The sequence below is a fragment of the Microcoleus sp. T3_A4 genome (assembly GCF_036700465.1).
Taxonomy (GTDB): Bacteria; Cyanobacteriota; Cyanobacteriia; order Cyanobacteriales; family Microcoleaceae; genus Microcoleus.
Map to the genome: position 1 here is coordinate 1 of NZ_JAUBOY010000023.1, position 57,671 is coordinate 57,671.

48 protein-coding genes (1 of these 48 running past the window's edge) are annotated in these 57,671 nt (G+C 45.8%); 20 read left to right on the forward strand and 28 right to left on the reverse strand.

The features are described from left to right. Positions 1–120: 120 nt before the first annotated feature. Positions 121–804, reverse strand: a complete 684-nt coding sequence (gene lipB, locus QUA07_RS14375; protein ID WP_333326176.1) for a lipoyl(octanoyl) transferase LipB — start codon at positions 802–804, stop codon at positions 121–123. 151 nt (positions 805–955) lie between these two features. On the opposite strand from lipB, the gene hpf reads away from it, so the two are divergent. Together hpf and QUA07_RS14385 are read left to right on the forward strand one after the other, a co-directional pair. Next, positions 956–1,609: a ribosome hibernation-promoting factor, HPF/YfiA family gene (hpf, locus tag QUA07_RS14380; RefSeq protein WP_333326177.1), complete on the forward strand. Its 654-nt coding sequence runs from the start codon at positions 956–958 to the stop codon at positions 1,607–1,609. 175 nt (positions 1,610–1,784) lie between these two features. Continuing rightward, the gene (locus QUA07_RS14385) at positions 1,785–2,423 is read left to right on the forward strand and encodes a Uma2 family endonuclease (RefSeq protein ID WP_333326179.1); all 639 of its coding nucleotides are present in this window, start codon (positions 1,785–1,787) and stop codon (positions 2,421–2,423) included. 130 nt (positions 2,424–2,553) lie between these two features. Here the strand turns inward: QUA07_RS14385 and QUA07_RS14390 are convergent, their stop codons facing one another. The 3 genes from QUA07_RS14390 to QUA07_RS14400 all read right to left on the reverse strand — a co-directional run bounded on the left by QUA07_RS14390 (position 2,554) and on the right by QUA07_RS14400 (position 5,150). Further along, entirely contained in the window at positions 2,554–3,012 is a 459-nt protein-coding gene (locus QUA07_RS14390; protein ID WP_333326181.1) for a peroxiredoxin, read from the reverse strand. A 291-nt stretch (positions 3,013–3,303) separates the two neighbouring features. Then, positions 3,304–4,200: a metal ABC transporter permease gene (locus tag QUA07_RS14395; RefSeq protein ID WP_333326183.1), complete on the reverse strand. Its 897-nt coding sequence runs from the start codon at positions 4,198–4,200 to the stop codon at positions 3,304–3,306. Positions 4,201–4,340: 140 nt separating this feature from the next. Beyond that, entirely contained in the window at positions 4,341–5,150 is an 810-nt protein-coding gene (locus QUA07_RS14400) for a metal ABC transporter ATP-binding protein (protein ID WP_333326185.1), read from the reverse strand. Between the two features lie 102 nt (positions 5,151–5,252). Between QUA07_RS14400 and QUA07_RS14405 the strand changes: the two genes are divergently transcribed. Beyond that, positions 5,253–6,488: a metal ABC transporter substrate-binding protein gene (locus QUA07_RS14405; protein ID WP_445305889.1), complete on the forward strand. Its 1,236-nt coding sequence runs from the start codon at positions 5,253–5,255 to the stop codon at positions 6,486–6,488. A gap of 187 nt (positions 6,489–6,675) precedes the next feature. Here the strand turns inward: QUA07_RS14405 and QUA07_RS14410 are convergent, their stop codons facing one another. Genes QUA07_RS14410 through QUA07_RS14420 form a run of 3 tightly spaced genes read right to left on the reverse strand, consistent with a single transcriptional unit; the run spans position 6,676 to position 13,653 of the window. Further along, on the reverse strand, positions 6,676–10,335 hold the full coding sequence (locus tag QUA07_RS14410) for a helicase-related protein (RefSeq protein WP_333326188.1): 3,660 nt from the start codon (positions 10,333–10,335) through the stop codon (positions 6,676–6,678). Then, the gene (locus tag QUA07_RS14415) at positions 10,332–13,370 is read right to left on the reverse strand and encodes a hypothetical protein (protein WP_333326190.1); all 3,039 of its coding nucleotides are present in this window, start codon (positions 13,368–13,370) and stop codon (positions 10,332–10,334) included. Before QUA07_RS14415 ends, QUA07_RS14410 begins: the two co-directional genes overlap by 4 nt. Before the next feature lie 13 nt (positions 13,371–13,383). Continuing rightward, on the reverse strand, positions 13,384–13,653 hold the full coding sequence (locus QUA07_RS14420; RefSeq protein ID WP_333326192.1) for a YciI family protein: 270 nt from the start codon (positions 13,651–13,653) through the stop codon (positions 13,384–13,386). 163 nt (positions 13,654–13,816) lie between these two features. Here QUA07_RS14420 and QUA07_RS14425 point away from each other — a divergent pair, with 163 nt between their 5' ends. Beyond that, the gene (locus QUA07_RS14425) at positions 13,817–14,389 is read left to right on the forward strand and encodes a Uma2 family endonuclease (RefSeq protein WP_333326194.1); all 573 of its coding nucleotides are present in this window, start codon (positions 13,817–13,819) and stop codon (positions 14,387–14,389) included. 258 nt (positions 14,390–14,647) lie between these two features. Here the strand turns inward: QUA07_RS14425 and pheT are convergent, their stop codons facing one another. Continuing rightward, a complete protein-coding gene (gene pheT / locus QUA07_RS14430) occupies positions 14,648–17,092 on the reverse strand; it encodes a phenylalanine--tRNA ligase subunit beta (protein ID WP_333326196.1) in 2,445 nt (814 codons plus the stop codon). A gap of 533 nt (positions 17,093–17,625) precedes the next feature. Here pheT and QUA07_RS14435 point away from each other — a divergent pair. The 4 genes from QUA07_RS14435 (at position 17,626) to QUA07_RS14450 (ending at position 25,313) form a co-directional block, all read left to right on the forward strand. Then, the gene (locus QUA07_RS14435) at positions 17,626–19,257 is read left to right on the forward strand and encodes a serine/threonine-protein kinase (RefSeq protein ID WP_333326198.1); all 1,632 of its coding nucleotides are present in this window, start codon (positions 17,626–17,628) and stop codon (positions 19,255–19,257) included. A 236-nt stretch (positions 19,258–19,493) separates the two neighbouring features. Next, on the forward strand, positions 19,494–22,667 hold the full coding sequence (locus QUA07_RS14440; RefSeq protein ID WP_333326333.1) for an MASE1 domain-containing protein: 3,174 nt from the start codon (positions 19,494–19,496) through the stop codon (positions 22,665–22,667). A 27-nt stretch (positions 22,668–22,694) separates the two neighbouring features. Beyond that, positions 22,695–24,503: a PAS domain-containing sensor histidine kinase gene (locus QUA07_RS14445; RefSeq protein ID WP_333326200.1), complete on the forward strand. Its 1,809-nt coding sequence runs from the start codon at positions 22,695–22,697 to the stop codon at positions 24,501–24,503. A gap of 312 nt (positions 24,504–24,815) precedes the next feature. Then, on the forward strand, positions 24,816–25,313 hold the full coding sequence (locus tag QUA07_RS14450; protein WP_333326203.1) for a hypothetical protein: 498 nt from the start codon (positions 24,816–24,818) through the stop codon (positions 25,311–25,313). A gap of 81 nt (positions 25,314–25,394) precedes the next feature. On the opposite strand, the gene QUA07_RS14455 is transcribed toward QUA07_RS14450, so the two are convergent. Beyond that, positions 25,395–25,886: a WbuC family cupin fold metalloprotein gene (locus QUA07_RS14455; protein WP_333326205.1), complete on the reverse strand. Its 492-nt coding sequence runs from the start codon at positions 25,884–25,886 to the stop codon at positions 25,395–25,397. A 76-nt stretch (positions 25,887–25,962) separates the two neighbouring features. On the opposite strand from QUA07_RS14455, the gene QUA07_RS14460 reads away from it, so the two are divergent. Continuing rightward, a complete protein-coding gene (locus QUA07_RS14460; protein ID WP_333326207.1) occupies positions 25,963–27,186 on the forward strand; it encodes a tetratricopeptide repeat protein in 1,224 nt (407 codons plus the stop codon). Between the two features lie 131 nt (positions 27,187–27,317). Here QUA07_RS14460 and QUA07_RS14465 read toward each other — a convergent pair whose 3' ends face one another. Then, the gene (locus QUA07_RS14465; RefSeq protein WP_333326209.1) at positions 27,318–28,190 is read right to left on the reverse strand and encodes an S-methyl-5'-thioadenosine phosphorylase; all 873 of its coding nucleotides are present in this window, start codon (positions 28,188–28,190) and stop codon (positions 27,318–27,320) included. A gap of 209 nt (positions 28,191–28,399) precedes the next feature. On the opposite strand from QUA07_RS14465, the gene QUA07_RS14470 reads away from it, so the two are divergent. Beyond that, positions 28,400–28,606: a hypothetical protein gene (locus QUA07_RS14470; protein ID WP_015177188.1), complete on the forward strand. Its 207-nt coding sequence runs from the start codon at positions 28,400–28,402 to the stop codon at positions 28,604–28,606. A 144-nt stretch (positions 28,607–28,750) separates the two neighbouring features. On the opposite strand, the gene QUA07_RS14475 is transcribed toward QUA07_RS14470, so the two are convergent. The 5 genes from QUA07_RS14475 to QUA07_RS14495 form a co-directional block, all read right to left on the reverse strand. Next, on the reverse strand, positions 28,751–29,590 hold the full coding sequence (locus QUA07_RS14475; RefSeq protein WP_333326211.1) for a Tab2/Atab2 family RNA-binding protein: 840 nt from the start codon (positions 29,588–29,590) through the stop codon (positions 28,751–28,753). 269 nt (positions 29,591–29,859) lie between these two features. Beyond that, positions 29,860–31,065: an adenylate/guanylate cyclase domain-containing protein gene (locus QUA07_RS14480; RefSeq protein WP_333326212.1), complete on the reverse strand. Its 1,206-nt coding sequence runs from the start codon at positions 31,063–31,065 to the stop codon at positions 29,860–29,862. Between the two features lie 21 nt (positions 31,066–31,086). Beyond that, on the reverse strand, positions 31,087–31,629 hold the full coding sequence (locus tag QUA07_RS14485) for a peroxidase-related enzyme (protein WP_333326214.1): 543 nt from the start codon (positions 31,627–31,629) through the stop codon (positions 31,087–31,089). A gap of 96 nt (positions 31,630–31,725) precedes the next feature. Further along, positions 31,726–31,953 carry a hypothetical protein gene (locus QUA07_RS14490; protein WP_333326216.1) on the reverse strand — a complete coding sequence of 76 codons (228 nt, stop codon included), beginning with the start codon at positions 31,951–31,953 and terminating at the stop codon, positions 31,726–31,728. A gap of 32 nt (positions 31,954–31,985) precedes the next feature. Continuing rightward, complete coding sequence (locus QUA07_RS14495; RefSeq protein ID WP_333326218.1) at positions 31,986–32,198, reverse strand: hypothetical protein; 213 nt, start codon at positions 32,196–32,198, stop codon at positions 31,986–31,988. A 16-nt stretch (positions 32,199–32,214) separates the two neighbouring features. Between QUA07_RS14495 and QUA07_RS14500 the strand changes: the two genes are divergently transcribed. After that, a complete protein-coding gene (locus QUA07_RS14500; protein WP_333326220.1) occupies positions 32,215–33,492 on the forward strand; it encodes a valine--pyruvate transaminase in 1,278 nt (425 codons plus the stop codon). A gap of 247 nt (positions 33,493–33,739) precedes the next feature. Here QUA07_RS14500 and QUA07_RS14505 read toward each other — a convergent pair whose 3' ends face one another. The 5 genes from QUA07_RS14505 to QUA07_RS14525 all read right to left on the reverse strand — a co-directional run bounded on the left by QUA07_RS14505 (position 33,740) and on the right by QUA07_RS14525 (position 41,188). After that, positions 33,740–35,911, reverse strand: a complete 2,172-nt coding sequence (locus QUA07_RS14505; protein WP_333326222.1) for a caspase family protein — start codon at positions 35,909–35,911, stop codon at positions 33,740–33,742. Positions 35,912–36,118: 207 nt separating this feature from the next. Next, positions 36,119–37,300 (reverse strand): sulfate adenylyltransferase, encoded by a 1,182-nt coding sequence (gene sat / locus QUA07_RS14510; RefSeq protein WP_333326224.1) that lies wholly within the window; start codon positions 37,298–37,300, stop codon positions 36,119–36,121. A gap of 162 nt (positions 37,301–37,462) precedes the next feature. After that, positions 37,463–38,533, reverse strand: coding sequence for a DUF6745 domain-containing protein (locus QUA07_RS14515; RefSeq protein ID WP_333326226.1), 1,071 nt, complete (start codon positions 38,531–38,533; stop codon positions 37,463–37,465). Positions 38,534–38,659: 126 nt separating this feature from the next. Further along, positions 38,660–39,259, reverse strand: coding sequence for a hypothetical protein (locus tag QUA07_RS14520; RefSeq protein WP_333326228.1), 600 nt, complete (start codon positions 39,257–39,259; stop codon positions 38,660–38,662). Between the two features lie 456 nt (positions 39,260–39,715). After that, the gene (locus QUA07_RS14525) at positions 39,716–41,188 is read right to left on the reverse strand and encodes a site-2 protease family protein (protein WP_333326230.1); all 1,473 of its coding nucleotides are present in this window, start codon (positions 41,186–41,188) and stop codon (positions 39,716–39,718) included. Between the two features lie 33 nt (positions 41,189–41,221). Between QUA07_RS14525 and QUA07_RS14530 the strand changes: the two genes are divergently transcribed. The 4 genes from QUA07_RS14530 to QUA07_RS14545 all read left to right on the forward strand — a co-directional run bounded on the left by QUA07_RS14530 (position 41,222) and on the right by QUA07_RS14545 (position 46,357). Further along, positions 41,222–41,896 (forward strand): MBL fold metallo-hydrolase, encoded by a 675-nt coding sequence (locus tag QUA07_RS14530; protein ID WP_333326233.1) that lies wholly within the window; start codon positions 41,222–41,224, stop codon positions 41,894–41,896. A 139-nt stretch (positions 41,897–42,035) separates the two neighbouring features. Further along, positions 42,036–42,596, forward strand: coding sequence for a sugar O-acetyltransferase (locus QUA07_RS14535; RefSeq protein WP_333326235.1), 561 nt, complete (start codon positions 42,036–42,038; stop codon positions 42,594–42,596). Positions 42,597–42,785: 189 nt separating this feature from the next. Further along, on the forward strand, positions 42,786–43,250 hold the full coding sequence (locus tag QUA07_RS14540) for a hypothetical protein (RefSeq protein ID WP_333326237.1): 465 nt from the start codon (positions 42,786–42,788) through the stop codon (positions 43,248–43,250). 791 nt (positions 43,251–44,041) lie between these two features. Next, complete coding sequence (locus QUA07_RS14545; RefSeq protein WP_333326239.1) at positions 44,042–46,357, forward strand: cache domain-containing protein; 2,316 nt, start codon at positions 44,042–44,044, stop codon at positions 46,355–46,357. A gap of 278 nt (positions 46,358–46,635) precedes the next feature. Here QUA07_RS14545 and QUA07_RS14550 read toward each other — a convergent pair whose 3' ends face one another. Continuing rightward, entirely contained in the window at positions 46,636–47,235 is a 600-nt protein-coding gene (locus QUA07_RS14550) for a cytochrome b/b6 domain-containing protein (RefSeq protein WP_333326241.1), read from the reverse strand. Positions 47,236–47,432: 197 nt separating this feature from the next. On the opposite strand from QUA07_RS14550, the gene QUA07_RS14555 reads away from it, so the two are divergent. Then, complete coding sequence (locus tag QUA07_RS14555) at positions 47,433–48,014, forward strand: manganese efflux pump MntP family protein (protein ID WP_333326243.1); 582 nt, start codon at positions 47,433–47,435, stop codon at positions 48,012–48,014. Between the two features lie 113 nt (positions 48,015–48,127). Beyond that, positions 48,128–48,682, forward strand: a complete 555-nt coding sequence (locus QUA07_RS14560) for a glutathione S-transferase family protein (protein ID WP_333326245.1) — start codon at positions 48,128–48,130, stop codon at positions 48,680–48,682. Positions 48,683–48,853: 171 nt separating this feature from the next. On the opposite strand, the gene QUA07_RS14565 is transcribed toward QUA07_RS14560, so the two are convergent. The 3 genes from QUA07_RS14565 to QUA07_RS14575 all read right to left on the reverse strand — a co-directional run bounded on the left by QUA07_RS14565 (position 48,854) and on the right by QUA07_RS14575 (position 50,860). Further along, on the reverse strand, positions 48,854–48,991 hold the full coding sequence (locus QUA07_RS14565; RefSeq protein WP_006634808.1) for a photosystem II reaction center protein K: 138 nt from the start codon (positions 48,989–48,991) through the stop codon (positions 48,854–48,856). 60 nt (positions 48,992–49,051) lie between these two features. Continuing rightward, positions 49,052–50,182, reverse strand: coding sequence for a tRNA guanosine(34) transglycosylase Tgt (gene tgt, locus QUA07_RS14570; protein WP_333326248.1), 1,131 nt, complete (start codon positions 50,180–50,182; stop codon positions 49,052–49,054). A 228-nt stretch (positions 50,183–50,410) separates the two neighbouring features. Continuing rightward, positions 50,411–50,860, reverse strand: a complete 450-nt coding sequence (locus QUA07_RS14575; RefSeq protein ID WP_333085519.1) for a hypothetical protein — start codon at positions 50,858–50,860, stop codon at positions 50,411–50,413. Between the two features lie 259 nt (positions 50,861–51,119). Here QUA07_RS14575 and cobS point away from each other — a divergent pair, with 259 nt between their 5' ends. Then, positions 51,120–51,917, forward strand: a complete 798-nt coding sequence (gene cobS / locus QUA07_RS14580; protein WP_190732248.1) for an adenosylcobinamide-GDP ribazoletransferase — start codon at positions 51,120–51,122, stop codon at positions 51,915–51,917. Here the strand turns inward: cobS and QUA07_RS14585 are convergent. Both QUA07_RS14585 and QUA07_RS14590 read right to left on the reverse strand, forming a co-directional pair. Next, the gene (locus QUA07_RS14585) at positions 51,914–52,540 is read right to left on the reverse strand and encodes a hypothetical protein (RefSeq protein WP_333240064.1); all 627 of its coding nucleotides are present in this window, start codon (positions 52,538–52,540) and stop codon (positions 51,914–51,916) included. The genes cobS and QUA07_RS14585 overlap by 4 nt on opposite strands. A 661-nt stretch (positions 52,541–53,201) precedes the next feature. Beyond that, positions 53,202–54,953 (reverse strand): hypothetical protein, encoded by a 1,752-nt coding sequence (locus QUA07_RS14590; protein ID WP_333326250.1) that lies wholly within the window; start codon positions 54,951–54,953, stop codon positions 53,202–53,204. A gap of 376 nt (positions 54,954–55,329) precedes the next feature. On the opposite strand from QUA07_RS14590, the gene QUA07_RS14595 reads away from it, so the two are divergent. Further along, positions 55,330–55,560 (forward strand): hypothetical protein, encoded by a 231-nt coding sequence (locus QUA07_RS14595; protein WP_333326252.1) that lies wholly within the window; start codon positions 55,330–55,332, stop codon positions 55,558–55,560. 50 nt (positions 55,561–55,610) lie between these two features. Next, positions 55,611–55,823, forward strand: a complete 213-nt coding sequence (locus tag QUA07_RS14600; protein WP_333085419.1) for a hypothetical protein — start codon at positions 55,611–55,613, stop codon at positions 55,821–55,823. Between the two features lie 1,059 nt (positions 55,824–56,882). Here the strand turns inward: QUA07_RS14600 and QUA07_RS14605 are convergent. Then, a complete protein-coding gene (locus QUA07_RS14605; RefSeq protein ID WP_333085418.1) occupies positions 56,883–57,284 on the reverse strand; it encodes an MgtC/SapB family protein in 402 nt (133 codons plus the stop codon). 103 nt (positions 57,285–57,387) lie between these two features. After that, positions 57,388–57,671, reverse strand: the 3' end of a protein-coding gene (locus QUA07_RS14610; RefSeq protein ID WP_333326254.1) for a hypothetical protein. 373 nt of this gene lie beyond the right edge of the window; 284 of the gene's 657 nt are visible here — the last part of the coding sequence; its start codon lies beyond the right edge, outside the window; it ends in the stop codon at positions 57,388–57,390.

Here is a 57,671-nt window from a genome sequence, read left to right on the forward strand (position 1 = left end):
TTAATGAACCCTAAACATTTAAGAAATTGGTTTGCTAATTGCTGCTACTGTACCTCATAACAGCGGGAAACGCTGTAGTAAGGTTGACAGCGACGCACCCTACACATTCGTGAAGCGAAGCTATCCCGTAGGGAATCGCACAATTTCCACTGCAAAAACGCGAGCAAACTCAGCGACAACGAGCGATCGCACTTGATCGACATCAATTCCGGGGATAAACTGCTCTAAACTGCCAACAGGTCGATCGGGAATCCCGCAAGGTACAATTTGCCCAAAACCTGCGAGATCCGGGCAAACATTTAAAGCAAAACCGTGCATCGTAATCCAGCGGCTGACTTTAATGCCGATCGCACCTACCTTGCACCCATCCACCCAAACCCCAGTCATACCGGGAACCCGCGAACCCTTCAACCCCAAAACTTCCAGCACCCCCAGCAGCACTTCCTCCAACTGCCGCAAATACCAGTGCAAATCAGGCTGGTGGCGCCGCAAATTTAAAATCGGATAGCCCACCAATTGGCCCGGACAATGGTAAGTCACCTCGCCGCCCCGCTCAACTCGGTGCAATTCCGGCCCAGTTTGACTTGGAGCAAATTTCAGAAATTCCAACTTCGCGCCCTGTCCCAAAGTGTAAACCGGCGGATGTTCCAGCAAAATCAGGACATCTGGTAAATCTGGTTTGTCGCGGCGGTCTTGCACGAGTTTTTGCTGGATTTCCCAAGCTTGGGAGTAGGGAACTTGTCCCCAATTGAGGAGCAAGCAGGGTTGTGCATTTAGTTGTTGAGGGATGAGAGGAGAAACCATGCAAAAAATCAATAGTATTTTTACGGAATATTGGCCTAGCTTAAATCAAGAATTGTCAACATATAATAAAAGATTTGGAAGATAAGTGTTTTCGAGAATACATAGTGCTACTGTATAAAATATACCCAAGTTACAGAAGGGAGGGAGCTCTATGAAGCTTGTTATCCAGGGTAAAAATATAGAAATCACCGATGCGATTCGCGAGTACGTCAATCAAAAGGTGGAAAAGGCAGTTAGCCATTTTCAAACTTTGACGACAGAAGTGGACATACATCTATCGGTGGCTCGTAACCCCAGGATCAATCCTAAGCAGACTGCTGAGGTGACAATTTATGCTAACGGCAGCGTGATTCGGGCTGAGGAAAGCACGGAAAGCCTGTATGCCAGCATAGATTTGGTTGCCGACAAGATAGCTCGTCAACTGCGGAAATTTAAGGAAAAACGTCACGACAACAAGACCCAGAGTAGTGCCAAAACGGTTACGGTAGTTGAGGAACATCCTGTAGTAGCGGATCTGATTGGCGATCGAACTCCCGAACTTCCTGCTGAGGTGGTACGGACTAAGTATTTTGCTATGCCTCCAATGACGGTGCAAGAAGCTTTGGAACAATTGCAGATTATCGATCACGATTTCTATATGTTCCGTAATGCGGAAACAGACGAAATTAACGTACTCTACGAACGAAAGACTCACGGTGGTTATGGAGTGATCCAACCCCGCCACAGCAACGGTAACGGTAATAGCAAAAATGGCAAAACTGCCGAAAGCGCTACATCTGAAAAATCGAGTGTTGCGAAAAGCTAGATAATTGCTGAGTGCTAATTGTTAATGGCTGCAAGTCATTAGCAAAAAAGGACTAAAGTCCTTACTACGAACCACGAGTTTTTAGTAAGGACTTTAGTCCTTTCTTGGTTTTTTAAGATAATGATTCGTAGTCAGGACGTTGCTGATATTGCCTAGAGAAAATGGATGACAAATTATGCTATTGGAGTTAAGACAATTAAAGATTCAACCGGGTCAGCAATTACTGGTTGAGGATGTTAACTGGCAACAATTTGAAAGTATTTTGGCGGAATTAGGAGAACGTCGTGCTTCCCGACTTTCCTATAGTAACGGACGGTTAGAAATTATGGTTCCTCTACCCGAACATGAAAAAGCCAAAGAAATTATTGGTGACATGGTAAAAATTTTGTTGGAAACACGACAAATAGCCTTTGAGTCGTTAGGTTCGACAACGTTGAAAAACGAACGCATGAGTCAGGCTGTCGAACCGGATACCTATTTTTACATTCAAAATCAAGCAGCCGTTATCGGTAAAAATCGCCTCGATATGAGTGTTGATCCGCCCCCAGACTTAGCTATAGAAATTGATCTTACCTCTCGCACGCAGTTGGATAATTATCAAATTCTAGGAGTGCCGGAACTTTGGCGGTACGCACGGCGAGGGCTACAAATCAACGTCTTGCAAGCCGAACAATATATTGAGTCTGATGTGAGTCCCACTTTCCCCAATATCCCGATTGTCCAACTGGTGAATCAGTACACTCAGCAGAGTCAAGTTGCTGGTAGAACCCACGCTATTCAAGCTTTTAAAAATTGGGTACGGGAAAACCTCTAGTCTCAGAACTTTCTTCCTCACTAAAAACCCTTAGTTCGCAGTCAGGAATTTAGTTTTTTCTTGGTTTTTTAGACAATGAGGGATGAGGACTTTCGTCCTCACTACCAACACTATATTTAAGCAAATCCATCTAACTTTTGATGGTTTCTAAAGTTTTGAGTGCTTCTGCAACGTGCGCTTTGAAGTCTAACATGGAGTCAAAAATATGCTTGACAATGCCTTCTTTGTCAATGACATAAGTTACTCTACCAGGCATAATCCACAGGGTAGGTGGAACTCCATATAATTGCCGAACTTTGTTACCAGTATCGCTCAGCAGTGTAAAGGGTAGCTGATATTTGGCAGAAAATTGCTGGTGCGATTGTTGCGAATCTTCGCTAATTCCTATGACTTCTGCACCTGCGTCTTTGAAGACTTCGTAGCTATCTCGAAAAGCGCAAGCTTGGGTGGTGCATCCGGGTGTGTCGTCTTTGGGGTAAAAGTAGACTATGACGTTTTTTTTACCTTTAAAATCTTTGAGGCTGACTGATGTGCCAGTTTGAGATGGTAAGGTAAAATCGGGTGCGGTGTCTCCTACTTTGACGGTCATGTTTTTTTTAACTTAGTAGAGCTGTTTGCGTGAAAATTTAACTTTTGTTATTGTACAGTTTTTTGTGACCAATAGTTCGCAGTTGCGATCGCCCGCTGCGACAGCCTCCCATTTTTGCTTTCTCGCACTGCTAAAAAAACCCCTTTTTACACAATCTGGATGCAGCCGACGATTCGCAGTTACGGGGATTAATTCGAGAGGCTTTTTTGAACCGCAGATGCACGGGGATTAACGCAGATTGTTATTGAAAATTGGAGGGGCGGGGCTGAATCGTTAACACAAAGTTAGTTGTTATCGACCTTTAGTTAAATTTTTTAATTCCCGCCAGATTGGAGGAATTTGACCGGAGTGTGTGCGGGGCTGGGTGAGGATTCCTTGAGTCGGACTGAACAGTAATGATAGCACAAAGAATCCCGATGCAACTAAAACTATTGCGGGCCCGGATGGCAAGTTATAAAAGTAGCTGAGATACATTCCGCTAATGCTGGAAATAACTCCGATTATTGCGCCTAAAATCATGACTTGGTGCAGACGAGTGACTAGGAGATAGGCGGTACTTGCGGGTGTAATTAATAGGGACAAAACTAGCACTACGCCAACGGCTTTGAGGCTGGCAACTATGGTGAGGGCGATGAGTACCATCAATCCGAAGTTGAGGAGGTTTACTGGCAAACCTGTGGCTTGCGCTCCTAATGGGTCGAAGGTGTAAAATAGCAGTTCTTTGTAAAAGACTACTACAACTAATAAGACTACGGCGACTATGACGGCTGTGTCGATCGCATCTTCAGCCGTAACGCCGAGGATATTGCCGAAAAGAAAGTGGTTGAGGTCGATTTTGTTGTCTTTTTGGACGATCGTAATTAAGGTGATGCCGAGGGCGAAGAATGCCGAAAATACGATGCCCATTGCGGCGTCTTCTTTGATTGTCGATCGAGCTTTGATCCAAGCTATGATTACTGTACTCAAAACTCCGGCAATGAAGGCGCCGATAAAGATATTTGCTCCCAGGATAAATGCGATCGCCAATCCGGGCAAAACCGAGTGGCTGATGGCGTCTCCGAGCAAGGCCAGCCGCTGTACCATTAGGTAGCTGCCGACGATCGCGCAGACGATGCCGACGAGAATGGCAATTATGAGCGATCGCTGCATGAATCCGTACTGCAACGGCTCAATTAAGGTTTGTATCATAAAATTATAAAATCACAGTTAACGAATGACTAACAATCAAAGCAACCGGGTTTAATGGGAGATTGATCGTTGCCAAACCCAATATTACCCAAGAAACTGGCTTCAAAACCGTAACTCGTAGATTAATGACTGTTAGCTAATTAAGCGGCTTGTCCGGCAAAAAACATTACTTGTCCGCCGTAGGCGCGGTAAAGGTTTTCTTGGGTTAGCACTTCTTGGCGGGAACCAGCGGCAATCAGTTCTGTATTGAGCAAAATTAAATCGTCAAAATTGGTAATTGATTCGCCTAAGTCGTGGTTGACTACTAAGACGATTTTCCCGGCATTTGCTAGCTGGTGGAATATCTCAAAAATGATATTTTGAGTTTTTTGGTCAACGCCGACAAACGGCTCGTCAAAGCAGAAAATAGCGGCTTCTTGGGCTAATGCTCTCGCTAGAAATACTCGCTGTTGCTGTCCGCCGGAAAGTTGTCCGATCGGTCTGTCTTTGTAAGTAGTCATGCCTACTCTTTCTAAGGCATCGGCAGCGGTGCGGCGGCTAGCTGCGGAGAAGCGGCGAAACCATCCGGCTTTTCTGACTCTTCCCATCATCACGACATCCCAAACGGTGGCGGGATAGTTCCAGTCAATTTGCGATCGCTGGGGCACGTAGGCTACTGTTTCGAGTCGATCGGCGATCGCTTCCTCGCCCCAGGTAACTGTGCCGCGATTTGCCGGAATTAAGCCCAACATTGCTTTAATCAGCGTGCTTTTGCCGGCACCGTTGGGCCCAATAATACCCGTCAGCCTTCCCGGTTTGACGGAAAGATTGATATCTCTGAGTGCCTCTACCGTGCGGTAGTTTACTGCTAAGTGCTTAACAGCGATAATTTCAGTGTCGGTAGCGCTGTCTTTGAGGTGGCAAACCATTTTAGACCAAGGATTCTCGTTGGGGAAGGCGGCGGTATTCATTGCGGTGACTCTATCTCCTTTTTATTAAGTTTACTGTAAAAATGAAAAGAATATGAAATCATCGGTAAATAGGAATAATCGGGAACGCACCAGAGGTAGATAATGCGACAGTCCAAGCTGGAAACCCCTCAAACTATAGGTTTGGCGGCGAAAATCTCAAGTCGGTTAAAACTCATATCTTCCACAATTCTCAATAACAGGCAAGATGCCTGTTCCACAAAGAGTGAGTTTTCTGGTGGGGTGGGCATCCTGCCCGCCCAGACAAGGGTTATTGAGAATGGTGTCAGATGTGAATTAAAAGCGAGGGCAATTGTGAAGCAATCCTATAAAGGAGAGTTTAGCAGTGAGGCGGCGATTGAAACCTCCCGCCCTGGATTGAACAAGTCCAAAGTATTTTTTATCAGAACTATTGCCTGCGGCATTTTGACTTTGGGCTTATTTAGTTGTACTCAAACCCAGGGCGATCGCCTCTCTCCACAGGCAGATGCTAAACCCAAGGTAGTTGCTACCAGCACAATTATTGAGGATTTGACCGATCGAGTAGCGGGCGGCGAAGTTCAGCTAACAGGAATTTTGCAGCCTGGAACCGATCCTCACGTTTACGAACCGGTGCCAAAAGATTCTCAAGCTTTAGAACAAGCTAACTTAATTTTATATAACGGTTACAATTTGGAACCGGGATTAATTAGGATGATGAATGCCGCCGGAATTAAGGCACGGAAATTAGCAGTGGGGGAAGTTGTCAAGCCTTTGCTACTGAATAAAGAAGGCAATACCGTACCCGATCCGCACGTTTGGGGAAATGTGGAAAATGTAGTTCAAATGGTGGAAGCAATTCGGGATGCGCTAATCGAACTATCGCCGGAAGATCGGGAGAAGTTTACGCAGAATGCTGTGAAACTTACTGAAGAGTTAAAACGTTTGGATAGTTGGATCGAACAAGAGATTAAAACCATCCCCGAAAATAAGCGCGCATTAGTAACAACTCACGATGCTTTTCAATATTACAGCCGCGCCTACGGATTGGGAAGTGCGGGAAGTTTGATCGGGATTAGTACGGAGGAACAGCCAAGCGCTCAAACGGTGCAGAAGTTAGTAGAATCGGTGAAAGCTGCGGGAGTACCTGCTATTTTTGCCGAGACTACAATTAACCCGCAACTGATTAGAACAGTGGCGGAGGAAGCGGGGGTGAAATTGGCGGCGCAGCAACTTTATTCGGATTCGATTGGGGCGCCCGGAAGCGAGGGCGATTCTTATGTGAAAATGATGTCTGCTAATACTCGCACCATCGTCGAAGCTTTGGGGGGAAAATACACGCCGTTTGAAGTTAGCAAGTAGCAAGTATGGTGCCCCGGAAGAGTTTTATTTTCTCTGGGGGGTGACAGCTAGCTGACGCAGCCTACAAGTTTCAGTAGGCTTGCATTGCATAAGTCTTTGATTGGTACAGAAACCGCAGATGCAAGGCAGATAAACACAGATAAACGCAGATTATTGAAGGAATTGAAAGCTTGGGAATGCAAGAGGTCTAGTTTATCTGGTTCGACAAAATTAAATTGAGCACGTTCAATTCGTTGGAACTTAAAAGATATTTATCTGTGAAAATCTTTTCTCGACTTTGCTCTAAACTGTAGCTTCTAAACACGATAAATGGGAAGTCTCGATACTTGTGTCCGATCGGCATTACACTATCTACAGGGTAGATCGATCGCACATAAGCCGACAAAATATCCCGAAACCGCCTATCTTCCGGTTCTTCCAGCCTGCTGTCAGCAAAATACTCTTTCATTTCCTCAGCGCTGACAAAAGCAAACAGCGGTATGGCATAATAGCGATCGAACTGCTGACTCTGCTCTTCAAAATACTGAGTTTTCTCCACATCGCTGTTGAGAAACTGCAAAAGCTCGATCGCACCTCCTGTAATGGCCGATATTACATTCTCCGGGGACGAATCGCTATCCCTAATTAGACGCATTTTGTGCAGCAACTTCTTTTCTAGACATTCCTTGATTTCTCGATGAAGCCGTATCTGGTATGTTTCTACCAAAGTGCGATCGGCTAGAGGTACGATCAACAAACTACCGCAAACATGACCGAGTTCTAAATTATCATAGCTCAACAAACCATCCAGCGGATTACACTTCTCCAAAAACTTACGATTAAAATCCTCCCGCATTTCCAGATAGGAATCGCCCTTTTTACGAGACTTATCAGAATTTGTCAAAACAAACTCCCCGCGACCCAAAAGCTGTTCCAGGCTCGTATAAACCTCCTTAAACAACATATTTCCTCGCTGGCTCTCGCTCTTTAATGTTTTAATTAGAGCCGCCATTTTGCTGCTAAAAGTATCCCCGACTGCGGAAACCGACTTACCGCCGATGGGAATCATCAAAAACTTTTCCCTACCTAAATAACCGTATCCCGAAATCCGCGTCATCACCGCCGTCTTCAGAATTAGCAATAAATTCAACAAACTCAATTTGCTTTCTTGCAGGGAAAGTGCCGCATCATCAGCGTAATAAACTGCGGTATCAGATAGGTAAAAAACCAATTCTTTGTCTTCACCATCAAGGGTTTTACCGTTGTCATATTCTCCGCGTCCCCGATAAATCACCTGTATGACTTCCATCAGATTTTTCTCAATCTGGAAGTGAGCAATATCAACTAAAATATGCTTAGTTTTCGGGAAAGAAAGTCCACGACTTCCCGATGCAGTCATAAAGATTACTTTAGCTGTATTTTTGTATTCCTGTATTTTTTCTTTCTCATCTTCCGAGATATTCGCGTGAATTTCCAGATAATCGGTGAAAGGCTCAAAAATTTCGCGACTATCTTTAATTTTTTCAATTAATTCGGCTAATCTTTGCTTGTTTTGAATATATACTATAATTTGTTCCACACCGGGGATGGCTAATCGGTGGTTGATATCCTCAATTATTTCAGACTGTACCCGCTTTACTAAATTAGTATTCTGTTTTAAAGGCGCATTTTCACTGTATTTAACAGTTTCGACAAATACCTTATAAGTTATCTCTAAACTGCGCGCCGGGTAGGAATTCGCATTAATCACCTTTGCAGCTAGATTGTTAAATTTAAAAGGAATAACTTGTAAAGGTTGAATTTCTTCCGAATCTTTCGCTAACTTTTTAAAATAGATTTTGTCCGGTTCCGGTGACGTGTTATCAAGGTGTTGTTTAATGACATCAGTGTCAACTATCGAAGCATCTGCGACAATAATTTTAGTATTAAAGCCATGTTCCCGCTTGTGTAACTCATGTTTTTTGACAATCTTGGCAATTCCGGCTAAAAACTCAACGCCACCATCATCTCCCGTAATTTCATCTATCATAATGAAAATATGTTTGATGCGACTGGATATTTCTTGCATCTTAGCGGGAATGACCCGTTTGTCCCGTTTATTGTAAGTATCTTGAAATATTTTTTCTAAATGCTCTAGGGTATTTTGTCGGTTTTCTTTCATCTTCACCGATTGAATAGAAACGGTAGCTACGATATTACTAGATACCCGCTCATTTATCAGCGCGTATATACCTTCGCAAATGCTCTTGAGCACTCCATTTCCTTTGGAATTAACGGGTTTAATTACTGTTTCTCCCTTTTTTTCAAGTTCTGATTGATGATATTCCGTCCTCTTAATTTCTGAATCATCCTTGAGGAAGCGAACAGTTTTTTTTGTCAAATCTTCGCGATATTTATTCGATGCGTACTTGACGGTACAGTGTCCTGAATTGCTTTTGATGATATCGGCGTTAGTGTTGATACAAAATAATCGATCGTCGCACAGCAAACGAGTATTTTCATCTTTGAATTTTTCGCTAATATCCAAGTTTACTTGCTTGCGGGGACTGACGTATAGGAATAAGAAACCGTCGTCGATATGGCTTTTGAGGAATTTGGCGATCGCAGTTGTTTTCCCAATTCCCGGATTCCCCGTCAAAAAGATATAAGTTTCATCAGATTGAAGCGCTTTCACAATCAATTCAGCGTGAGCATTTCGCAGGTCTAATCCGCGAGAAATTTGCAAGTCATCTGCCAGTTTATCTGATATAATATCTATGGAATTAACAAAATCGTCTATCCGTTCTGTATGAGGTACAGGTTCAGTGACATTTTTTCCAATTCCCAACAAAGAATCAACAAACTTTCGGCCGTCTTTGAAACTGCGAGCCGCGTTGAGTTGAATAACCTTTAAAACTTCGGTGCGAGCATCGCTAATCTCTTTACCTTTCGCTTCATTCTGGTAAATTTGGGAACAAGTTGCTAATAAGTTAATTTTGTCCTGGCGTAGGGAAATAGCGCTAATATTGCGATCGCCATAACCAACCACATTAAACAAAACCTCAGCATCACTTGAAATTATACCAGTTTGTTGTAGAAATCCATAGAAACTGTGAGCGTAGCTACCAGCCTGAATCAGCTTAGCGCTTTCCTTATCCTTATACTTAAAAGCTGTAAAAAAGCGTTTTAAATCCTCCGAGAAATCCACACCTAAAGTGCTGGTATCCATCCGCAGATTAGAAAACACGCTTTTCGATCGCAAATAGCTAATTTCCCTCATCAAATATTTTCGTATCACCTCTATTTCATTGATATCCTCCGGTTTTGGAGCTAGCGTCGGAGAAAACACAGACAAATCAACGCAGAGAATTCTAAAATCATTTCCATACTGTAACAGCATCAGCGTATCAGCCTGCAAAAACTCACCCTTTTTCGAGTAGCAGCGGATGTACGAGTTAATCTCATCATCTGATAAACTAAGTTTGGCAGTTTTTAACTGAGACAATAACTCTTTAAACGCTTCTTTATCACCCTTGTTATAGGTTCTGATACTGTTAGCATCACTAAAACTGCACTGACAATACACTATTTTCAACCGCTGCAAATTCCAGCCAGTAGATTTCACGTACTCCCGGAAAAAATTCAACCCACCCAAAAAGCCTTTTTGGACAAAGAACAAACTCCATTTTTCAACGATTTCAGCATCTAAACTAGCCAGGAGATTCGCTTCTCTAACGATTTCCGCCGTCATCTTCGGCAATTTGAGCCTCTGCAAATCCAGACGGTAGGCATCACCAAAATTGTGACTTAAATTTTCCCCCTGAATATATGCGAGAATCCCGATATTGAAGCCTACCTCAAACAGCCGCCCAAAATCTTCACTTATCATAATTGTGTACTTCCCTTAGTGACATTTAATACTTCTCTTACCTTATTCAAAAAAGCCAGGGAGTTAAACTCAGCATTCCCGCGCGGATGACTAAACACAGATACAGCACCAACGGATTCATCGCCGATAATCTGCTCGTAGGGGTCAAGTTTAAAACTCAGATCTTTTTTGCGAGCTTCATAGCGATAAAAGTGAAAAATTGTTAAATAATGTAGCAAAGTATCTTTAATTGCACCGTCGTAAATTAACCCTTGGTGAAGGTCTTGATCGTCCAGAATACCGTCGTATATATGCAACAAAGTAGAGTAGGAAATCACACCGTTATAAAAGTTTTTTTCCTCCTTTACCTTAAGCCCGTTAAACAAGTTAAAAAACATCACAGCTTGTTGACTGGTATCTGCAAACAAGCTCGAAAGCTCCATAGCATCCTGAATGTAAAAAGGTTTTCCCTTATCACCTAGGAAACTGCGGACATAGTATTTATCAAAAAACATCGGATAAATTTTGATATCTCGTCGCTCTCCTTTCAAAGTTCGGAGCAATTTTTTTGACATAAAAGACAATTCCTCGTCTTCCTCAGTCTTTGTAATATGCAGCGTACTCATGTAAGGTGCTTGCGAAATATATGCGAAATTCCGATATCCTTGCTGATAAAGCTGACTCATTGCATCTTCAAGGATTAACGGCTCAGTATAAAGGCGGCTGACACTGTAATTTTCGGAAAAAGTTTTCAGCACTTTGACTTCAATTGCATCATCTTCGAGGCGATTAATCCCGATAGCTTCTCCGATTAAACTAGCTGTTCTTTGGAAGCGGTTTTTATTACTTTTTTTAGCATCACTGTCGCGACTGGAAACAACAATGATTGCTAAATTATCCAACTCTGGAGATAACTTCACATTGTTAAATTTAAACCTTTTCGGTAGAATTGAATACATTGAACTCAAACCGTTATGAACTTTGTAACTATTGGGATATTCTCTAATACGAAATCCCTGAGAAGTTGAGCGTTGTTTTTCACTCAAAATGTGACATAATGTTTTGGAAACGTTAGCCATAAATTTTTCAGAGACCGAAGGGTGTTTTTCGTCACCTTCATGGAGCCTCACCATCGGAATAAATAAGTTTTTTGCAGTATTTTCGAGTAAAACTCTCAGGCAGATATAAGACAGCAGCAACATGGTAAATTTATACACAAAAGCCGCTGCAGGTAGTAAACCTTTATCACCGCTGTCTAGTCGTTTGTCGTCATAAGGAAACAACACTAATTTTGTTGTTAAAAAATGCTGGTTGTATATTTTTCTAGAACGATCGGCTTTAGGTGCTGAAAGCATTGGCAAAATATCGACACCTTTGATATTGTATTCCATGCTGAAATTTTGGCGTTCATCAGTAGGAAAATAGCGGACATCTTCGATAGTAATATTTATCGGTAGCTGACAGATGGCTGTTTCATCAACACTAGGCTGTTCGACGACAATATAATGTAGTGTCTGCTTGTAATTTCGATCCAGAACTTCATTAAAAAATTTATCATTATTCAAAATATTTTCAATGTCTTCTAACAGACCTATTTTGAGGTTTACGTGTCGCGTTTCTGTACGGGTTGGCAAAATTGTTTGGCGTTCGAGAAAGCCTTTCAGCATTCTTTTAAGATGGTTAATTTTATGTTTAACATTAACCTCCTTAAAGCGTGTAACAAAATTTCGGAAAAGTCTTTTTTTGATTTCCTCATTATCACGATTTAATACATCTTTCATGAGTTGCTCAAAAGCCGGAATAGGATTAAATTCAAGTTCCAATTCTGGGTTGTAATTTTGCGATCCTGGAGTGTGGGGAGATGCAAACACACAGTGATACAAAAATGCTATTTTTAACACTTTGCGGACGAAGGTTTCGGTATTAGCATCTTCGGTAAGTTCTGCTTTGTGTTCTTCACTATCGGGATTTAGCAGATTCAAATGATATTCAAATACGTCCTTTCCACCGCGCGCTTGAACTGGGTTGTCCAATTTTAGTTTGAGACCAAAGATAAATTTACGTTCGTTCCGATGATTGTCCGTGCTTTCTCCCAAGTAACCTTCTACAAGAGGAATAATTGGCAGCGCATCTAAAAATTCCGAGCGCGCAAAAATTTCTCTGTAATTAACTCTAACACCAGCATAATTTGCAGCATACTCGCCATCGGCTTTACTGCTGTCGTTGATGTAATCTTCTATCAATCTGAGACGACGAATCAAATCTTTTAAATAGATGATTCCTACAGTATCTGTGCTGCTAGCAGTGATGTGTTCCAGCAGATACTCCAAATAAGTAATCTTGGCTTCTTTGTTAATTTTTCCTAGGGTTTCTTTGTCTACCAGTCGGATCAATTTATGAAAATCCGAGTATTCATTATTAACCATCTCATCAAGACGATGGTTAAGTTCTTGCTTATCGTCGCTATTCTCGGCATTTTCCCTAATATAGTTTTCTAAACCCTCCTTTAGCTGTTGTTGAAAAATATCCGTATTTCGTACAGCAATAGTCAATTTATGCAGTTTTAAAGTCCCAGGACTTGCAGATATCTGGCGTTCCAAAGTTAGCTTTTCTTTTTCTAACGAAGTGTGGCGAGTACCAAAATCGTATTTGAGACCTAACTTTTTGCCGTCTCCCTGAAAAGAGGATGAATCTAAAGGACTGATTAAGCTAGCGACAAACTTTTCAATTGAAGTATTGTGTGGGAGCAATTTAGATGCTAAGTGCTGCCGCAAACACTCTTTAATCTGCCTGACTCGATCGCCAAAAAGCTCCTCAACTTCTGGCGGGAAATTGACAGTGGCAGCATCTGCTTGACGTTCAAAGGAACCCAAGGGTGTCCGCACTTGCATTTTTGCAACATCAGCAGCAATGGCATCAATATCGACGATCAGACGGCGGCGGTCATCTGATATATTAAACGGATTGTTTCCCTGCAAAACTTCTAAAATCTTTGCCAGCAAATCGCCATAGTCAACTGGAACTAAATCGCTGTCATCCAATCTTAAGATGTTCACCCTGTTAACCCCTTCAAAAAGCTTGAATCCACTCTTTCACGTCGTACTCAGTCCAAACCCCATTTACCCAATAAGGATCGGCTTCCACCAATTGTCGCACCTGCGCCTCATCTTCAGCTTCGTAAATTGCAAAAACTTTTGTTAAATCTTTCGTTGGCCCGATCGTACTTAACACACCCGATTCCTTCTGCTTAGCCAATCCTGCTAAATGAGCGTCTCGAAAGGGAGTGCGTTTTTCGAGAACGTCTTCGCAGTAACTTCCCCACATCACATATTTGGTCACGGTTTTGAGCCTTGGATAAATTTGTTTAAAAATAATTGTACAATAAGAGTAGCAGGATTTGACGAGTTTTTTTAGGATAAAATTGATTAACCGCAGAGGGCGCAGAGGTCGCTGAGGAAGAGAGGGAAGAAGAGAGAGGTTTGTTAGAAAGAAGGAGGTTACTATGACTTTATTAGATATTCGGCTGCTGACAGTTGAAGAATATGACCGGATGACGGAAATTGGTATTTTTGACGAAGATGAACGGGTAGAATTACTAGCAGGACAGATAGTAAAGATGGCAGCAAAGGGAACTGCTCACGGTGCGGCGATTGCGCGCACGAAGATATTACTGGATAACCGTTTAGGAGAGCGGGTTTTGGTGCGGCTGCAAGACCCGGTTCGGATGAATAATTACTCGCAACCTGAACCGGATATTTCTGTAGTTATACCAGATCCACTTTACTATGAAGACCACCATCCAATTCCTTCAGAAATTTATCTGATTATTGAAGTTGCGGATACTACGCTGAGAACGGATTGCGGGATTAAAGCGAAAATTTATGCTGAGTCGGGAATTACTGATTATTGGGTTTTGGATGTGAATAATCGGCAACTCCACGTTTTTCAAGAACCGAGTCAGGATGGTTATCAAAGTCGGGTGATTCTTGCGGATGGTGATAGTATTTCTCTTTTGCGGTTTCCTGATTGTTCTTTTTTTGTGCGGGAGATGTTGCGGCCCTTGGTGTCAATTTAAGGCTTTTTCCCTGAGTCCGGCAGGGGTTGAAACCCCCGCCTCAAAGCTGAAGTCCTCTCAAGAGGACTGAAGAGTTCATTAGTTAGCAATTATGCACTTTAGAGGGTTTTATTGCAAAAATTTGAGATTCTTCGCTTTGCTCAAAATGGCAAATTTACCTTGTAATCCGTAAGTCTTGTTAGTCCTCTTTAGAGGACTTTAGCTTTTAGCCAGGGAATTCATTCCCTGGCGGCCTCCATTGGTGAGTGACGGCCTATTTTAGCTTCTCAAACTAACGCCGAATTTCTCAACTAAAACATCGCGAACTTTTTGTTGTGCCGGTTCGACATCGGTTTCGCTCAAAGTTCGATCGCCCGCGCGGTAAACTAACCGAAAAGCCAAACTCCGCTGTCCCGCCGGCACGTTGTCGCCCCGATATTCGTCAAACAGTTCCACCGAATCCAGCAAACTACCCGCCGCCTTTTTCATCGCACTCTGCATCTCAACAACGGGAACTTCAACCGGTGCGAAAAATGCAATGTCTCTGTCAGAAGCGGGGAAACTCGAATAACCCGCGAATTTGCGAGTTAAGTTGTTCGATCGCCCTAACTCACCCAACAGCACGGCTAAATCTAATTGAAACACGTAAACCTGCTCAGGCAAATCCTTTTCTTGCTGCAATTGCGGGTGCAACTGTCCAAAAACTCCTAAATGTTTCCCGTTTAACGATAACGCAGCGGTGCGGCCCGGATGCAAGCGTGTATTCGAGGAATCGCTTTGATATTCCACCGACAAACCCAACTCCTGAAACGCGCTTTCCAAAACCCCCTTGGCCTCAAACCAAGTCAAAGGTCGATCGCGCCCTCCCTGCTGCCATTTCCACACAGTCGGATCGCCGCCAATAATCCCCGCAACTGCATCGGCTTCCTTCATGGCATCCCCATCTTTCCAGAAAATGCGGCCGACTTCAAAACCGTTTAGCGCCCCATTTCCCTGTTCCAAATTGTACTGGAAAGCATCAATCAAACCCGACAGCATTTCTGTCCGCAAAGCCGAATACTCCACAAACAGCGGATTCGCCAGCACAACCTGATTGTCTCCCTCAGTTTTCACCAAAGAATAGTGCATCAACTCCGTCAACCCGGCCGCCCGAAAAGCCGATCGCACATTCCGAATTGCTGCGTATTCCGGCGACAGATAACCAGGTTCCGTTTTGCTGGGCAAAGTATCGCAGAAATTGTCATAACCGTGGAGTCTGGCAACTTCTTCAATTAAATCGATTTCCCTTTCTAAATCGCGGTAGCGGTAAGGAGGAACTGTTATCGCAAACACCCGTTCTTTTTCCGTTGAAACAACTTCGCATCCCAAAGCTGTGAGAATATTTTTTACCTCTTCCGGTTCCAGATATTTAGAACCGCCCGTTTCTCCTCTTTTCAACTGCCCTAAAACCAGATTTACTCGGTCGAGACGCAATTCGAGCGATCGCGAAAAACTCAAATCCTCGCCCGAACGCGACGTTTTCTGCACCGTCGCAGTGCCTCCAGCCAACTCCAAAATTAGAGCTACAGCGCGGTTGCAAGCCGTCGTCAAAGCCGCCTGATTCACCCCCCGCTCGTAGCGGATCGATGCCTCGCTCCGCAGGCCTTGAGCGCGCGCAGAACGGCGAATCGTTGCCTGGTCAAAAATCGCTGCTTCCAAAACTAAATTTTGCGTTCCTTCGTGAACTTCCGTATCTTCGCCGCCCATTACTCCAGCTAAGGCAACAGGTTTGTCGCTAGCAGTAATTAACAGATTTTGTGCTTGCAAATTGCGGTTTTGTCCGTCCAAGGTTTTGAAGGATTCCCCTGATGAAGCAAAGCGGACGCCGATGTTGATATCTTGAGTACCAGTGAAAGATTGTAGGCGATCGCGATCGAAAGCGTGCAGTGGCTGACCCCATTCCAATAAAATGTAATTAGTCACGTCAACCACATTATTGATCGGTCGCACTCCCGCCGCCTGCAACCGCTGCTGCAACCAAGCTGGAGAAGCAGCAATTTTCACACCTTCAATTGCCGTGCCGATGTAAATCGGGCATCCTTGCGGTTCCGATATTTCTACTGCCAAACCAGGACTTTCTTTGCCCTCAATCGCAACACCATTCGCTGCGGGAATTCTCAAACTCGCCCCAGTCAGCGCCGCCACTTCCCGCGCTACACCCACCATGCTCAAAGCGTCAGCCCGGTTGGCAGTTGCTGTTAAGTCTAAAATCACGTCATCTAAACCCAAAAGCGGGCGAATATCGCTGCCCAATTCGGGATTTTCTAAATCGAAAATGTGAATCCCGGCTGACTCTTTAGATAGTCCCAATTCCGCCAGAGAGCAAATCATTCCTTCGGAAGGAACTCCCCGCAATTTAGCAGGTTTAATCTTTAAATCAATAGTCGATAAATAAGTGCCAACAACAGCGACAGGCACGTAAATATCTGCCCTAGCGTTGGGTGCGCCGCAAACAATATTCAAAGCTTCTGAAGAGCCGACATCCACTTGACAAACTCTCAATTTGTCTGCATTCGGATGCTGTCCGCAGGCGATGATTTTGCCCAAAACTACACCGCTTGCCCACGGGCGGCGGTCTTCAATTTCTTCAACTTCAAAGCCTGCCATTGTCAGGGTTTCGGCTAATTCTTCCGGCGACATCGCCACATCCACCAATTCCTGCAGCCACTTTAGAGAAATACGCATAATTTAGTCAGTAGTTAGTTGTCAGTGCTCTGTAGTTATTAGTCATTAGTCGGCGCCGACGGGCTACGACTTTTGAGTCCCAGAATTTATTCGGGAAAGCTTTTCATAGCATACTAATTTAAATTTGTCAAGACTTTTATGGTACACATCAGCAAAAACGAGGGATCTGCCCAGAGGTCGATGGCTACTGGCGGATGAGTAGCATTCTCATTCAGAGAATGAGCTATGCTAGATACATCTAACAACGCAAAAAGCATCTAAGTTTAGAAAGACTTTACACAAAAAAGCACAACTTTAGCAAGTCTTTAAACTATCTTCAAGGATAATCAACCGAAAAAACTCACACCAGCGAGATAATCAAAATAGGGAAAAGATATCGGCCTAAAAGACTTAGGTGCAATTCCAATTCGCGATCGAACGCACGGCCTGCCGAAAACTGATAGATTAGTATGTCTACCAGAAGCAGGAACAGGCTATTTGTGCAGTCGAGCGACGCTGACAAGATCAGAACAACATAGGCAAACTCAATCAATATGAGCTACTGCGTAAATCCGGGCTGTCCCCATCCTCAAAACCCTGCTGACTCTATTCTTCAGTGTCAGACTTGCGGTGCGCGGTTATTGCTGCGCGCTCGCTACCGAGTCATTGAACCGTTAGGACAAGGAGGTTTTGGAGCTACATTTCTGGCAAAAGACATCTCATTGCCCGGTCAACCGAGTTGTGTGGTCAAGCAACTGCGACCCAGTAGTTCGTCGCCGCGAGTTTTAGAGATGGCGCGGGAATTATTCAAGCGAGAGGCGAAAACCCTCGGCCAACTGGGCGACCACCCGCAAGTACCGAGGCTACTAGACTATTTTGAAACAGAACAGCAATTTTACTTAGTTCAAGAGTATGTTAAAGGCTCGACTTTGAAACAAGAAGTCAAGCACTCAGGCCGTTTCAACGAATCGGATGTTAAAAATTTTCTATTAGAAATTCTGCCAGTAGTGCAATATATCCACAGCCAAGGAGTAATTCACCGAGACATCAAACCCGCAAATATTATTCGCCGAGTTCAAGACGGCCACTTAGTTCTGATTGACTTCGGAGCGGTAAAAGACCAAGTTAGTCAAACAATATTATTAGACCCCGCCGACCAAAGCGCCAACACGAAATTTTCAGTCGGCACATTTAGTTTTGCCCCCCCGGAACAAATGGCGCTGCGGCCGATATTTGCCAGCGACATCTACGCGGTGGGCATGACTTGCTTGTACTTGCTGACAGGAAAATCGCCCAAGGATTTAGATTTTGATGGAGTAACCGGCGAAATTGTTTGGCAGCCCCACGTTCAGGTAAGCCCAAATTTTGCGCGGATTCTCGAAAAAATGCTCAAGCCGATGGTTGGGCACCGCTTCCAATCGGCAGCAGATGTCCTCAGAGCTCTCTCTGGCCAATTTGAAGACCCAAGTCTTGTGGATGGCTTGGCAACTCAATTCAACGGCTCTTCTCGTACAGTTGAAGAACCGACAATATTTAATGACGAGGGTTCTTCGTGGTCACCGCCGAGGAGCAAAATCAATGAAGATTTGCGATCGAACCACACCCGCGCTGGTAGAACTTCCTTCAGCCAATCTGGGAACACGGGGATGCAGCCCAGAGTTTCCCGTACTCTGGCTGAGTCCGGCAGAACTTTCGGAACGGTTGGACATTCTAGCGACAATTTAGCAGTGTCAAAGCTATCGAAAGTTGCTCCTAAGTGGGACACCAACAGCTTGCGAGCGGCATATTTTAAAGGCAAGCGCGATTTTGCTGACTGCGAACTGTCTGGCCTGCAACTGCAAAAATTGCAGTTAGCGGGGGGGAATTTTTATCAGGCTAGGTTGGTGAAGGCCAATTTGCAAGCAGCGGATTTGTCGGGCGCGAATTTGGGTCACGCGAGGTTAATTCAGGCAAATTTGCGAGATGCTAATTTGACTGAGGCTTATTGCAGCACTGCCAATTTTGAAGGCGCGGATTTCCGAGGTGCTGACTTGACGGGGGCTTATTTGACTAAGGCGAATTTGCGGGGAGCCAATTTGTGCGGGGCGAATCTTACCAACGCTACAGTTTCTGATGAACAACTGGCAATGGCAAAGACCAATTGGCTTACTATTAAGCCGGATGGTAAGCGGAGTTTTGGATTTTAAGAAGTCATTAGTCATTGGTCATTAGTCATTGGTCATTAGTCATTAGTCAGTAGTCATTAGTTAGTGGGTAGCTGCTACGAATAACAACAGTCAACAGTCAACAGTCAACAGTCAACAGTCAACAGTCAACAGTCAACTCCCCCTCCCCCAGTCAGGTGAGTCGTCAGGAGGAAGCTCGATCGCCCCAAAGCCGCCTAAATTAAAAACTAGGAATGGAGGATTCGATCGCACTAAACATGAAACTGCTCAACCCCCGCACTCGAACGCTTCTGTACACCGGCATCCTGGCGCTGGCCTACTTTGTTACCGGAAAACTCGCAGCGTCGATGCTGGGACTGGTGAAAGCCGAACCCTCCCCCGTGTGGCCGCCCGCCGGTATTGCTCTAGCGGCACTGCTACTGCAAGGGCGACGGATGTGGCCGGGAATTGTCCTCGGTTCAGTGCTGTTAAACTCTACCGGCGGTGTACCGTCGGCTGTCATTGCCACATCGGCCTTTAGCGTCACCCTGCAAGCGCTGGCTGGAGAGGCTTTGCTGACTTGGAGCGGATTTTCTACCAAACTCGATCGATTGCGAGATGTTCTGGCTTTAGTGGCGGGCGCTGTCATCGGGTCTACTTTGGTCGGTTCTATCCTCGGCAACTTGGGTACGTGCATTTTTGGTTGGGCTCAGTGGAGCAATTTCTCTCGGAACTGGTGGACTACGTGGCTCGGAGACGGCATGGGAATTTTGATTGTGACGCCTGTGCTGCTGACTTTGAACCACGCCGTTAACAGTTTTAAATTTCCACTAAAACTTAGATGTTTCACTATTCTCAATTACTTGTTTAGGAACAGGCATATTGCCTGTTCCACAAGAGATGAATTTGATTGTGTAACAGGCATATTGCCTGTTATTGAAAAGGGTGTAACAGGTGAGGAAAAATCTCGAATTATTTCAAGTTTAAAAGCATTTTTTAACTGGAACAATAACCAATCACAAGTTACAAATTATTCAAGCAAATGGTCTGCAAGTGAAAACAGATATAATCTTCTATTTTTAATTATTAATTATTCAGAAATAGCGCTCTGGCTGACTCTCTTGCTGAGTGTGAGCTGGCTGTTTTTTTGCTCAAAAACACAAGCGGCGATCGCTCTGTATCCGCTGGAGTATCTGCCTTTTCCTCTGATAGTTTGGGCTGCCCTGCGGTTTCAACCGGCGGGAGCGATTTTTGCTTATTCGATCGTCTCTTACATCGCGATTTGGGGAGCCGTGCAGGGAGGCGGCCCGTTTTTGGCCAAAAGCGATAATCTCAAACAGGCGGTTTTATTTTTACAAGCTTTTACCGGTACGATCGCCCTTGTGGCTCTGATGTTGGCTGCCGCCGTAGCAGAACGCCAGCAAGCGCTGGTGGAGGTGCGCCGCACGGCGGCCATGCTGCGCGATCGCGAAGCTAGTTTAGCCAACGCTCAGCGCATCGCTCAGTTGGGAAATTGGGATTTAAATTGCGCCACCCTCACAGCAACTGACAACTCCGAAGAATCCGCAGAACATCATATATCCAATATCGAATTGCGGTGGTCAAACGAACTTTACCGCCTCTTGGGTTTTGCTCCGGGAACTGTCAAACCGACACCAGAAGTTTTTTTGCAGGCTGTACATCCAGAAGACCGAGAATTGGTGGCGCGATCGCAGCGCCAAGCTATGTTTGAGCGCACACCCTATTGCATTAACTACCGAATTGTGCTATCAGATGGCTCCGAACGCACTGTCTGCGAACAGTCGGCCATTCAGTCAGGGGCGATCGCCGCCACAGTTCAAGACGTTACCGAACGCCACCGCGCGGAAACCGCTTTGCGGGCGTCCTCCGATCGCGATCGCTTGCTCTCAGAAATCGCCCTGCGAATTCGCAACTCCCTCGACCTCGAAGAAATTCTCAACACTACTGTTGCCGAAGTCCGGCAATTTTTCAAGGCAGACCGCGCTTTCATCGGTATTGTGGACGCGGAGGGGGTAAATCTTCCTAACCCGGTATACGGTAAGGTTGTGGCCGAGTCTGTGGATGCCCAATGCCGTTCTCTTTTGGGATGGGTACTCGCTGACGAGAATCACCTCGAAAGCCAGAAAACTTTTTATGCTAACAACCGTGTCCGAACTATCTCCGATACTGCTAGCGTTCAACTCAACGTTCCTATTGCCCAATTGTACAGCGACTATCAAATTAGAGCGACGTTAAATGTGCCGATCGTCCTGGGCGATGAATTGTTCGGGATCTTGGCCGTCAACCAGTGCTCGGGGCCGCGCCAGTGGCAGGAATTTGAAATTGATTTGTTGGAAAAACTCGCTACCCAAGTGGCGATCGCTCTCCAGCAAGCCCAACTTTTACAGCAGGTAAAAGCTCTCAATGCCAACTTGGAATCTCAAGTCGAAGAACGCACCCGCCAACTACAGCAAAAAATGCACGAGTTGCAAGAAAGCAATCGGCTGAAAGACCTATTTTTGCACGCAGTTTCTCACAATCTCCGCACTCCTGTTATGGGAATGTTAATACTGTTGAAAAATTTGCTCAACAAATCGGCATCTGATTCTCTACAAGATGTTCCGGTTTCTCGATCGATTTTGCAGCGCATCGTTCAAGCCAGCGAACACCAGTTGACTATGGTTAATTCCCTGCTCGACGCTCACGCTAGCGAGGTGAAAGGTATTGTTCTCAATACTGTACCGCTAGATTTGCCGTCTTTAGCTTCAGCCATTGTTGCCGATTTAGAACCGATGCTGGCCAAAAATCAAGCAACTTTGACTCAGGAAATCCCGGCGGATTTGCCACAAGTCAAGGCCGACAGCAAACACTTGCAGCGGGTGCTAGAAAATCTGTTGACTAATGCTATTAAACACAATCCTCCGGGAGTTAATATAACTTTTAAAGCCGAGGTAATTGCAGTTGAAAAAGCGCTAAGTTATGAAGAAAATTCCCAGGCTTTAACATCTCAAACTACTCAGATCGCCCGCTGTATCGCTAACGGGATATCTGCTGCGGGCGATCGTCCTAGGATCGGCGAGACCACCCAGAAAAATCAGGAAACCGTGGCCAAATTCAACCTCGACGGCAGTTGCAAAATGCCCCGCTATCAGGGTCAAATTGGCAATAGCGGCAGCAAATTGCCCGGAGTCACCGTAAAAATGGTTCGCTGTACTGTAACAGATAATGGAGTGGGAATCAGCGCCAAACAGCGGGAATCTCTATTTGAACTTTACGTTCACGACCCTAATAGCCGACAATTAACAGGGCTGGGTTTGGGCTTGTACCTCTCCAAGCAAATTATCAAAGCTCACGGCGGCGAAATCGGCGTCGAAAGCACTCCCGGCGGTGGCTCGACTTTCTGGTTTTCGCTACCTGCTGTCAATTCGGACGATCGATCTTTCTCAATCTAAAATCTAAAATCTAAAATCTAAAATGGTATGAACTCTTTGGGCAAGGCAAAATCTGTTCAGGCGTTAACGGTTTACGAGGTGTGGCGCGATCGCTTCCTCCGAGATCGGCTGCGCCCTGCTGTCGGAATTGCCATCTTTTTTGCCTTCACAATAACGATCTATTTTCTGGGCGAAAGATTCTTCGCTCGCCAGGAGTTTAAAAGTGTTTATTTGTACACGAGCGCTGCTGTAGAATTGGGTTTGTTGACCTGTTTTGTGTTGCAGAAAACATCCTTCGGACAGCGCTATCCCGGTTTGCTCTTTTTGGGTTTTTCGTGGTCGCTGACGGTAGTTGTACAGGTTGGGCTAGCTGTCGCACAAGCCGGGGAATTACCAATTTTTACCTGGATTTTAGCGTTTCTGATCCAAGCTACGCTGATGCCCGTCCGCTGGCGCCTCCACCTGATCTCTCAACTCGGCGTTTTGTGTTGCCACGTCGGGATAAATTTGGTTTTAAATCTAAGTTTGGCTAAGTATACTCCTTTTAAGTTGACCGGGTTGTACTTATATTTGTTTTGGATTTGTTTGATTTGCGATTTGTCGGTTTATTGGTACGAATGTCTGCAACGGAAAGAGTTTAGTACCAGGCGTGAGTTGGAATCTGCTTACCAGCAGTTGGAGGTGGCGGAGGCGAAGTACCGCAGCATTTTTGAGAATGCCGGCGAGGGAATTTTTCAAAGCACTCCCGATGGTCGTTATATTACTGCAAATCCAGCTTTGGCGAGGATTTACGGCTGCGATTCCCCGGAAGAAGTGACGGCCAAGTTTACTGATATTGAACGACAGTTGTACGTCGATCCGGCTCGCAGAAATGAGTTTTTGCGATCGATCGAGGAAAGCGGCACAGTATCGGATTTTGAATCTAAAATTTACCGCTCAGACGGCAGTATTGTCTGGATTTCCGAGAAGGCGCGGGCGGTACGGGACAGCAGCGGCGCCGTGCTTTATTATGAGGGTTTAATTGAGGATATCACGCAGCGCAAACAGGCACAAGAATCGCTGCGGCTGTTTATTCACGCTCTTTCTCACGACTTGCGAAACCCGGTAGCGGGAATGTTAATGGTGCTGAAAAATTGGCAGACGAAACCTGGGGATTCGATCGCAATTCCCCGTTCTATTTTGGAGCGGATGATTCAAGGTAGCGAGCAGCAATTGCGCTTGATAAATTCGCTGTTGGAAGTTCACGCCGGGGAATTGCGTGGTTTGGTTTTGCACTGCGAATCGGTTAATTTGAGGGCGATAGTTGAAGCTGCTGCGACAGATTTGGAGCCTTTGATGAAGGAGGGTAAAGCTACTTTTAAAAATTTGGTGCCGGATGATTTGCCAGCCGTGAATGCGGACAAAACTCAGTTGTGGCGCGTCTTCTCTAATTTAATAGCTAATGCTTTGAAACACAATTTTCCGGGATTGAATTTAACAGTTTCGGCTCAAGTAATTAATGCGGAAAAATTAACTATAAATCAAAGCACAGCAAAACAAAACATCGACAAATTACCGATTACCAATCCACAATCCCCCATTACCAATTCCCAATCCCCAATCCCCAATCCCGGAAGTAGGATGATTTACTGTACCGTGGAAGATGACGGGGCGGGAATCTTGCCGGAACAGTGCGAACATCTTTTTGACCTTTACGTTAGGGGCGATCGATCCCGACACTCGGTTGGTTTGGGTTTGGGTCTCTATCTTTGTCGGCAAATTATTGGTGCTCACGGCGGCCAAATTGGGGTAATTAGCACTCCCGGTGCTGGGGCAAGTTTTTGGTTTACTTTGCCGCTGGCTGAGAATTTCCGGTGATTTTTTTGTATTTTTAATTACATTTAATCTAGCAATCTTGCCAGATCTTTAGAACGTTATTAATTGCTGAAACCCTTGCGGAATATGCTCTTCCTTCTGCCTGCGGCTATACTTTTGTTGTGCCGTCGCAGGTGCTTTTTGAGTAGTTCAAGCCAAATCAGTCGATCGGAGTATTTCGATCGGACTATTGATATTAATTTAAAAGCGTGGTATACTTCCAAAAGTTTTTAAAGGAAAAATAAATTTTCGATCTTCACATTTTCTTTAGAAACATCATTTAATCTAGAAAATCTCTAAAACTAGATAAAAAATATGCAATTTATGTTTATCGAGCAAAGCTCAGGAAATACAGCTAAAGACAATGCAGCTAACTACGACTCAGCTAAATATAACGAGCGGTCGTTCTCAACTTTAATGCGGGCGCTCCGTCTTTCCCAAGGTTACTTTTCTTTCGTTTTAGTCCACTGCAACTCGCTAACTTTGCGGCAGCAAATAGTTGATCGGCTGCAAGTAAATTGTCCCGTTAAACCCCGACAACTGTTTTTGCCCAAATCCGCGACAACTCTCTACACGACAATTGCAGCAGAAATAGACGGCGAAAAGCCTCCTGCTTTAATGCTCCTCGGTTTGGAATCAGTGGAGCCGATCGATCGATTGCTCGTTTCTACCAACCTATTATGCAGCGAATTCAGCAAAAAATTTTCCTTTCCCCTCGTCTTTTGGGTGACGGATGAGCTTCTGAGAAAAATCATTCGCACCGCCCCAGATTTATACAATCGGATGACGACAATTAGATTCATCAGTAATTAGTAATCAGTCGATCGATTTTAGATTTTAGAGTTTAGATTTTTAACTCTCAACAGTCAACAGTCAACAGCCCACAGTCAACAGTCAACAGTTAAATTCCGCTTCCCAAATCAAGACTAATTCTCGCGCCGCCGCAGTTCCCTCAGCAGGAAAACCTGCCAAAAAGTCTTTATCAGCCCCCACGTCGTAAGGCCCTTCCTTAAACTCTAAAATCACAGTATCCTGTGTCAAAGCTACTAACGTGTGAATAGTGCCCTCTGGCAGTTCGACAGCGCGAGTCGGACCGGCCGCGCTGACTCGCAAGGATTGCAGGATTTGACCGTTTTCGTTCAAAATAAGAATACCGACTTCTCCTTGAATCACCACAAAAAACTCAAAACCGCTAACAGCAGGCGGGCGCAGGTGTTGGTGAGGGCGGACGTAAGTGCCTGGTTGCAGCACGTTGACAAACCGCTGCACCTTTTCAGATAAATCATGGAAATTGTAGTTTTGTCGCTGGCGGGGACTGCGGCGGGAGGAAGCGGCAACTTCGTCTAGCAATTCTTGCGTCAGCAATTTGATCGGAGGGGACTGCACAACAGATATCCTGTATTTAAGAGTTTGTGAACAAATGGGCTAGTCTGGGATCATCGTTATCAGCATCTCTTGACACATGGAAATCGCAACTCAGGTGCGTATCACTAAGGCAATGCGTTTGTCAAGTATCTTTAGAAAAAGTATTAGCCCGATCGCCCTTTTGACTATTCTAGTCTGCGCCAGTAGCGTTTTTGCATCTGAACCGACGGCGGCAATGTTACTTCAGCAGGAATTCCCACAGCAGCAACTTAAAGAAGAAATTCGCGATCGAGTTCAAGAAGAAGTTGACATTGCTTTCGGGCGCACGGCGGTACTGCTTAACGGACTGGTAATTGCCCTAACTTTGTTTCCGACAGCAGCCGGAGTCGGGGTTTGGTTTCTATTGAGAAAATTGTCCAAGCAGACAACAATTGCTCGCCAAGAAATTGAAAGTCTCCATTACGATACAATCTCTCAATTAAAACTATTAATTTCCGATGCTGAAACTATCTTAGGCGAAATTCAACACCAAAATCACTCGGCAGAGGCAGAAACAGACCTTTTATTCCCCGATGCCCAAATTCAAGAATTTGCTCCGGTTAACTATGGCAATTACCAACAGTTATTGACCGCCGGCGACTATGCTAAACAGGGAGATGCTTGTTTCTTTGAAAACCGTTATCAAGATGCGATCGCAGCTTACGATCAGGCCCTGCAAATTCAGCCGGATTTAGCCGATACTTGGAATAACCGAGGAGTAGTGCTCACGAGAATGCAGCGATATCCAGAGGCGATCGCTTCTTACGAACAAGCTACTACAATTCGCCCCAATTATCCCGATGCTTGGAACAATCGAGGCGTGGTATTGTTGGAGTTGCAGAAGTACCAGGAGGCGATCGACTGTTACGAACAAGCAATTCAAGCCAAACCCGATTATGCCGATGCTTGGAACAACCGAGGCGTTGCTTTTTCCAAAATGCAGGAGTACGAACAAGCAGTAATTTCTTACAATCAAGCCCTACAAGTTAAAAATGATTATACTGACGCTTGGAACAATCGAGGCGTTGCACTCTCCAAATTGCAAAAATACGAAGCTGCGATCGCTTCCTACGACAATGCTGCTAAAATCCGACCTGACTTTTACAGAATTTGGTACAACAAAGCCCGATGTTATGCCCTACAAGGTAAAATTGAATTAGCAATTGAAAATTTAAAGCGCGCCCTCAATCTCAATCCGAATGTGTGTAAAGAGTTGGCAAAAAGTGAAGCTGATTTAGAAAAAATTCGCGAACACGATGCGTTCAAGCAGTTGATAAGTTAATCCTTCAAAAATAATCGTCAACTATAGGATAACGAATAGGTCGTAAGATTAAATGAACCGCGAAGACGCTAAGGAAGAGAAAGAATGGAGGCCGTTTTTCCTTTGCGCTTTTTGCGTCTTCGCGGTTCGTTTTACAAATATTTCTGCAACAACAAACCCATTTTCTCCTTAGTGGCGGCCGGCACTTGATCCAGCCGAGTCAGAATTGCATATTTCAAAGCTGAATGTGCATCAGATACTGGGGGATTTTCTGTTAGTCTACGGACTGTTTCTTGAATGACTTTTTGAGCATTCTCTGCATTGCGGTGCAAATTTGCTATTACCATTTCTACTGTTACGCTGTCGTGTTCGGTATGCCAGCAGTCGTAATCCGTGACTAAGGCTAAAGTTGCGTAGGCAATTTCTGCTTCTCTGGCTAATTTTGCTTCCGGCAAATTTGTCATCCCAATGACTGTGGCATCCCAACTGCGGTAAAGGTTTGATTCTGCTTTTGTGGAAAACGCGGGGCCTTCCATGCAGACGTAGGTGCCGCCCCGGTGGAGGTTAACGTCGGGGAGGTTCAAGGATTCGATCGCACTTGCTAACACTTTAGCCAATTCGCCGCAAACCGGATCGCCGAATGTGATGTGACCGACTATTCCTTCTCCAAAAAAGGTAGAAACTCGATTTTTTGTACGATCGATAAACTGATCGGGCACTACCATATCTAAAGGTTTCGCCTCTGTTTTCAGGGAACCAACCGCCGACGCTGAGATTAAATACTCAACTCCCAAACTCTTCATTGCATAAATATTTGCGCGATACGGCACTTCGGAGGGCAAAAAAGTGTGGTTGCGGCCGTGTCTAGCCAGAAATGCTACGGGCGTACCGTCCAATGTTCCCACAATTGCGGCATCCGATGGCGCTCCAAAAGGTGTATCAATTTTCACCTCTTCAATATCCTTGAGGGCCTCCATTTTATACAAACCGCTGCCGCCGATAATTCCGATTTTTGCTTGTGCCATTTTTACCCTCTGCTTGAGTTTTACCACCGTGATTCTATCGGGCCATCGTTAAGTTGGTGTAAAGATAATTAAAGATTTGGTGACAACAGTCACCCCACATACACTATTTTGTCACCAAAAATATGTGATCTTAATCACAAAGTAGCTTCACAAAATCTTTAAAAATAAAGGTACATAGTTCTGTTACTTATTTTTAGCGTGTTAAGACCATGACAGTCAGCTCTGCTAACCTCCCCAAAATCTCGATCGAGGCGATCGTCGAGCGCATCTTTGCTTTTCGCCAGATTACCCCCCTTGACAGACGGCTGCTGAAATCAGCAATGCTAGCCCAGAAAGGTCTGAACGAAAAAGACCAGTGTCACATCAACCGAGTTTGTCAGGGCATCCAAAACGGATTGATTTTAGTTGTAGAATAAATTTGCAGCACGATCTCTTGCGAGCTCAACAAGCTGTGTTAAAATTTGTGTCTGAGTTTGTATTTGCTAAAACTGCGTTCGGGCGCTGTTTTACTATTTTTCGCCGCGCGATTTATCAACATCACCAATAATATTATTTAAATCTTATCGCTCAAAATTCAACAGCCAAAAGCCTGTATAAGTCATGCCACTATCATCGGGCTGCACTAATAAAAAATGTAATCCTTTACTTAATTGCTTGCGCTGTTGGTAAATTTGGGCCGCGGCTTTCACCTCGCTATCTTCAAAAGTAGCCACAACCCACCTATCTACTAGCCCAGCTTCCAATATCAATCCGTCTGGTTCTCCAGCAATATAATTCAAAGCAAAAGGTTTGGCATCCTGAAGCCATCTAGCCAAGCGCATAGACTGGCGTCCGCCGTCAATCACCACTCCCGGTACGGGTACTGTTGAGGCCAAGCCCAAATTCAGCGGTAACAGCAATTCTGGCATTTCCAAAATTGGCAGGGGACGCCCTTGGAAAGCATCTTCAATGTCCCCGGCGGGTAGGGAAGCAAAACGCCAGCCATCGCCCCAGAGGTTTTCGGGTAAGGGTACGGGCGGCGGCGAGTCGAGGGCGATCGCGCTATAAGTTTCACCTGTATAATTAGGCATACTCGAATATTCTTTGGCGCGTTGTTGCAGCAGCAATTTCAGAGCCGCAGTGCGCCGAGTTGCTTCCACCTTGACCCCCAAAACTTTGCCCGCAGCTTCGATTAAGCCCAGAGACTGAGGCCTAAATACTTGAATTAAGTCCGGCAAATTCTGAGTTTGAGCTTGCTGCTGCAACTGCGAAGCTAGCCAATTAGAATTTGCGTCCCCCTGACGGCAAACAGCGCTAAATTGAAAACTGCCTTCCGAGTCGCAAATTAAGAGTTCCCACAGTGGTTTGCCAGTTTCGTCTTGGAGAGGGCGGCGGTAAAAATCGGCTTGCCAAATACGCATAAATAATTAAAATTTAAAATATACAACTCGATAATTTTAATATAGCTTGGTGACAATCCGATACAATACCGAACTTTTAAAAAAACTTCGAGCTATATATTCTCAGTTCATAGTCCAAAAAACGGCAACTGTAGACCCGCGAGCCAAACCGTGAGAGTAATCACTCATGTCCTAATCAAAATCTAAAATTTAAAATCTAAAATCTACAATCTAAAATGGTATAAAGGCTCGCTTAGCCATTTTCCCTTAGCAATTAGCCCTTCCCAAAATCATTTAAGATAGCGAACCAAATACATATCCAATTCGCCCTTATTTTTAGCATAAATTTTTCCTCGGTATTCGCATTCAAAAAAATCTCTAACTAATTCAAAGGTTGTATGAGAAATATTGATATTTCCAGGTACGCCGGAAGATTCCATCCGAGATGCAGTATTAACTGTATCTCCCCAGACATCATAGGAAAACTTTTTATTGCCAATTACGCCAGCAAGTATTGGGCCTGAATGAATGCCAATGCGGATATCCCAATAAGGGATATTTTGTTGAGCTTTCTGTATTTTTCGCAGAGCCATGAACTGTCGAATTTCTATGGCAGCAAGTACAGCGTCAAAGGCGTGTGTTGGGCGAGGGGTAGGAATTCCCGCCGCGCACATATAGCTGTCGCCAATAGTTTTCAATTTTTCCATAGAGTATTTATCCATCACGCGATCGAAATAAGAAAAACAATAATCTAGTTCGTCAACCAACTCTCGCGGCGTCATGTTTTCAGATAACTGAGTAAAGCCTTTAAAGTCAGTAAATAAAACCGATACGCAATCATAATAAAGTGGTTCCACTTTGCCGTTATTTTTTAGTTCCTCGGCAATTTCCACCGGGAGCACATTCAACAGTAGCTGGTCAGATTTGTGCTTTTCGGCATCGAGTTCGGAATACAGGCTATTTATCTCTTTAAATCGTTCAGCATTGCGGATAGCTGAAGATAGTTGCAAAGCCAAAAGATAGCCAATCCGCAAGTCTTCTTGAGTGTAAGCCCCCGGCTTGGTTGTGGCAAAATTAATTGTTCCTAAAACTTTACCTTCGCTTTCCAAAGGAATGATAATTTGCGAAGCGTAGGGGGATAAAATAGCAGTAGCACCCGCTTCTTGAATTAATTGAGGTTGACGTGTTGTGAAAGCCTTGTGAATAGGGCCGCCCTCTGGGAGGGCTGCAATATCTACAGGAATATGCCGGCCAAATAAGGTCATGCAAGTGTTAGTGCTGTGCAGGCAAACGCTACAGTGTTCAAAGTCTAGCAACCATTTGGCTTGCTTGCCTAGTACCCGCAAAATCTGGCCCAGATCGAGGGTGCGGTTAATGGCATTGGCAACTTCGTTGACGGCGGAAATGCGGATGGAAAGCGCTTGAGCTTCTGCTAACAAACGGCGCGCTGTCAACAGAAGTTCTTCTCGATCTTGATCTTCTAGCCGATCGCCCATAATAGGGGTATACAATATAGATTACAAAGCATCTATTTCCAGGGCTATTGAATCGGTGTATCGGTTGACAAAGCTAAACAAGTCTGCTGTCGCAATAATCTCAAAGATTTCTGAATCATCAAGTCCTAAATCCCGCAGGTTTTGGTAATCAGTCTCTGTCATTTCCAGGGGTTTTGTAGCAGCCAGCAAGCCAAAAGTAATCACGGCTTTATCACGTTTTGGCAAAGGGCAGTTGGCAAAGTCAGAAACTAGGGTTCGCAATAGTTCTTCGCTCATCCCCAAGGCTGACAATCCGTGCAGATGAACTTGGAGAGCGTACTCGCTATTATTTGATTGGGAAATAGCGACGCCGACCATTTCTTTAAGCGTGCGGGGTAAATCTCCTTGCAGAATGGTTCCCCGGAATTTTTTCCAATTGGCTTCTAATATGTCAGGGTTGATTGCCATTGACTTGAACAGGTTGGGGACGATGCCAAACCCCAAGTCTGTCAATATTTCTTCGTACACTGCTTTGGCTTTAGGATCTGTAAGTTGCTCGTATTCTATAAGTGGAAAGTATGTCATTGTTGTGTTGAATTTTACGGCTGTTAATTGGGGTGGGAATTTACGTGTTTGTTATGTAATGCCACTCAAAGGGCGACCTTACGAGCTATCTTGGCTTTAGTCGGATTGATGATAAAATGCACCGCTGTCAGCAAACCGCGAATTATGAAAATGAGCTAGCAACAAATCTGATTCTTGAGGCTGGATTAAACCTGTAATTATAGCAGTAACAGCCGCCCATAAAATTCTGTTGCGATCGGGTTTTACGGCTAATTTTAGATTTTTCCAATGGTTGTTGTCAAGTATCGGCAATTCATCTGGCGCGACGGCGTGAAATCTTACCACAACTCTTGAATTAGATAATGCTGTTCCGTTCGCTAATTTTTAGGCAAAAAACACTGTTCGATCGCTCCGGCTCCACAAATGCCCTGAATCTTATGATCCGGTGCGCGCACAGGGGAAAAAACAAAATGCTGTGCGATCGAGTTTATTGAATTAGTCAGAGGCTCGATCGACAACCCATGCCCCAGATAAGCTAGGCTAACGCCTGCGACTGGAGTTATTATGGGTAAACTGTAAACTTCTATCATTGTCGCTGCATTTGCTATGAACCCTGCCCTGACTCAATTTGGCGCTCAGATGTCCCACCTCACGGGAGTTCGGGCAATTATGAAAGATATTATTGAAACTCTCAGAGCCGGCAGCGGGCAGGAGTTTATCAATTTGAGCGCCGGAAACCCGGTGATTTTGCCGGAAGTCGAGCAGTTGTGGCGCGACTGCACTGCGGAACTTTTGGCGGGCCCGGAATACGGCGAGGTGGTTTGTCGCTACGGTTCGAGTCAAGGTTATCAGCCGTTGATTGATGCGGTGCGGACGGATTTCAACCAGCGTTACGGATTGAATTTGACCGATCGCAATATTCTAATTACTCCCGGAAGTCAATCGATTTACTTCTACGCAGCCAACGCTTTCGGCGGCTACACTACCAGCAAACAGCTTAAAAATATTGTTTTACCGCTGAGCCCAGACTACACCGGTTACGGCGGCGTTAGCTTGATTCCCGAAGCGGTAGTCGCTTGCAAACCCACCCTCGATATTGATACGGCTGCTCACAGGTTCAAATACCGCCCGGATTTCAGCCAACTGTCGATCGACCAAAGCACCGGTTGCGTCATTTTTTCCCGTCCCTGCAACCCCACCGGCAACGTTCTCACCGACGACGAAGTTAAGAAAATTGCCGATTTAGCGGCCGCTTTTGACGCGCCGGTGTTCGTGGATTCCGCCTACGGCCCTCCCTTCCCGTCTTTGAATTTTACCGAAATGACGCCGATTTTTGGCGGCAATATCGTGCACTGTATGAGTTTGTCCAAAGCCGGATTGCCGGGAGAAAGAATCGGAATTGCGATCGGCGATGAAAAACTCATTCAAGTATTAGAATGTTTTCAGACCAATATGTGCATTCATTCGCCGAGATACGGACAGGCGATCGCAACTCGTGCGATTACGTCCGGCGCTCTGGCCGACATCTCCATCAACGTAATTCGCCCGTACTATCAAAGCAAATTTGCGATCGTAGAAAGCACTCTAGAACAAGCAATGCCGAAGGATTTGCCGTGGTTTTTGCACCGGGGCGAAGGAGCAATTTTCGCGTGGTTGTGGCTGAAAGATTTGCCAATGACTGATTGGGAACTGTATCAAGAGTTGAAAAAAGTCGGCGTAATTGTCGTGCCAGGAAGTTCTTTCTTCCCCGGTTTGCGGGAAGATTGGCAGCACAAACATGAGTGTTTACGCATCAGTTTGACTGCAACAAATGATGAGATTGAAACTGCCATGAAACGCTTGGCTCAAATGGTAGAAAAGCTTTATCAGTCAGTTGACAGTTGACTGTTGACTGTTAACATTCCCAATACTTCGGGTACGCGGTTCCTGAGCGACTCGTGCTTATCGTAGCCGGAGTAATAAGATGTTCTGCATTTAAATGGTCTGTAAAAAAAACAATCAAACTCTTGTGGGTTGGGCGTCCCGCCCGCATCTAACAGGCAATTTAAATGCGCGACAGCTTATCGATTTCGTACTCGGATAGATTCGGATTATAGGTTATAGAAAACATTCCCCAGTCCCCATTTTTCAATTAAACCACCCGATAAACAAAACTCAGAGTTGCCCAAACATTCACATCCAAAGCCAAATCATCCGTCGATATCCCCACTTTCTGCACCCCCGGAATGCTAGCCGCGTGCAAATCTTCGAGTACCGCCCGCGCCACATTTAAAGGATTCAACAACACTCGAATTGGCAGGGCATCCCTCGTTTGCTGCATTTCGGCTTCTATTGCAGCCAGAGTTTGAGCCAAGGGACTCTCACTAAATATAATCATAGTTTCCGCAAGTCCGATCGACCCCGATACCGCCCACCCGCTCCCCCCAGCCGCCGGCAGAGTCAAATTCTCCCCAGGAGCGATCGCCCGCGACATTCCCCCCACAGCGTCTTTGCCCTCAGCGCCGAGTACAGACAGCCGTCCCGCGCTGTCCGTGCCAAACACCGCAAAGTAAACCGGGCGATCGCTGTCGTTATACAATCTGTACCGAACTCGACTGCCTTCGACTAAACTTAGTATATGAGCGCTGGCGGATTTCTCACTTTCCCCGCTCAGCGGTTCCAGCCGATAATCACCGCCTGCCCGCACCGGCTCTCGCTGCGCCACGGCCCGCGCTTGGGGTGCAGTAGTTGCCAGAATCGCCCGCACCTTCAGGCGCGAAGACCCCTCATTGGCTGTCAGCCGCAGCAACTTCCCAGCCTGCAGCGCTTTCAAGTGCGGAGTCAAGCGCTGCACCGCCACCTTGACTGCTTCTCCCCCGTCGCCCTGAGTATCGGGAATCAGCATTTGAGCCACAGAAAACAAACCGTAACGGCTTTGTATCACACCAGGCTCGTGAGCCGAGACTGTTTCGGCTAAAGTCGTTTCCGGGACTCTGCCGAACCGACAGTCAGCCAATTGCTCGCTGCCTACCGCCGAAACTTGCGGCACAGTCGCAAAGGCGCTGGTGGCGTCCACGCGCTCGATGCGTTCCAAACCTGAGTCCAAAGCTACTGTCAAACCGATGTTTCGCGGCAATACCCGAATTTCTTCCCTCACCACTTCGCCGACTGTTAATTGGCCGTTTGTTTGAGCAGACCCGTCTACAACTTGGGCTTTAGCAGAGAGGCCCGTGCGTCCCCGCAGCAACAGCCTCGCGCCCGCTGAGGAATCCACAGCAAACACAGAACCCCCGGAACACTCCAAAACCGAGGGCGACAACCCGCCCAGCCACAACTGCACAGTTTTGCCCCCCTCTTCCACCGCCGTCACAGCGCCGTCAGATGCAGGGGAATTCAACATTAAATTTGAAAAATTCACCGCCGGCGCGGTTGTTAAATCGTGATTGAGAATTTGCGGTTGCTGCGATAACCCCGCGATTTGCTCGACCTTACCCGCCGCGCGGCTGAAACTGACGCTGAAACTGCTAGCGGGAGTTGCCCACCACAAAGTTTGGGTGAGGGCGTAGGTAAACAAACCTGCGGTAAATCCGTTCCACTCTTGTTCGGCGGCGAGTTGGGAATCCGCACCCGCGGCCAGTACGGTGGCGGCAGGACGAAGATTTTTGCGGGTTCGGAGGCCTTCGGCGAACGTTAATTCTGCGAGGCCCGGCTCGCCGATGGTGGGGCGGGGGCGAGAGCGAATGCGAAAGTTGCCGTTTGTGGGGAAACCCCGATAGTGGTAGCTGGTGTCGAGGATGGCGATCGCATTTTCTGTCGCGAGCGATCGCATCAACAGCAACAGCGTTTCCTCTAAAATATCGTTCACCGCCCGGTTTGCTAACAACGGCAAAACATCATCCGCCGGCACCAAACTGTTTTGGATTTTTCCGGGAGACTCGCCCAAACTGACTCGGCTACCGCAGCCACTAAAGTGAAAAACTACCACGTCACCGGGTTTTGCTTGTTGAGTCAAGTGAGTGATAAAAGCCGTCTCGATATTCTCCCTCGTAGCTTGAGCGTCAGTCAAAGTCAAAATGTCCGACGGCACAAACCCAAACCGATGTATCAGTAGTTCCCGCTGCAATTCCACATCCGTGATGCAGCCGTGCAGGGGCGAGTCTGGATATTTGTCAACGCCCACCAACAAAGCCAATTTCCGGGCTGTCGGCTGCGCTAAGGCTTGGAGGTAGCGCGAGCCCAACGGCAGCCACAAAGCCTCGCTGATGCCGATGGCGGCCAGCACCCGGCCAGCTTGCTGCAAAAATTCCCGCCGCTTGAGTCCCATTTTTAAATAGCTTTGAATTTTAAGTTTTGAATTTTCAGTTAAATTCCCCTCAATAATTTTAGGGAATTTAATTAAGTTGTGAGTGTTTAGTATTAAGATAATTTTTAAGTTTTAAGTTTTGAGCTTTAAGTTTAAAATTTCCCATTTAAAACTCAAAACTCAAAATTCAAAACTCTTCAGAATGTCGCCGACACCCAAGTTCAAGATTTAAATCTCGTAATTGAAAATATTCATTGCCTTGGCTAATTCTGCGGCGACTTCCGGCCGGGAAAACTGCGGCGGCGGCAATTTTCCAGCGCGCAGCATTTCCCGAACTTTGGTTCCCGACAAATGCACCCGTTGTTCGGGAGTGCTGGGGCTTGTTTTAGTTGTAGCCATTTGTTCCGTGAGTTTGCAATAGAAAGCGTGCTCGAATTTCATCGGCACAATTCCCAATTCTCCCGGCTCAAATTCATCAAAAATATGTTGGGCATCGTAAGTCCCGTAATAATCGCCAACTCCAGCGTGATCGCGCCCCACGATAAAGTGAGTGCAGCCGTAGTTTTTGCGGATTAAAGCATGAAAAATTGCTTCTCGCGGCCCGGCGTAGCGCATCGCCGCCGGATTAATTGCCAAAATTACGCGATCTTTTGGATAGTATTTTTCTAGCAGAATTTCGTAGCAGCGCATCCGCACGTCAGCGGCGATGTCGTCATCCTTAGTCGTCCCGACTAGCGGGTGCAGGAACAAGCCGTCTACTGTTTCTAAGGCGCATTTTTGAATGTATTCGTGTGCGCGGTGGATGGGGTTTCGGGTTTGGAAACCGACTATGGTTTTCCATCCTTTTTCTGTGAACAGCATTCTCGATTTCGCCGGGTCAATTTGGTATTGGGGAAAGCGGACATCTAGTTCGCGTTCCAGCAGCCAAATGTCGCCTGCGAGGTTAACAGGCCCGGATTTGTCTACTACCTGGACACCCGGGTGTTTGAGGTCGTCGGTGCGGTAGACGTTGAGGGCTTCTTCTTCTTTACTGTAGTGATATTTTTCTGCAAGTTCCAAGAGCCCGACAAATTTGCCCGCCGGCGAGTCGAGGCGCACTAAAGTTCCTGCTTTCAGGGGGGCGGCGACTTCTTCTGTTACCGAGAGGGTGATGGGAACCGACCACGGAAGGCCGTTGGAGAGGCGCATTTGTTTAACAACCGATCGATAATCAGCTTCGTTCATGAACCCTTTGAGGGGACTCAGGGCGCCGATGGCGATCATTTGCAGGTCGGAGATCGATCGATCTGAAAGCTGGACTCGCGGCAGGGACTCTGCTTTATCGAAAAATTCTTGTCTCTGGTCTAGTGTGGCAATGCGGTTGACCAGGGTGCCGCCGTGAGGGGCAATGCGGTCTGAATGCTGGCTCATGTCGATTTGAAGTTGTGGGTTTTAGCTGCCAGAGTACATAGTATCAAGCGGTGGCTGCAATTCTACATTTTTTAATTGTTCTGGACTTGTGCAGAACGCTGCTTTTGTGGCGCTGTAATTCTTTAACTGTAAACTCGCGCACTCAAAACTCTAAAGTTTCCCTCAAGTCTGGACTTGAAATTCTTCGGGATCTATTCCCCAATTTACCCAGCTAATCGCTTCTTTGGCCGATCGCACTTTTGGCGGCACTCGCAAAGCGTGAAGGTGTCCCGTACTCGGACAAGTCATCTTTAACAAATAAATTGGCTCTATGTCAATATTATTCTCAATTTTCAACAAAGTATATTCTTGCCAAGTATCCAATTCAGTTGCTTGCAATTCTTGACAAATTCTCGGATAGCCGATCGCCTGAATCAAAACTCGCCGCACTTCGGCATTATGTTCTGTTAACAGCCATGAAGCTTGCCAAGATTGGGGCGGAATTTGACCGATTATTTCCGGTAGTCGGACGCCACGATAAGAGTATACACTGAACTTGTCAGCAAATTCAACGGCTGGTTGACATAAAGCGTGGAGCAAATATTCGCTATCAAAATGAAGTTGTATCGGGCGATCGCACACAAAGCAAATTTTCTCAAACGGGTAAATCCAGCCGCAGTTTTCCACTAAAAATTTAAAGGCTGAGTATAAAGGGCGATCGTACTCCAAATTTAACACGCCAATACAAAAATCCACCCAACTTCCGTGACAGGCTGACAGTTCGGAAACTATGCTGTTATTATGATAAGCCTGATCGATCTGGAATTTCTGAAATCTCCCGCCCAACTTCCTTGCTAATTTGACGTAAACTTCGTCTTTTACATGAAGGTGCAGTTGATTCATCAGTTGAGCGTACAGCGGATTATAGAGTAGACTGTAAATCTTATTTTCTAATTCTCTGCCGAGTTGACTTCTTAATATATCGTACAATTCATTATGAATTTTGTTTCTGATTTCGCTGGCCATTCCCAGACCAGAATCGCGTATCCTTAGCGGTTCAACTGCTTGCAAAGCTATGTAAGGGCTGTCACAGAAAATAATTTCCGGTTCAGGACAGCCGATGATATTGTAGGCGGTGTTGATGGCCGCTGTCGCTTGGGGGCGATCGACTGGTTTTATCGAAAGTCCAATTTGTCGCCACTTCTCGCGATAGATCGGAATTAGCGCTATTTGTTCGGGAGTTATTGCGATCATTTGTACAGCTAGATTATTTAATTGGCGGTCAAACTTTTTCGCTCTCGCATCCGGCAAAAAAATATCATTAAGTTTGTAATAACAACATAATTTTACCTGCCCACCTATTTTATTAGAGTCATTAAATTATTTGTATGAATTAAAAATTGTTTGCAAAACACCTAAAATCATAGGAACATTATCGACACAATAAACATCAGCATCAATAATTAAATTATTTCCATATAATTTAAGAAACCGCCAGACAACGCCAGTAGTTACGCAGCCATATACTGCAGGTATGGAATTGTGTTCGCGTTCGTTAAATAGCTGAGCCGCTACCATTTGTGCTGCACACTGCGGCAGACAAGATTCTATTTCTGGGCCTTTCGTTTCTCTCAATGCAAAAACCGGAACTTTAATTTCAAAATCAAACGGCACGGAAGACAAAAGAAAGTCGCATTCCCCATTCAATCCCTGCTCAACATCTACATCAAACGACCAACCAGAAAAAATAGAAAATTGTCTGTTGTTCCTTTCTCTAAATTCTAACATAAGAGGAGAAATAATCCGTTCCGAACGTTCTTTGGCAGTTGTAACAGCAGTGTGAGAACTAATTTCGAGGGTTCTCCAAAACCATTCGGAGGGTTCTACAGGAACAACCTTGGCACTCCAAATAGGACTGAGTGACGGTTCCAATCCAAATCGATCTTTTAATTGTGGGAAAGTAAAGGATTTGTAAGACATATTTCTCAGATAAGTCGCTGAAACTCTAGATTACTTGGAGAGAGAAAGCGAGTTGACCGACGCTAAACTCGTTTGTATACAGGACTTACGCCTTAGAAACCCGGTTTCTGGGATAAATCGTGGTTTTGTAGAGAAGTCTCTAGGAAGAAACCGGGTTCTCACCGCGTAAGTCCTAATATAGCAACCCTTGCAGAAGTGGTAAACCTCTCTTTTCTTCCTTCTTTCCTCTTCTTTCTCTCGCCCGATCACTCAATCCTTCTGCCCTCTTTCTTCTGCCCTCTTTCTTGTTTCTTCTTTCTTCTATAGCGGTTCTAAAAAAAGTGAGGTATGCCCTATGCCCTATGCCCTATGCCCTATGCCCTATGCCCTATGCCGGATAGTACCTCATCTTTCTGAGAAAGGCTATATCCGTTACATCCGTTACATCCGTTACAAAATCCGTTGCCGAACTTCCTTCTAAACATTTAACCACTCAAGGAGTACCCTAGGCGCCGGCAACAAAATCATTAACAAAAGCCCGATCGCCATTAGCCCCAAAAAATCCCGCCGATTATCCAATTCACTGACATCATTCAACGCCGGTTCGTCGTTTAGCGGCGTGAAAAACAAAATAATTGCCCACAGCAGCAAACCCTGTTCCAAAAAAGAAAGCAGCAGCATACAAAGTCTAGCAACTTGCCCGATCGCCATACTAGCTCGCTGGCCGAACATCGCGTGTACAATGTGCCCGCCGTCGAGTTGTCCCACCGGCATCAAATTAAACGCCGTCACGATCAAACCCAAATAACCCGCCACCGCTACCGGATGCAAATCGATCGCAGTTTCCCCATTCAAAGCGCCACCCAAGGTTAACTTGCTCAACAAAGTCATCAGCAGCGAAAAACCGGGTTTGAAAGAGTCAAAATTTAACATTCCCGACTTTTCAGACAGCGGTACAATAGTCGAATGATTCAAACCCCAAATTAATAATGGCACTGTCGCCACTAAACCCGCAAGGGGGCCGGCAATGCTAACATCAAATAAAGCTCGGCGGTTGGGAATTGGACTCCGTATTTGAATGAAAGCCCCAAAAGTTCCTAAGAAAAAAGGAATCGGGATAAAATAAGGCAAAGTCGTGCGAATTTTGTAGAATCTGGCAGCTAAATAGTGGCCGGATTCGTGAATTGCTAAAATTGTAATTAGAGCCAGCGAGTAAGCCAAACCCTGCAGCAACATTGATGGGTTCGACTGCAAAGCTTGTTCAGTAACTCCGGCAAGTCGCGTCCCGACAAGCGTAGTCGTAAACACCGTGATCAGCAGCAAAGCTAATGCAAAAAATGGCCTGGTTACAGATTCGGTTTTGACAGGAGTTTCTCCTGATTGGTGGCTGGGATTGGGAACTATAGCAAAAAAAGGTTGACCGCTCAAACTGTTTTGAAATACTACTAAAAAGCGATCGCCAAAAAGCCTCTCCACATTCTCCCGAATTGCCTGATAAGCCACCTCCGGGTTGGTTCGCAACTGTCCGCGACAAATTACAGCCTGCGGCCGAAATTCCAAATCTCGCAAAAAGTAAATTGACCAAGGAAAACAATCGCGCAAACTCGCTTCTTCCGCTGCATCGATCGGGCGCACGGGCGGTTTTGGCTTTACAGATTCAGTCGTAGAGTCTGCTACCTGCTCAGCAGTTTCGGCAGTAATTTTCTTGCGCCCCAACTGTACCAAAAACCAATACAAAAAAGGGCAAACCAGAAAAGGTATAATTACCAACTCCGGCGGTACAGTTTTGCTCGTGCCGTAAACTAAAATCCAACCACCCCAAATCAGCGCGGGCGCCATCATTACCAGCCACAGCAGCCATATCGGAGTCCTAGTGATGCGGCTGGTGCCGTTTTGCAACAAGAAGTACGATATCAGCCCCAATACGAACAACCATAGTAAAAAGAACATAATATTTATCCCATTCCCTTCTGAAATACTTCCTTGAAACAACAGAGTTCAGTCTCCAAACAACCCAGGCCCGTGCTCGACAATATCCTGGCTTTCCCGCCTAACCGGGATACCCTGGGTGCAACAGCCTATTTCATTGTAGAAAACCAAACTAACATCCTGGTGGATTGTCCCGCTTGGGATGAGATTAACCAAACATTTTTGCGGGAACACGGCGGCGTGCGACTGCTGTTTCTCACCCACCGTGGCGCTATCGCCAAGGCGCGGGAGATTCAGGAAGCCACGGGGTGCGAGATCCTGATTCAAGAACAGGAAGCTTATTTACTGCCGGGTTTGAAGGTGACGGTTTTTGAGCGAGAATTTGTTGTGAGCGATCGAATCAAAGCATTTTGGACTCCTGGCCATTCTCCTGGTTCCTCTTGCCTTTATCATAGTGGCAGCGGTGGAGTGCTGTTTTCGGGTAGGCACTTGCTCCCCAACCGAGAAGCCGCCCCAGTACCGCTGTGGACGCCAAAAACTTTTCACTGGCCCCGGCAAATTAACAGCGTGAAGTCAATTATCGATCGATTTTCGCCGGAAACTTTACAGTATATTTGTCCCGGTGCAAATACTGGTTTTTTGCGGGGAAAAGGATCGATCGATCGAGCATTTGAGAAATTAGCCAATCTGGATTTAGCTGCTTGTTTGCAGTCCAAACCTGAACCATAAATGTGTGCTACAACATCAAAAAATGATCTGACGCGCTAATTATAGCGGTAAGGTGCGCCCTGACGCACCCTACATTATTCTTCCGTCTGTTAAAGAGCGAGGAAAGTTTGTATAGTGGCGGTTACAACCGCCTATTATTATGGAAAAAACCGAACAACAAAAAATGCTCGCCGGTGAATTGTATTTGGCTGCTGATGAGCAATTAATTTTAGAGCGCCAGCGAGCTCGCCGCCTCGCCAGAACCTACAATTCTACCCGCGAAGACGAACCAGACAAACGGTTAGAAATTCTCGCAGAATGGTTCGGTGCAGTTGGGCAAAAAGTTGAAATCGAGCCACCTTTCTACTGCGACTACGGCAGCAATATTTATGCGGGAAACGGATTGTACATGAATTTTGGCTGCGTGATTCTCGACTGCAATCGAGTTAACATCGGCGAGAATTTGCTGTGTGGGCCCAACGTACAAATTTACACCGCTCTTCACCCCACAGACCCGAAAATAAGGCTTTCTGGCCTAGAACTCGCCGCTGAAATTAATATTGGCAATAATGTTTGGATTGGCGGCGGCAGTATTATTTGTCCAGGAGTCACTATTGGCGACAATAGCACGATCGGCGCAGGCAGTGTTGTTGTCAAAGATATTCCCGCAAACGTCGTGGCGGCGGGGAATCCTTGCCGAATCATCCGGCATCTACCTTGATGTGGTACGATCGACACACTCGTGCGATCGGCTCCTTGGAGCTTAACCCAAAAATTTTAGGTATTAGAACAGGCGGTTTGAGATTTTTCACGTAAAATCCCCGAAAAAAACCGTGGAATAAATCTAAAATCTAAAATCTAAAATCGCTTAATCTCTTGTTCCCGATTTCCACACTACCAAGCTTTTCTTATGACGACTGCAACAGTTTATCCCAATGCTCCTGATCTCTGCACCGACGACTACATAGCAGTCGGTGTAGCTACCTGCTTCATCAAAGAAGAAGGCGAAGTTTTTGAAGTGCAAGTAATCGAAGCTATTCCCTCAGCAGCCTTAGAAGCAATTGTGAAGGGAATTCCCACATCCTATTTAATGATTTGCGGGACGACTTTGGGAGCAGTGCTCGACGGCGAAACACCCAAAATGTTGCCAGAATTCCCGACATCAGCTCAGTTTAGCGAAGAATTTGGCTTTCGGGCGATCGCCGCTGCCCGCACTTACAAAATCCGCCCTCAAGCTCAACTTCACATTCCCTTGGGAACAGTTCGCAACGACTTTACTTATTCCTTAGAACGCAAAAGGGTGCTCAACTCCGAGCGCATCATTCGCACTGAAGACAATGTGAAACAGCACGAACACACTCACAAGGTTCTTTAAACAAATCGCAAAACTGGGGCAATTTAACAGTGCCTCAGCCAGCGGCTGCACCGAAAATACTTTTAAGTGTTGAGATATAAATTAAAGATTTAACAAGTTTTTCCTTCATTAATAATGAACGAAAAACTTTTAAAATTTCGTTATTAAGCAATACTGCGGACAGTTTTTGATTACCAACTGTATAATAAGGGTTTCAAGACAATTCGGAAATCGAACTATCCACGGAAGATCTAGGGTTTTAGAGTAGGAAATAAAAGCAGTCTGGACTATTGATTAAGACACACACCAAACATCTCAACCTAAAAAGTCTACTGCTCAGATCACCTAAATAACATCCATTATTAACGACTGTAAAAAAGAATTAAGTAGTTGATGATTTTTTTTAAGTGCTCAAAAATGTGGTATGATATTATTCCTGTTTAACAAAGTGATATCAAATCGGTAGCCTCGGAATTAATATTACCCACCGCTTTCGACACGGCGCTATGCCGTGTCCTTACAATTAATCAGGGTATGGAAACGGCACGGCGCCGTGTCCTTTATATCATAAGGAGTGCAACCGGAAACGATAGGAGCCGCTCGGCGGGAAAAAATTAAAAAATCCCCGCAATTATTGAATGCTAGTAGTTTAAGACTACTGGCAGGCGGGCGAGTAGATCGTAGGTGAGCTAAAGATTTCAATCTCACAAATTGGTCAAACCATGCGAAGCTTTGCGAGAGTAAAGTGGTGGAAATTAACTCGACTATTGCCAGCGGGATTAAAGGGCGAATACCATCTTAGGTATCAAACTGTGCTCTTAATTTTGGGGGTAATAATTCTGACAGCTAGCATCACTGGTTGTATTAGCTATCACAGCGTTCGCCGCTTGATTATCACCAAAAGCGAGCGAAATGCTTTGTTAGAAGTTAGGGAGCGCGCCCACAAGATCGATCGCTGGCTGGGCACGAGAAAGGCTGAGATCGAAATCCTCGCCAATACTACTCCCGTTCGTTCGATGAATTGGTCAGTGGCAGAGCCTTATTTAAAATCGGAAGTAAATCGACTACAAAAATTCCAATACTTGGCATTAATTGATCCCGACGGTTCTTATTTCACCACAAAAGTGGGCAGAGCGTTGATTAATGTTAGCGACCGCCAACACTTTAAAAAGGCAATGGCTGGGGAAGTCTATGTTTCAGATCCTACCATTTCTCGCACGCTCAAAAGACAAAGGATTGTTCCCATTTCGGCTCCGGTGTGGTCAAGTTCGGTAAATTCTCTTGGTAAAACAGCACAAAAGCCGATCGGAGTAATGAACGGCGTCATTAGCATCGACCGCATTGCCCAAGTAGTAAGAAAGCTGGAATATGGCCCCGGAACTTACGCTTTTGTTCTCAATTCTCAAGGAGTGCCGATTGTGCATCCCGACGCTCGATTAATCGGGAATATCGACAATTCTGCTCCTAGTCTTTTAGAGTCTGCAGATGCTAATTTGGCAAATGTAGCCAGGGAGATGGTTTATCAAAAAACGGGCATTGTGCTGACTCAAATCAACGGCGCCAGAGTTTATGTTGCCTATCTTCCTTTAGAACAAGCTGAATGGTCGATCGCCCTCGTAATTCCCCGCGACAATCTCGAAAAAGAACTTTTTCCTTTCAAGATACTAGCAGTAGCCGCCGGCGTACTTGCCACCGCAGCTATTCTCGCAGCAATTGTGGCGCTCAAGCTGTTTGCCCTAAATTGCATTCGCAGTCGCACAGAAGGCCTTCTCCACCGCTTGACCGGCCGCATTCGCGCTTCCTTGCACCTCGATCGCATCCTCCAAACTACAGTAGACGAACTCGGTACTTTACTTAAGCTCGATCGAGCAATTTTCGCATGGTACGATCCCCGACAAGATACTTTAGAATTTGGCTGGGAATATTGCCGGGAAGGTTTGCCGACGCGCTTGGGAATCTTTGGTGTTCCAGGAGGGCCCTCTGGAGATTTAGCTGCACGGCTTCACCGCTGCGAAACGATACTGCTACATAAAACGGGCGCCCCTGATGCCACAGCGTCTGAGGAACACACCCATATCGAACTCAGAAATAGTCACTACGCAGCAGTACCCGTACTAACTGAGAATCATCGGCTTGGATATCTGTTCGCCTGTGCAAACCGCCGATTTGCGACTCCCGACGAGGTGCAAGTTTTGGAAGCAATTGCAGACTCACTGGCGATCGCAATTTCCCAATCCCAACTCCACGGGCAAATTCAAGAAGAACTCAAACTTTTGGAAGAAGTATTAGCCAAACTCAGAATCACCGAAGAGCAGTTAGTACAAAGCGAAAAAATTAGAATGGTGGGTCAACTAGCCGCCGAAGTTGCCCAGGAAATTAATAACCCGATTAACTTTATTTACGGCCGCCTGATTCACCTCAACGATTATATCAAAGATTTGCTCCATATAATTCGCCTCTATCGAGAACAATATCCCGAACCTGTGCCACGAATTGCCAAAAAAATAGAGAGTTGCGACCTAGATTTTATCAGCCAAGAGTTGCCACAAATCCTCAATTTTTTGAAAATAGGAGCCGATGGCATTCGCCAGATAGTCCTGGCTTTGAGGAAATTTTCACTTCCTGACGAAGCCAACAAAGAACACGCCAACGTTAATGAGAGCATCGACAATATTTTGCTGGTGCTGGCTCACAGACTGGAGCAAAAAATATTAGTAGTCAAGGAATACCACAACCTGCCGCCAATTTTGTGTTATCCCGCTCAACTGAGCCAGGTATTCGCGAGTCTGATATGCCATGCTATAGGTGCAGTTAAAAGTATTGAAAACTCTGCTCAAATTATTACAATCAAAACCGATATTTTCGAGGATGATACAGGCAGGTTTATTGTTGTATCGATCGCCCACAATGGCTCTATAATTACGCAGGAAATTCAACACAGAATATTTGAGGATTTTGGCCCTAATAAATCATTTAAAAATTTTACAGGGTTGGATCTGTCGGTGTGCTATAAAATTATTGTAGAATTGTACGGTGGCAGCCTGACAGTTGAATCTCCGGTTCAACCTCAAATTAAATCTCAAACTGGGGGCGGTGCTGAGTTTAGGGTAAAATTGCCGATCGTTTGATATCGCATTTTGCCGCCAGGAAAACCCCTCGCAAATCTTGCTAGCAAGCGGCGCGACAAGCTTAATGTCGGTTTGTAGTGAGGACTTTAGTCCTCATAAAACGGAGGACTGAAGTCTTCACTACAAACCTGATTATCATTTTTTAACCAAACTTGATATGATAGAATTAGGGAAATAATAAAGGTGCAACCACAGCAAACAACCAGCCTCCCATTACCAAGACTTCCGCAACAATTAATAAAATATTTCTGTTCATTTTCAAATTAAGCATTTTCACATTAAGAGCGATCGACCAAAGAGCGAATTTTCTTCCACCAAGCCGTCGGCGAATCCTCCGGGCGATATGCGGTATCAAACATCGACAAAATTAGCGGCGAACCCCCCACCTTCGCACTCATCAACAAGTGCATTGCCAGACAAAATACCAATACCACCCAACCCGAAGCGTGTAAATAATACCAAACCTGCGTCAATTCCCCAGCCGGCAACCATTCTTCCTTAACCATACTGCCAGAAGCTAGCGAAAAAGTCAGTGCCAGCAACATCAACGTATTCACAATCCGGTGCAAACTGTACCACCAAATGGGTTTTCCCAACTGCGTTAGTTTCCCAAACGAATCCGGCTGCACCAAGCGTTTTTGGCCTGCGTGGAAACTGTACAATGCAAAAGCCGGCATTATTCCTAACAGCAACATCTTGCCAAAAGTGCCGTGAATCCCGATAATATCTGCAATCTGAGGCACGGGGACTTTGCCAAACCGCCCATCGTAGGTGTTGTAAACCAGAAATGCGCTCAAAATTGCTAAAAGGGCGATCGCAGCGTTAACCCCATGCAGTAATCTGAGCAGCAATGGCTGGTAGGGTCTAGATGGCGGCATAGTCAATTCTGCTACTTCATAAATAATCTTTTAGAGAATACAGCTAAGCGCTGATTTTTTCAACCCTCGCCAATTGTGAAATAAATGTGAGTCAAAAATGAATAGATTATGACAAAAACGCAATTATATCAAAATTTAGTGTAAACTAAAAAAGTCAAGAGGAAGACTTTACCTATAATATCTAACAATTTACAAAAATGGATGCAGCCACTACCGTCTTACTTTCCTTGGGACTAGCAGCAGATGCTTTTGCGGTTGCTGTTTCTAGCGGTTTAGCAATCAAACACATGAAGGTCAATAAAGCTTTAAAAATTGCCTTATTTTTCGGAGGTTTTCAAGCTTTAATGCCCGTAATAGGATGGTTAATAGGTCTTAGTTTTAGTTTTTTGATAACACCGATCGACCATTGGATAGCTTTTGGGCTGTTGAGTTTCATTGGCGGAAGAATGATTTATGAATCGCTGCAAAGCGAAGAATGCGAGACAAAGTTCAATCCCTTAGATACTGGGACTTTGATAACGCTGTCGGTGGCGACGAGTATTGATGCCCTCGCAGTTGGCCTCGGATTTGCTGTCCTGAAAGATTCTATTGCTCCTGCGGTGACTGCGATCGGATTTATTACTTTCTTTTTAGCCTTTGCAGGGGTGTTTATCGGACACAAGTGCGGCAACTTGTTTGCTAATAAAATTGAGATATTGGGCGGAGCAATTTTGATTTTCATTGGCAGCAGAATCTTGTTTATGCACTTGACAGAAGTGCCATTAGTTATCGGCAATTAGTCATTAGTCAGTAGTCGAACAGTGACATCAAAGTCTCTGGTGGCTGCAATTTCCAATTACCAATTCCCAAAAAATGCTATAACAGCAATATTGTGTTAAAGGATAAAAATTTCGTGCTGAAACTTTACGGCGGAGCCCGCAGCAGGGCCTCAATTGTCAAGTGGTATCTAGAAGAAATAGGAATTCCTTACGAATTCGTGATGCTGGATATGCAAGCAGGGGCACACTTGCAGCCAGAGTATCTCGAAATTAACCCGATCGGCAAAGTACCCGCGATCGCCGACGGAGATTTTAAACTTTGGGAATCCGGCGCAATTCTGCTGTATTTAGCTCAAAAATATGGTAAAATGCCAGACACTTTGGAGCAGCAAGCTCAAATCGTGCAGTGGGTCACGTTTGCTAACGCCACCTTGGGGCCGGGAATATTTACAGAAGCAAGTCGCGATCGCGAAACTCCCAAGTTGTTAAAACCGTTAAATGAAATCTTCGAGAAACAGCCATTTTTAATGGGTGATGAATTCGGCGTAGCCGACGCAGCAGTCGGCTCAATGTTGGCTTACATTCCGATGATGCTAAAACTAGACCTCAGTGCTTATCCGGCCGTTGTAGATTACATCAAGCGGATCTCAGAAAGGCCGGCTTTCAAAAGTGCGATCGGCGGTAGCTGAAGGAAGGCACTACACGGATTTTGACACGGATACACGGATGAATTATTGAGGGTGAGTCAGGAGTCAGGAGTCAGGAGTCAGGAGTCAGGAGTCAGAGGGCCTAGGAATAAAACTTAACATCTAAAAGCAGAGGCAATTTGTGAATTGCCCCTGCTTTTGATGAAATCAAACTTATCTAAATCCGACAGCCGCCTGCCAAACAAAAGCCAGCAGCAAGAAAAACACGGGAATGACCGGCAAAACATTAACCAAAGGCTCAAAAATCGAATAAGCTTCGGGCAGTTTTGCTAAGAGTAATGCAGCTTCCATGAATCAACCTACCTATCCAACACAATTTTCATAATTGTCGCATATCTTCACCCAAGGCAATCATGATTGATCGACTCTCGGTGCAAGCCAGTAGGCAAACTCTTCAGTAAATCGATCGGCCAAAATCGCCTCCCGCATCCTCCCAGTAAAGCGAATCAACTCCGTCACGTTGTGCAGCGCCAGCAAAGTATACCCCAGCACTTCGTTAGCCCGCGCCAAATGGGCCAAATAAGCCCGACTGAATTTTTGGCAGGTATAACAAGGACAAGACTCATCCAGCGGCGCAAAATCCTCCCGGAACCGAGCATTTTTCAAATTCCAGCGTTCCCCACCAACAAAAGCCGTCCCGTGGCGGGCCAGCCGAGTTGGAATCACGCAGTCAAACATATCTACGCCACTCGCCACCGCCAGCGCCATTTCCCGATAAGTCCCAATCCCCATCAAATAACGCGGTTTATTTGCCGGCAACAGAGGCGCAGTCACCTTTACAATCTCTGCGATCAAATCCCCCGATTCCCCCACACTAACCCCGCCGATGGCGTAGCCTGGTAAATCCAAATCTACCAACTGGTTCGCCGCGCGCGATCGCAAATCGGGGAAAACGCCCCCCTGGACGATTCCGAACAAAGCTTGATCCGGGCGCGAGTGAGCTTGCATGCAGCGTTGCAGCCAGCGGTAAGTGCGATTTGTCGCCGCCTCCACCTCTTCCCGCGTAGCGGGGTAAGGCGGACACTCGTCAAAGGCCATAATCACATCAGCGCCCAACTCATTCTGAATTTCGATCGATCGTTCCGGCGTCAAATTAATCATGCGGCCATCGCGGGGAGAACGAAAAGTCACCCCATTCTCAGAAATAGTCCGCATTTGGCTCAAGCTAAACACCTGAAAGCCACCCGAATCCGTCAGCATCGGGCCTGGCCAAGCCATAAATTTATGCAATCCGCCCGCGCCAGCGACAATTGCTTCCCCCGGCTGCAAGTGCAAGTGATAAGTATTTGCCAAAACCATTTGAGAACCCGCCGCCTCAAGATGTGCCGGTGTCAAAGTTTTGACATTAGCTAGTGTCCCTACCGGCATAAATTTAGGCGTTTCCACAACACCGTGGGGAGTAGCAAAAACCCCTGCACGCGCTTGGGTATGGCTGCAATTAGCCTGACATTTAAAAGAAAATTTCGCCTTGTCCTCAGTCATTAGTCCCCGATGCTCGTTAACCGCTACTCGGCCGTCCGTGTTATTTAATCTATTGTTGATGACATCGCGACAAAAAAAACCATGACCCCGCCCAAAAACGGAGACAAGTTTCCGACAATCGTCGTGGAGGGCAAAAAATTTTAGACCTTAGTTCTAACTCCCAGATTCACGGCGCTGCAAGTAAATCTAAAATCTAAAATCTAAAATCTAAAATCGACTGACTGACGATTAAAACGGGGAATCATCGTCGTCCAATTGTAGATCCCAGTTGCCTGAGAGAACCTGATCGACAACCGCATCCAAAGCCGCAGCATTTAAATTCCGGGCGAATTGCTCTTGCAAAGGATTGGAGAGGGGAATTAACCGCAACTGCCGTCCATCTTGAATCAGGTCAAAATAAGCACCATCTTCAGGCGACTGTTTCAGTTCCAGGTAATCAAAACTATACACGTTCAAATAAAGCGCATGGTTGGCAATCAGGGTAGAACGGTGGGGGTTGGCGAAGACTTCGAGCACATAACCTTCCCCTTCGCTATAAATCTGGCCATCTTGTATGTGAAGGTAGCGGACACGTCCTAAATCAAACAGCAATCTTTTGATATCGCGTTTGTTGACGACAATCCCTGTATCGATGATGCAAGGAGCAACTACCCTGTTATTCAATTGATCGTGACTCATGGAGTAAAAGCCTCTGTTGTAGTATTTTCCCGTCTTGAACATCAGGGAGTTAGCTAGAATTCTTGGGAAGGGAAACGCGGATCTTGAGTTTAGTCATTTTAGATAGGGAGCTTGGGGATCGCTGCCGACCGAGGTTTTCCGGGGAAAAGAGCGGGCGACAGGAGGAATGCTCGATCCAAAAAACTAGGGTGTTACAGTCCAATTCTGGCACACGCTAATCGATTGACAACTGCATACCAGATGAAAAATTTTCTATCTTATGGTGCATGATAAATGGGTTCGCTCTACGATCGACTTTTTCCGGAATCAAGGGGCTGCCATCGCAGCCGCAGTCGCTTTTTATACTTGTTTGCCGGTACCGGTGTCTTGGACTTTGGAGTTTCGGGGCATTGCCCGCTTGGCACCGGCGATCGGGCTTTTGATTGGGGGGATGCTGGGGCTGGGGGATGTTGGGTTGCAGTTGTTGGGAATGCCTGCTCTGACTCGATCGGCCTTGGTGGTAGTCTTGGGCATCGCCGTGACTGGCGGGCTGCACCTAGACGGGGCAATGGACGCGGCGGACGGGCTGGCTGTACCAGACCCGGTACGCAGGCTGGAAGTCATGCGGGACAGCGTTACAGGAGCCTTTGGGGCGATGGCTGCGATCGCGATCGTGCTGCTGAAAACTGCCGCTCTCTCGGACTTGAATAACTATCGCTGGCTGGCTTTGATGGGTGTCGCGGGTTGGGGGAGGTGGGCCCAACTGGTGGCGATCGCCCGCTATCCCTATCTCCGGGCCGAGGGTAAGGGAGCTTTTCACAAGGAATCAATTTATTCTCCTTTTGATTTTATACCGGGAGTGCTGTTGCTGCTTAGTTTGAGCGTGGTGCAAGTTGTCTTGGAGGGCGATCGGTGGCTGTTGGCGGTGGGGATGGCTTTGGGGGGAAGTGCGATCGGAATTTTTGCCGGAGCCTGGTTTAACCACCGTTTGGGGGGCCACACGGGCGATACTTACGGTGCCGTAGTCGAGTGGACGGAGGCTTTGTTGCTGTGTCTTTTGGCAGCATTGGAAGGTTAAATTGTTTCTGAGTTAACGGCACCATTCTGCATCATCCAAACGAAAAAGCTGAGGATTTGCTCGACTGGGGGCAAAGGATAGACGGATAAGTCGATCGTCACAGTTTGATTTTCGAGTTTGATAAATTGCCATTGAATGCCATTACTCACGCTCCCATAGATGATGGGGATGTTTTTTTCTTTGGCTTGATTAAAGCGTTGAGCGGCAACCATTTCGGCAATACACTGACCCAATCCGCTTTTGAGGTCGGTCTTTTTAGCTTCGACAATCACAACGGCGGGGGCTTCAATTTCTAGCACTTCGGACGATCGCGTCAGCAGAAAATCAAACACTCCATTCAGTCCGACAGCTTCGTCGATGGTGAAGTCTTCGCCGGAGAAAAGGCTAATTTGGCGATCGAGAATCCGCCTCACTTCCAGCAGTACGGGATAGATGATTCCTTCCGATCGCGCTTTTTCACTTCCCGATGTAGCGACGATGGGGAGGCTATCTTTGAGAGTGCCGCTGAGAATGTCTGAGGGTGCGATCGGGTTTAGCGGAGGTATAAAGCGAGATCCCTCTTGGACTGTCAGACCGAAAGCTTGTTTCGCTTTGGCGATCGTAGTAAATTGACTGTATGGCATAATTTTTTCTAGCTGAGCATTATAGGTTTTGTTTCGCTATTAATTACTGTAAATGATATTAATCGCGGCTACAATTCTCCTCGAACGGTACGGTGTTGCAAGAGAAATAAGTTATCGAGTTGAGTGACGGATTATTGGTCGGGTTGTCCAGTTTTGTCGAGTACATTGCGAATCGAAACTCTACCCAACAAAAACTGGCCTTGCGGATTTACGGTATGAAGGGCTAAATATGCAAGTCATAGAAACCACTATCCACAAAGCTTCGGGATTTTTAACTGATTTTTTTCATACCCTGATTAAGCAACGCCGACCCGTTTAATATACAAAATTTGATTAAACTTAACTATTGTTTTTGAAGCTTTTACCTATGGTTCAAGCATTATTTTCAACCAATTTAACCAATAGTAGTGAGATTAGCGTGCGCCAAGACTTTGCAGGTGACGAGAAACCGGGTTTCTGCGACAAATTTCGGTTGAGTACGAAAAATACACTCAGAAACCGGGTTTCTGAGATTAGCGTGCGCTATAATTCCTGTCGTTGGGTGGCGATAAACCGGATTTTTTCACCTCATACCCCTGACTGTCATGGCATATTTTGGTGAAAAAATCCGGTGTTAAATGAAGGGAAATGCAACGGCAAATTTTCCATTCATTCTCAATTTTTACGCTTTCGGCTCAACCCAAACAGTCATCCCCTCAACCCTCAAACCTTTGCCACGAGTGCCGCAATATTGACCGTTAGCAGTAACAGGAGTATCGCCCACATTCTGGATGTGAGCCGTATAAAATACGTCGTATTTATCAGCTTGCGGCCCTGTCAGGCGGGCGGCAAATCCCTCAATGCGCTTGGCTTTGCCCCGGAATCCAGCTAACTCTCCTTCCGAGATCCAAGCAGTGTCGCCCACTCCTTCAACGTGAGCCATGTACTGCAAATTTAAACCGGCAACGGGAGGCTCTATTTTAATTTGAAATCCTTCCACGCGGCGGCCTTGAGCTTTAGTACCCGCATATTCTTGATCGCTAAAAGTTCGATCGCCAATTCCTTGAATATGCGCCAACACTTTTAAACCCACAGGCGCCACAACTTGGGAACTCGCAGACGGCGCGATCCAAACTTTGATGCCCTCAATTCTCAAAGCTTTGCCGCGAGTGCCGCAATATTCGCCGTTGGAGGACACGTCGGTGTCGCTGATATTCTGAATGTGAGCGCTATAAAATACGTCGTACTTATCAGCTTGCGGCCCGCTCAACCGCACTGCAAATCCTTCAATTCGTTTCGCTTGACCCCGAAAACCCGCCAATTCTCCCTCGCTAAGCCAAGGAGTATCGCCAACACCTTCGACGTGAGCCATGTACTCGACATTTAAGCCGGGAATTGGCGGATCGATATTAATCGCAAATCCTTCGACGCGCAGCCCCCGCCCCTTAGAACCCGCGTATTCTTGAGCACCGAAAGTTCGATCGCCAATCCCCTGAATGTGCACCAAAACTTTGATTCCCAAACCGCCCTCTACTGCCACCGCTGGTTGAATGTTCCGGGGTGCCCCAAAAACAATGTTCCCAGAACCGGTTGTCGGGAGAGACTTAGGTACTTCCACGCTGGGAACAATAATTACCTCGTGCATGGGGGCAGAAGGTGCGGGGGATTCCAAAATCTGGATCTGTGGCGCAACTGTAACTTGTTTCGGTGCCACATTTCCTGAGGGGATGACAATCACTTCTGGCAAAGGTTCAGCGCTGATTTTTTGTTCTGGCGCTGGTTTAAATGCGGGTTCGACTTTTGCAGGTGCTGCTTTTACCATCTCAGCAATGGTTAATTTGCCTCTGGAAATGGCTACGGCTATTTGTTTGCCAAAAGCGGCGCTGACTGTTTCTTCGAGAATGACCCACTGTTCGTCGTCTAATTTGTCTTGCTGTTCTACCAGGGCCAGCACTGCTGAAACTGGGTGTTTGCCACTGACTAAGGATTCTGCGTCGGAATGCAGTTGAGTTGGGGTAGATTCGGAAATCGCGCGTTGCAGTTCGCGGGCTCTGGCATGAACTGATTGTAAGGGGGCGAAGTCGCTTTGTTCGCGGTGGGCGATCGCCAATACTCGATCGATCACTTTCAATGCTGCATCGCGAATTTCTGCTTTACCTTCAGAAGCTGCGGCAGTCTCGACTAAGTTTTGAATGTCTTTGAGGGAAGCAATTTCCCCCGGTGCGATCGCGGATTTGTTGAGTTCGAGAGCTTGTTTTTGGACTGCGGCAAAGTTGCGGCTGTAGGCTGCTACTTCTTGCAGCAAGCTGTCAGAGGGAGGAAGGCCAGAGTCTTGCAGTTGTTTTGCTGCTTGGGATAGGCGATCGGCCAAATTAGCATAAGTTTCCGATAGTCGGGCTATTTGTTGTAGCAAATCTTTATGAGCTAATTCCATATGGGTCTTGCAGTAAATATTTAACTTGCTGATTATAGACGTTGAGCGTCTTCTGAAGGTAGAAGGCAGTAGTCGTTAGTCATTAGTCCCAGGGAAAAAGAAAAATGCTCCCCCTCTCCGACTCCTCCACTCGGACACTCTCCGACTCCCCCACCCAGACACCCGGACACTCTCCGACTCCCCACTCTCCGACTCATCCTCTGGCATCCCCCGCGTGATCTCCGTCACAACAGTGCAAATACTTAGTCACACTCTGCGACTCCGGCTGTCACGAGTGGCCCGTAACAATGTCACACCTATCGAGCAATAGCCGTCACTGCTGATTCTGTGAAAACAGTTGATACTTAGGCTTGAACCAATAAAATCCCGAAGTGTTATGGTACTAATTCGCGATCTCGCCCAGCAAGCTCTGGCTCTAGGCTATCTAACCATTGAAGCCGAAAATCAACTGCGGCGGATGTTAACTACCACTCAGTATGACTTGGAAGACTTAAATGCTTTTATGGCTTTGCAACTAGCAGCTATGTCCGGAGGAGTGAAACAAGAGTCTCGCGAGCTAAAAAAGTTTGAAATCTTTGGCGAGACGGCTTCCGAAACTTCTTGTTAGTAATTAGTTGGCTTTTGATTCGTTAAAATTTAGTAAGGGACATTTCTACCGTGCAGGTTCGTGAAGTTGTAAAACAAGCTATTGCCGCTGGATATCTGAGTTTGGAAGCGGAAAATGAAATGCAGAAGATTTTTTCCTCAGCCAAGTGTGATTTGGAAGATTTGAATGCTTTTATGAGCTTGCAGTTAGCTGCGATGGCGGGTCGGGTGAGGCAAGAGTCTTTGGAATTAATAAAAATGCCAAATTTTGCGGATAGAAATTAATTTTTCCTACAATTATCTGGCAAGTTAAGTATTAACTTTTATCCTCAAAAAACGCGGAAAAGCTATAATTATTTGGATGACTTATCTACTAATTAAATAAAAAATATTGGTATTTTGGTTCAATGGGTGTTGAGCAAATTAAATAAAATTGAAATAAATATTAAAATGAATATTTAAGTGGAGAGTGAGGACTTGACTCGTCAAAGGTCAGGCTTGGATGACTAGACCTGTCAAGGTGTAGTCAAAGTGTTTGCTTCGTAACAGTTGAGCATTCTGCTTGAAAAGTTATGTATTGTTAATTCTCTATCAAAGGGAGAATATTTATCGATCGCCCCAAGCAGAGATTTCAAGCGTTTGAGCCACTTTTTAGGCATTGCATAATTGCGGGGTGATTTTGATTGTTTTTTGTGGAATGGGCTCTCGTAGCCCGAAGGGGTGTATTTTCACACCAGGGGGAACACCCCAAAATATATTAGGATCGCGAATTAAATAACTTACAATTTTAATTGTTATTGTGGGATGGGCGTCCCCCCCGTCTTTTTTGGACGGGCGGGACGCCCATCCCACAAACTTGTGGAAGTTATTTAATTCTCATTCCTTAGTGTCAACTTAAGCTTTTAGTCCGCTAGTCCTCCCGCTCACCCGGAAGTCCGCCAGGGAATGAATTCCCTGTCTCATAGCTAAAGTCCTCTCAAAGAGGACTGAAGAACTCATTAGTCCTCATAGCGAGGACTTGAGCTTTGAGGCTCTTGTTGAAACAAGAGCCGGAATGACGGTTTAACGTGTTTGTTGACACCAATGCCCACAATAATCATCCTCAAATTGTGTAAGACCCCTTTTTCACCATCGGGACAGGTATGCCTGGGATGAGGGCAAACAATTTATGATCAATGATTAACTGCACTTGGTATGAAACAGCTAATATTATTTCCCCTCCATCGACCGCAATAAAGTTAGTTCGTAGTGAGGAGTTTAACCCTCATAAAACTCGCTGGTACTTCCGTCGTCACTACAAACGTTGCAACGGCTATTTTACCAAATTTTATATACTCAATAAGACTATTTCCTACGACTCCGACGCTCTAACTCTTTAATTACTCTCAGAACAAACAACGACATTAAAGCGCCAATTAATGCCAGTTGCCACAACCCACATCCGGCAGCAGTTCCTAAAGCTGCTGACACCCAAATAGCGGCGGCAGATGTGAGTCCGTGAACTTCAACTTTACCTCTTTCCTGGTGATTTTGCCGCAGGATTTCTCCACCTCCCAAAAACCCAATCCCGGCAGCAATGCCTTGAATTACCCGCGCTACAGCATCTCCTCCGTTTTCGTTTTTCCCCATTGCTAGCGGCATTAAAACAAACAGTGCACAACCCATGCTAACTAGCATATGAGTTCTCAATCCCGCTGGTTTGTTTCTGAGTTGGCGCTCCCATCCAATAATTCCGCCAACAAACATGGCTAGGCACAACCTTAACAGTATGCCTAGCCAATGATCGGGAGACCACAAGTTAGCGATCGACAATGTTTTACTGCAAATAATTAATCCGAAGATTCCAATATTAGCGGAGCACGATGTCCGATCGCAATCTCACTGCCAAATCTTGTTCCGGGCGAATCACGAGCACGTCAACGCTGCGCCGCCCCAACAATACTCCAGCTAAAGCGCCGATCCCAGCGCCTCCTAATACTTCTTCAGTCGCGATCGCTTTGTCGCCGGTAATGCCTGCGAGTGCTGCTGCTGCTGCTGCACCCAAGGCTGCACCTTGCGCTACTGAACCTGTGCCAGCACCTTTTTGGACTCTTTCGGTTCTGGTAATAATTCCCGAATAGCCATCAATCCGAT

What these genes read in the sequence shown, in the direction of transcription:
- QUA07_RS14540 (WP_333326237.1), top strand. Translation starts at nt 42,786, where the DNA reads ATGACGACTGCAACAGTTTATCCCAATGCTCCTGATCTCTGCACCGAC.
- QUA07_RS14495 (WP_333326218.1), bottom strand. Translation starts at nt 32,198, where the DNA reads ATGATAGAAGTTTACAGTTTACCCATAATAACTCCAGTCGCAGGCGTT.
- sat (WP_333326224.1), bottom strand. Translation starts at nt 37,300, where the DNA reads ATGAGCCAGCATTCAGACCGCATTGCCCCTCACGGCGGCACCCTGGTC.
- QUA07_RS14400 (WP_333326185.1), bottom strand. Translation starts at nt 5,150, where the DNA reads ATGAATACCGCCGCCTTCCCCAACGAGAATCCTTGGTCTAAAATGGTT.
- lipB (WP_333326176.1), bottom strand. Translation starts at nt 804, where the DNA reads ATGGTTTCTCCTCTCATCCCTCAACAACTAAATGCACAACCCTGCTTG.
- QUA07_RS14485 (WP_333326214.1), bottom strand. Translation starts at nt 31,629, where the DNA reads ATGACATACTTTCCACTTATAGAATACGAGCAACTTACAGATCCTAAA.
- QUA07_RS14390 (WP_333326181.1), bottom strand. Translation starts at nt 3,012, where the DNA reads ATGACCGTCAAAGTAGGAGACACCGCACCCGATTTTACCTTACCATCT.
- QUA07_RS14535 (WP_333326235.1), top strand. Translation starts at nt 42,036, where the DNA reads ATGGAAAAAACCGAACAACAAAAAATGCTCGCCGGTGAATTGTATTTG.
- hpf (WP_333326177.1), top strand. Translation starts at nt 956, where the DNA reads ATGAAGCTTGTTATCCAGGGTAAAAATATAGAAATCACCGATGCGATT.
- QUA07_RS14525 (WP_333326230.1), bottom strand. Translation starts at nt 41,188, where the DNA reads ATGTTCTTTTTACTATGGTTGTTCGTATTGGGGCTGATATCGTACTTC.
- QUA07_RS14585 (WP_333240064.1), bottom strand. Translation starts at nt 52,540, where the DNA reads ATGCCATACAGTCAATTTACTACGATCGCCAAAGCGAAACAAGCTTTC.
- QUA07_RS14475 (WP_333326211.1), bottom strand. Translation starts at nt 29,590, where the DNA reads ATGCGTATTTGGCAAGCCGATTTTTACCGCCGCCCTCTCCAAGACGAA.
- QUA07_RS14445 (WP_333326200.1), top strand. Translation starts at nt 22,695, where the DNA reads ATGAACTCTTTGGGCAAGGCAAAATCTGTTCAGGCGTTAACGGTTTAC.
- QUA07_RS14605 (WP_333085418.1), bottom strand. Translation starts at nt 57,284, where the DNA reads ATGTTTGTTGGCGGAATTATTGGATGGGAGCGCCAACTCAGAAACAAA.
- QUA07_RS14405 (WP_445305889.1), top strand. Translation starts at nt 5,253, where the DNA reads ATGCGACAGTCCAAGCTGGAAACCCCTCAAACTATAGGTTTGGCGGCG.
- QUA07_RS14395 (WP_333326183.1), bottom strand. Translation starts at nt 4,200, where the DNA reads ATGATACAAACCTTAATTGAGCCGTTGCAGTACGGATTCATGCAGCGA.
- QUA07_RS14595 (WP_333326252.1), top strand. Translation starts at nt 55,330, where the DNA reads ATGGTACTAATTCGCGATCTCGCCCAGCAAGCTCTGGCTCTAGGCTAT.
- QUA07_RS14410 (WP_333326188.1), bottom strand. Translation starts at nt 10,335, where the DNA reads ATGATAAGTGAAGATTTTGGGCGGCTGTTTGAGGTAGGCTTCAATATC.
- QUA07_RS14550 (WP_333326241.1), bottom strand. Translation starts at nt 47,235, where the DNA reads ATGCCGCCATCTAGACCCTACCAGCCATTGCTGCTCAGATTACTGCAT.
- QUA07_RS14440 (WP_333326333.1), top strand. Translation starts at nt 19,494, where the DNA reads ATGAAACTGCTCAACCCCCGCACTCGAACGCTTCTGTACACCGGCATC.
- QUA07_RS14590 (WP_333326250.1), bottom strand. Translation starts at nt 54,953, where the DNA reads ATGGAATTAGCTCATAAAGATTTGCTACAACAAATAGCCCGACTATCG.
- QUA07_RS14450 (WP_333326203.1), top strand. Translation starts at nt 24,816, where the DNA reads ATGCAATTTATGTTTATCGAGCAAAGCTCAGGAAATACAGCTAAAGAC.
- QUA07_RS14515 (WP_333326226.1), bottom strand. Translation starts at nt 38,533, where the DNA reads ATGATCGCAATAACTCCCGAACAAATAGCGCTAATTCCGATCTATCGC.
- QUA07_RS14435 (WP_333326198.1), top strand. Translation starts at nt 17,626, where the DNA reads ATGAGCTACTGCGTAAATCCGGGCTGTCCCCATCCTCAAAACCCTGCT.
- QUA07_RS14520 (WP_333326228.1), bottom strand. Translation starts at nt 39,259, where the DNA reads ATGTCTTACAAATCCTTTACTTTCCCACAATTAAAAGATCGATTTGGA.
- QUA07_RS14470 (WP_015177188.1), top strand. Translation starts at nt 28,400, where the DNA reads ATGACAGTCAGCTCTGCTAACCTCCCCAAAATCTCGATCGAGGCGATC.
- QUA07_RS14575 (WP_333085519.1), bottom strand. Translation starts at nt 50,860, where the DNA reads ATGAGTCACGATCAATTGAATAACAGGGTAGTTGCTCCTTGCATCATC.
- QUA07_RS14505 (WP_333326222.1), bottom strand. Translation starts at nt 35,911, where the DNA reads ATGGGACTCAAGCGGCGGGAATTTTTGCAGCAAGCTGGCCGGGTGCTG.
- QUA07_RS14460 (WP_333326207.1), top strand. Translation starts at nt 25,963, where the DNA reads ATGGAAATCGCAACTCAGGTGCGTATCACTAAGGCAATGCGTTTGTCA.
- QUA07_RS14565 (WP_006634808.1), bottom strand. Translation starts at nt 48,991, where the DNA reads ATGGAAGCTGCATTACTCTTAGCAAAACTGCCCGAAGCTTATTCGATT.
- QUA07_RS14555 (WP_333326243.1), top strand. Translation starts at nt 47,433, where the DNA reads ATGGATGCAGCCACTACCGTCTTACTTTCCTTGGGACTAGCAGCAGAT.
- QUA07_RS14465 (WP_333326209.1), bottom strand. Translation starts at nt 28,190, where the DNA reads ATGGCACAAGCAAAAATCGGAATTATCGGCGGCAGCGGTTTGTATAAA.
- QUA07_RS14500 (WP_333326220.1), top strand. Translation starts at nt 32,215, where the DNA reads ATGAACCCTGCCCTGACTCAATTTGGCGCTCAGATGTCCCACCTCACG.
- QUA07_RS14425 (WP_333326194.1), top strand. Translation starts at nt 13,817, where the DNA reads ATGACTTTATTAGATATTCGGCTGCTGACAGTTGAAGAATATGACCGG.
- QUA07_RS14480 (WP_333326212.1), bottom strand. Translation starts at nt 31,065, where the DNA reads ATGGGCGATCGGCTAGAAGATCAAGATCGAGAAGAACTTCTGTTGACA.
- QUA07_RS14385 (WP_333326179.1), top strand. Translation starts at nt 1,785, where the DNA reads ATGCTATTGGAGTTAAGACAATTAAAGATTCAACCGGGTCAGCAATTA.
- tgt (WP_333326248.1), bottom strand. Translation starts at nt 50,182, where the DNA reads ATGACTGAGGACAAGGCGAAATTTTCTTTTAAATGTCAGGCTAATTGC.
- cobS (WP_190732248.1), top strand. Translation starts at nt 51,120, where the DNA reads ATGGTGCATGATAAATGGGTTCGCTCTACGATCGACTTTTTCCGGAAT.
- pheT (WP_333326196.1), bottom strand. Translation starts at nt 17,092, where the DNA reads ATGCGTATTTCTCTAAAGTGGCTGCAGGAATTGGTGGATGTGGCGATG.